Origin of the sequence: Acidiphilium sp. JA12-A1, from assembly GCF_000724705.2 — a bacterium.
In the GTDB taxonomy this organism is placed as follows: domain Bacteria; phylum Pseudomonadota; class Alphaproteobacteria; order Acetobacterales; family Acetobacteraceae; genus Acidiphilium; species Acidiphilium multivorum.
In genome coordinates this window covers 1-50,345 of the sequence record NZ_JFHO01000096.1, presented here as the reverse complement: position 1 = coordinate 50,345, position 50,345 = coordinate 1, and the positions used below count along the sequence as shown (strand labels likewise).

The following is a 50,345-nucleotide window of genomic DNA, read 5'->3' as shown; positions in this document are numbered from 1 at the left end:
TGGACGGCCATCGCCCCGCTATCTGGATCTCCGATCTCTATGGCGCCCAGCGCGGTCATGCCGATGACTGGCAGATTTGCCTCGCCCACCAACTCCGGGACTGCAAATTCGCGATCGAGGCGGGTGATACGATCTTCGCACCCAGAATGAAGGCCCTGCTGCTCCGCGCCGTCGTGCTGGCGCGGCGCCATCGCACGCTCGCGGACGCTACAAGACGCGCCTGGCGGCGGCGCCTCGACCATGATCTCGACGCCGTCATGGCGCTCGCCCCGATCAACCACCACGGCAGACGATTGCGCCGACGATACGGCAAGGTTCGTGATCATCTCTTCACCTTCCTCGACCACCCGGATATCGCCGCGGACAACAACGGCTCCGAGCGCGAACTCCGGCCTACCGCGACATATCGCAAGGTCACCGGAGGGTTCCGATCCAACTGGGGCGCCGATTTCTTCGCCAACGTCCGATCCGTCGTCGGGACCGCCGCGCGGCACGGCCTTGATGCCTACACCGCTATCAAAAACGCCGTCACCGGAGCATCACTGCCCATCGCCCCCCTACCGGGTTGAGCAGATACGCGCTGCGCGAGGCGCTGATCCGCGTCAGTCAGCCCGGCACGGCAGTGCTGGCAATGCGCCGCCTTCGCGATCACCGTCTGATCGGGGTTCTCGGCAAGCAAGCGACCGCCACCCTCACGGCCGAGACTGCCTTTGCGGGGCCCCTTGCGCGGACTTTTCTCGGGCCGGTTTGGCTTCTGCCCGCGCGATGGCGGCAGGCTCGAATTGTCCGGCCGCTTCGGCGGTTCGTTTAGCCGCGCCTCCAACTCCGCAATCCGGCGTTCCGCATCCGAAAGCCGGATTGCCAGTTCCGCGTTCCTGCGCTCGGATGATTGCAACGCGTCCCATAGCGCGCGGATCAGCGCGTCTTTCTCAGCGTGCGATAGGAGAGACAGGTCAGGAAGCTCGTTCACGCCTCCCGTCGAATCGTATCCGCCGTGGTCACGTCAATTCACAATCGATTCAACTTATCGACGGACCAGGATGAGCAGATACGGAGCAGGTAATTCGGGTAACAACTGTTCCATTTTTTGTGCATGATTAGGAAACGGTAATGCAGGACACGAAAATCATGGAACTCCCCGCCCATGACAGGGCAATCGACATTACTGCCGAAACCTGTCCGATGACTTACGTGCGCACGCGACTCGCGCTCGATTCGATGGCGGCGGGCGAGGTTTTGCTGGTCCGGCTGCGCGGCGCGGAGCCGCGGGCGAACGTTCCCCGCGCGGCGTCCGACCAGGGTCATGACCTGCTCGACATGGTCGATCTGCCGGATGGCAGCGCTATTCTGGTGATCCGGAAAGCCGAAGACTGAACAGAAGGGCATCGCGCCCGGCGCCATAGTAATCGCGCCGGCGGCCGGCGGCGATGAAGCCGGCGGCGCGGTAGAGGGCGATGGCCGCGGCGTTATCGGCCTCGACCTCGAGGAACACGGTTTCGGCCCCGCGCGCCCGCGCCGCGGCGAGGGCGGCGGCGAGCAGCGCGCGGGCAAGGCCGCGCCGGCGGGCCGGCGGGGCGACGCCGATGGTGAGGATTTCGGCCTCGCCGGCGACGGCGCGGGCGATGACGAGACCACCGGCGGGGTCGAGAAAGCCGAAGGTCGTCGGATTGTCGAGCAGGGCGGCGAAGGCGGAGCCTGGCCACGGGTCGTCCGGAAAGGCGGCTTCGTGGAGGGCGGCCAGGGCTTCGGCGTGGACCCGGTTGACGGGCGCCGGGCCGGAGCCGTTCACGGGCGCGGGGGCGGACGCAGGCCGCCGGCGGGCAGGCGCGCCTCGGGCGGGTCGACATAGAGCGGCTGGGCCGGACGCGGCGCCAGCCCGGCGGCGAGGCGCCGGCGCAGGGCGGTGGCGATGCCGCCGATGGCGCAGGCGCGCAGGCCGGTCAGCAGGACGTCGTGACCACGCGCGGCGAGACGGGCGGCGGCCTCGGCGGCGCGGTCGCCGGCGAGGGCGACCGGACCGTCCGGCGAGGGCAGATCGGCGTCGTCGAAGGCGGCGGCCACACCGTCGCGTTCCAGGAAGACGCGGCCGCGCCGCGCCGCGGTGACGACCCAGAGCTTTCGGGCAAGATCGGGCAGCATCGCCGCCATCGCCTCGCCCACGGTGACGCCGAGGACCGGAATGCCGGCGGCGAGGCTGATTCCCTGCGCAAGGGCCAGGGAAGCGCGCAGGCCGGTGAAGCTGCCGGGGCCGATGGTGACGGCGACGCCGTCGAGGCCGGCGGCGGGCTGTCCCGCCTCGGCGAGGCAGTCCGCCGCCCAGACCGGCAGCAAATCGGCAAGGCCGGTCTCGGGCGCGCCCTCGCGGGCGGCGAGAACCTGTTCGCCCGCGATCACGCCGACATGGGCGCGCTTCAACGCGGCATCGAGCACCAGCAGGCGCGCGGCGGGCGGCGCCATCTCAGAGCAGGACGCAGGCTTCGTCGAATTCGAGGCGCGGGGCGCGGGGGAACGGGTCGTCTTTCTGGCCGTGGCCGAGATTGACGAGGAAATTCGAACGCCATCCCTGTTCGGAAAGGAAAATCTGGTCGACCTTCGCCTTGTCGAAACCGGACATCGGCCCGCAATCGAGCCCGAGGGCACGTGCGGCCATGATGAGATAGGCACCTTGCAGCGTGCCGTTGCGGAAGGCGGTTTCCTCGGCGAGGTCGGGGTTGCCGGCGAACCAGGCGCGGGCATCGGCGTGCGGGAAAAGCTTCGGCAGGTTCTCGTAGAATTGCGGATCGTGCGCGACGATGACGGTGACCGGCGCGGCCATCGTCTTCTCGATATTGCCGGGGTTGAGGGCGGGTTTCAGCCGCTCGCGCGATTCCGCGCTGCGCAGGAAGAGGAAGCGCGCGGGCGAGCAGTTGGCCGAGGTGGGGCCGTTCTTCAGCAGGTCGTAGAGCTGGTGAAGGGTTTCGTCCGGCACCGGGTCGGCCGTCCAGGCGGATTTGGTGCGGGCGGTGCGGAACAGCGCGTCGAGCGCGCCGTCATCGAGCGTCATGCGGACTCTCCGTTCAGCTGGGGGACGGCGGGGATCGCCGGCTCAGGCCATCACCTGCCGGACCGATTTCACTTCGGGCACGTAATGCTTGAGCAGGTTCTCGATACCCATCTTGAGCGTCGCCGTCGAGGACGGGCAGCCGGAGCAGGCCCCCTGCATGTGCAGCGAGACGATGCCGTCGCGGAAGCCGCGGAAGACGATGTCGCCGCCATCGCCGGCGACCGCCGGGCGGACCCGCATGTCGAGCAGTTCCTTGATCTGGTCGGCAATCTCGCGGTCGGCCGGATCGACGTCCTCGTCCACCTCGGCCTGGGCGCCGGCCATGACCGGGCGGCCGGAGAGATAATGCTCCATGATCGCGCCGAGCACCTGCGGCTTGAGGGAGGTCCATTCGGTGCCGTCATCGCGGGTGACGGAGACGAAATCGGCGCCGAGGAAGACGCGGACGACGCCCGGCAGCGCGAACAGCGCCTCGGCCAGCGGGCTCGCGGCGGCGGCATCGGCGGAGTCGAAATCGGCCGAGCCCTGGCCGAGCACCTCGCGGCCGGGGAGGAATTTCAGCGTGGCCGGATTGGGGGTGACATCGGTTTCGATGAACATGGAAGACACTCCGTATTTCAAACCGGACCTGTGCGGTCCTTTCGGCACAACATCGTCCCGATCGGGGCAAAGGACAAGGGGGGCTGACGCAGGGCAAAACCGCGGATGAATTCGGCGTAGGCCATGATTCCGACACGGCGGCGCCAGCATCGCGTCATGAAACGCAGGCTAAGGCGGAGCGGTTCAACCAACCGGAGTTCCGACATGAAGCCGATCCGCTCCCTCCGCGCCCACGCCCCCGCCGCCTTGCTGGCCGCGACCATGGCCGGCGCCTCGATCGCCGCCCTCGCCCTGCCCCATGCGCGCGCCGCAACCCCCGAGACCAAGACCACGACGGCGGCCGCCCCGCATTCGCCCGTGCTCAAGCATGTCGATCACCGGCTGGCGGCGCTGAAGACGAAACTCGGCATAACCAAGGCCGAGCAGGCGGCCTGGCATGGCTTCGCCCAGGTCTCGCGCGACAACGCGACCTCGATCGCCGCCCTCTACCAGAGCCGGGCCGCGCATCTCGCCACGATGAACGCGGTGCAGAACATGGAGTCCTTCGCCGCGATCCAGGCGAAGCAGGCGGACAACATGAACAAGCTGACCGCCGCGTTCCAGACGCTCTACACGAAGCTGGACGCCACGCAGCAGAAAAAGGTGGACGCGATGTTCCGCGCCTATGCGAAGCGGCACCTCGAACACCGGAAGCTGCACGCGAAGGGGTGAGCTCCCCCGTCAGCGCTCGGCGAGGACGAGGCGGCGCCGGCGGCCCGCGCGCAGCGGGATGACGCCGGCGACGTCCTTCGTCGCCTCGGTGAGGATGATGCCGCCGGCCTGGGCGGCGATGCGCCGGCCGGCGCGCTCGACCAGCGGGGCGGCGCGGAGAATGGCGCGGCCGCCGAGCGGGGGGAGGAACAGGGCGGCGTCGCGCCGCTCGACCCGGAACAGCGAGTCGGCCAGCATGCGGCCGAGCTGGGAGGGCGAATAGGGCTGGCCGTGGCCGAAGGGCGTGCGTTCGAGATAGGCCCAGGGCGAGGCGCGGTTGGGCACGACCACGATCATCCGCCCCTCGGGGCGCAGCACCCGCCAGGCCTCGCGCAGCAGGCGGCGGGCGGTTTCGGCGTGTTCGAGACCGTGGATCAGCAGCAGCCGGTCGACGCTGACATCGGCGAAGGGCAAGGCATCCTCCTCGACCAGCACGCTGAGGCCGGGGCGGGAGACGGGCCAGGGGGCGGCGCCGATCTGCGCCGGCACGGCGGCGATGCAGCGCGCCGCCTGATCCCGCCAGAGCCGCAGATAGGGGCCCGGATAGCCGAGGCCGAGCACCTCGCAGCCGCGCGCCTCGGGCCAGAACTCCCGCAGCCGGGCGCGAATCAGCCGCGCGGTGGCGGCGCCGCGCGGCGTGGCGTAGAAATCGGCGATCGAGGGCGCATCGAGACGCATCCCTCCACCTATAGCATGTGAGAAGGACGGATCATGGCGATTTCCCATCGCGGCTTCACGATCACGCGTGTGCCGATGCTCGCTGACAATTACGCCTGGCTGGTGGCGCATGGCGGGGCGAGCGCCTTCGTCGACCCGGCGGACGCGGCGGCGGCGATCGAGGCCGTCGAGGCGGCGGGCGGGCGGCTGGACTGGGTGCTGCTGACGCATCATCACGACGACCACATCGCCGGGGCGGTGGACCTCGCGGCCCGGTTCGGCGCGCGCATCGCCGGCAATGCGGCGGATGCGGCGCGGCTGCCGAGGCTGGATGCGGCGCTGGCGCCGGGGGAGACGATCGATCTCGGCGGTGCTGCGGTCAGGATGATCGCGACACCGGGGCATACGGTCGGGCATGTCACCTATGTGTTCGGCGATGCGGCGGCGGCCTGCGGCGATACGCTGTTCAGCCTCGGCTGCGGGCGGATGTTCGAGGGCACGCCGGCGCAGTTCCATGCCAGTCTGCAGGCGCTGGCGGCGCTCGACCCCGAGACGCTGATGCTGTGCGGGCATGAATATACGCTGTCGAACGCGCGGTTCGCCCGCCATGTCGACCCGGACAACGCGGCGCTGGCGGCGCGGGCGGCGGAGGTGGAGCGGCTGCGCGCGGCGGGCGCGCCGACGCTGCCGGTGCGGCTCGCCGACGAGCTGGCGGCCAACCCGTTTCTCCGCGCCGCCTCGGCCGAGGAATTCGCCCGGCTGCGCGCCGCCAAGGACAGGTTCTGACCAAGGCGGCGGGCCGGGGCAAAATCAGGGCGAGAGCAGCGGGGCGATCTGGTCGAGCACGGCGGCGTCCTCGATCGTCGGCGGGATGACCGGCTGCGCGCCGTTCGCCATCTGCTTCATCGTGGCGCGGAGGATCTTGCCGGAGCGGGTTTTGGGCAGGCGCTGGACCACCAGCGCGTCCTTGAACGCGGCGACCGGGCCGATGCGCTCGCGCACCAGGGCGACGAGCTCGGCGGCGATTTCGGCATCCGCCCGGGCGACGCCGGATTTCAGCACGACGAGGCCGAGCGGCACCTCGCCCTTCACCGCGTCGTGCCGGCCGATCACGGCGCATTCGGCGACATCGGGGTGGGCGGCGAGAACCTCTTCCATCGCGCCGGTCGAGAGGCGGTGGCCGGCGACGTTGATGATGTCGTCGGTGCGGCCCATCACCCAGATGTCGCCATCCTCATCGACCATGCCGGCATCGCCGGTGCGATACCAGCCGGGGAAGGTTTCGAGATAGGCGCGGCGGTAGCCCTCGTCGTCGTGCCAGAGGGTGGGGGCGCAGCCGGGGGGCAGCGGCAGGCGGATGGCGAGGGCGCCAACCTCGCCGGAGGGCATCAGCCCGCCCTCGGGGTTGAGCGCCCGGACCTCGTAGCCGGGACAGGGGCGGCCGCCGGAGCCGGGCTTGAACGCGGTGAGGCCGAGGCCGCGGAAGCGGGCGGAGATCGGCCAGCCGGTTTCGGTCTGCCACCAGTTGTCGATCACCGGCCTGCCGAGCAGGGCGGCGATCCATTCGGCGGTCGGCGGGTCGCAGCGCTCGCCGGCGAGGAACAGGGCTTCGAGTTTCGAGAGATCGTGCTGGCGGGTGAGCGCGCCCTCGGGGTCCTGCTGCTTGATCGCGCGCAGGGCGGTGGGGGCGGTGAACAGGGTTTTGACCCCGTGCTGGGCGCAGACGCGCCAGAAGGCGCCGGCATCCGGCGTGCCGACGGGCTTGCCCTCGTACATCACGGTGGTGACGCCGGCGAGCAGCGGGGCATAGACGATATAGGTGTGGCCGACGACCCAGCCGACATCGGAGGCGGTCCACATCACCTCGCTCGCGCTGCCGGGACCGGGATGGACGTCGTACATCATCGGGATGGTGGCGGCGAGGGCGACGGCGTGGCCGCCATTGTCGCGGACGATGCCCTTGGGCCGGCCGGTGGTGCCGGAGGTGTACAGCACATAGAGCGGGTCGGTCGCGGCGACGGGGACGGGATCGTGCGGGGCGGCGGCGGCCTCGGCGTCGAGATAATCCTCGTCGCGGCCGGGGACGAGATCGGCGCGCAGGGCCTCGCGCTGGAAGATCAGGCAGGCGCGCGGCTTGTGGGCGGCGCGCTCCAGGGCGGCGTCGAGGATCGGCTTGTAGGGCACGACGCGGCCGGGTTCGAGGCCGCAGGAGGCGGCGATGACGAGTTTCGGCTCGGCGGAATCGATGCGGCTGGCCAGCTCGGGGGCGGCGAACCCGCCGAAGACGACGGAATGAATGGCGCCGAGCCGTGCGCAGGCCAGCATCGCGATCGCCGCTTCGGGGACCATCGGCATGTAGATCACCACGCGGTCGCCCTTCGCGACACCGCGGGCGGCGAGCGCGCCGGCGAGTTTCGCCACCCGGTCGCGCAGGGCGCGGTAGGTGTAGCGGGCGATGCGGCCTTCCATCGCGCTGTCCCAGATCAGGGCGATGCGCTCGCCGGCGCCGGCGGCGATGTGACGGTCGAGGCAGTTGGCGGCGGTGTTCAGCGTGCCGCCCGGAAACCAGCGGCCGAACGGACCCTGGGCGGGATCAAAAACCTTTTCATAGGGGGTGATCCAGTCGATCCGGCGGGCGGCCTCGTCCCAGTAGGCCTCGGGGGCCCGATGCCAAGAATCGTAGCGCGCCTGGTATTCGCTGGACATGTTTTCCGCTCCCTCGCTTCCGTTGGCCGGTCGTTACGGAGAGACTAGGAGCAAGCCGGGCGGCGGGCAATCGGGACGGAGGAGTCGCTTGCGCGAGGCGAGATCCGGCAGCACGAAACCGCGCGTTGGCGCAGTCTGGCAGCGCGGAATAGCGCGCTGCTTGAGCCTGGCAGCGCGGAACCGCGCGCTGCTGGAGGTCCGGGCGGGAATCGAACCCACATCCAAGGATTTGCAGTCCTCTGCATAGCCACTCTGCCACCGGACCGGCGCGCGACTGAGTGCGGCTTATCGGGCCGGGCCGGGTTCCGGTCAAGCCCCGCGGCGGAGGATGGCTTTGCCCGATCGCGCCCCGCGTCCTATAGAGGGGCGGCCCCAGCGTAGAGGATCCCCGATGTCGGACAATGAACGGTATTTCCGCGACGCCCGCACCCTGATGGTGGACGGCCAGATCCGGCCCAACAATATCGCGGATGACCGGGTCATCACCGCGATGCGGACGATCCGGCGCGAGCGGTTCTGCCCGCCGGCGCAGACGGGCCGCGCCTATTCCGATGCCGACCTGCCGCTCGGCCATGGCCGGTTCATGCCGGCGCCGCTGACGATCGCGCGTCTGGCGCAAGCCGCCGCCACGCATCCGGGCACGCGGGTGCTGGTGGTGGGGGCCAACACCGGCTACGGCGCCGCGGTGCTCGCCTCCGGCGGCGCGGCGGTGGTGGCTCTCGAGGAAGACGAGGCGCTGCGCGCCATGGCGGCGGAAGCGCTGGCGGCGGAGGCGGCGGATGTGAGGCTGGTGGCCGGGCCGCTTGCGGCCGGAGCGCCGGCGCAGGCGCCGTTCGACGTCATCGTGATCGAGGGCGCGGTGGACATGCTGCCGGCGGCCTTCGCGGCGCAACTGACGCCGGGGGGCCGGCTCGTCACCATTCTGAACGATGACGGCATCGGCCGGCTGGTGGTTGCCGAGGCGGTGGGCGGCGCCTTCGCGCACCGGACGCTTGCCGACCGGAACGCGCCGTTGTTAGCATCGTTCCAGCGTAAGGCGGCATTCAGTTTTTGATCATAAAGAAATGATAGGTTTCATGTCCTCTTTTCAGGAGACACGGCATTTGCAGGCATTGCGAGCGAAACCGGGATGGCGGCGGCGGGCCGCGCTCTGGGCCGCGCTGCCGATGGCGGCGCTGCTGGCGGCGCCGGCGGCGCGGGCCGGCGACGCAAGGCCCTCGACCCTGACCGCGGCGCTGGCGGAAGCCTATTCGAACAATCCGACCCTGCAGGAACAGCGGGCGACGCTGCGCGCCACCGACGAGAACGTGCCGGCGGCGCTTTCCGGCTGGCGGCCCACCGTCACGATCCAGGGGTCGGCCGGGCGCGTCGACGAGACCACGGAATCCGCGTTCAACACCACCAATCCGTTCACCGGCACGCCAACCCTGACGCGCAACAGCCTGACCGCGGCGCGCAACGACGCGACCGGGCAGATCACCGTCAACCAGTCGATCTTCGATGGCGGGCTGACCGCCGCCAAGCTGCATGAGGCGAAGAACAGCGTCTACGCCGCCAGGGCGCAGCTGCTCGCGACCGAGCAGACCGTCTTCGCCAAGGTGGTCAATGCCTACGTGACCGTCATCACCGACCGTCACCTGCTCGATCTCGACATCAACAACGAGAACGTCCTCGCCCAGCAGCTGCGCGCGGTGAAGGACCAGTTCAATGTCGGCGAGATCACCGAAACCTCGGTGGCGCAGGCCGAGGCCTCGCTCGCCGGGGCGCAGGAACAGGTCGCGGTGGCGAAGGGCAACCTGCATATCGCCGACGAGAGCTTCCGCCAGCTTGTCGGCTCCTATCCGGCGCGGACACTGGTGCCGCCGCAGCCGCTCGAACTGCCGGTGCGGGGCAAGACCCCCCTCGCCCATGCCGCGCTGCGCAACAATCCCGACGTGGTGGCGGCGCTGTTCACCATGGCGTCGAAGAAGGATTCGGTCGATGCCGCGGTGGCCGGGCTCGGGCCGCAGCTCTCCCTCTCGGCCTCGGCCTTCGACGAGTCGAACCCCGGCGGGCCGCATTCGCGCTCCACCGGCGGGCAGATCCTCGCCAACCTGACCATCCCGCTCTACCAGGGCGGCAAGGAATATGCCGCGATCCGGCAGGCGCGGGACAATGTGCAGTATGCCTATTCGGCGGTGATCGACGCCCAGCGGACGGCGGTGCAGCAGGCGACCCAGGCATGGGAGGGGCTGAAGGCCTCGAAGGCGGCGATCGTCAGCACCCGCGCGCAGATCAAGGCCGACGCGATCGCGCTCGACGGCACCGAGCGGCAGGAAATCGTCGGCACGCGCGACACGCTCGACGTGCTGAACGCGCAGCAGCTCCTGTTCAACGCGCAGACCACGCAGATCCAGAACATCGCCAACGAGGTCGAGCAGTCCTATGCGATCGCCGCCGCGATCGGCCGGCTGACGGCGACCGATCTCGCCTTGCCGGTGACGCATTACGACGACCTCAAATACTACGACACCGTGAAGGACGCCCTGTTCGGCAATGGCGACGTCGCGTTCCGCAACGCCGGCATCGCCCCGGACGGCACCCTTCTCGCCCGGCCCAAAATGGCGCCAAGCGGCCCGACCGAACTGCATATCCAGCCCGAGGACACACACCCATGAGCGGAACGCCAACGGACCCCGCGGCCGAACCCTCGATGGACGAAATCCTTTCCTCCATCCGCCGCATCCTGAAAGATGACGATGCCGTCGCCATGCCGGCGCCGGACGTGCCCGAGGAGGCGGGGAAACCCGTGCTCGACCTCGATCCGTCGATGATCGTGGCCGAGGGGCGCGGCCCTGGGAAGGCCGGCGGCGTGGCCGAGTTCGAGCAGCCGGGCGCCGTCGCCTCGGCGCCGGCGCTGTCGCCGGCGACGCCGCCGGGCATGGCCACCGGACAGACGGTCGATGCCGCCGCGATGTCGCTGCAGAATCCGGAACGCCTGGTCAGCGCCGAGGCCGCGGAGCGCGCCGCGAGCCATATCGACTCGCTGCGCCGCACGGTTTCGGCGGATCGGGGACTTTCGCTCGGCCGCGGCGACCTCACGATCGAGGACGTCGTCCGCTCGGAAGTGCGCCCGCTGCTGAAGGCCTGGCTCGACGCCCATCTGCCCAATCTCGTGGAGCGGATCGTCCGCGCCGAGATCGAGCGGCTGATCGGCGAGGAGGGCCGCTAGGCCGCTGCTCCTGAACTTCGCGGGGGAATTTCAGGGGCTGCGCGCTGAAATATTGATTTTTCCAGTGTCCGCCGTGAATCTGAAATCCGACGGATTTCAGATACGGGACATCAGGCCGCGGCCTTCCGTCTCTCCCGGGTTTCGCGCATAGAGGCTCCATGCTGGACAAGAATTTCGATCCGGCCGCGTTCGAGTCGCGGCTCTACGGTCTCTGGGAACAGGCGGGGGCCTTTGCCGCCGACCCGTCGCGCGCGGCGACGCCCTTCACCATCATGATCCCCCCGCCCAACGTGACGGGGAGCCTGCATGTCGGCCATGCGCTGACGATGACGCTGCAGGACGTGCTGATCCGGCATCACCGGATGAACGGGCGGGACGCGCTGTGGCAGCCGGGGACCGACCATGCCGGCATCGCCACCCAGCTGATGGTGGAGCGGGAACTCCAGCGCGAGGGAACGTCGCGCCAGGAGATCGGCCGCGACGCCTTTCTCGACCGGGTGTGGACCTGGAAGGCCGAGCAGGGCGGCAACATCACCCGCCAGTTGCGCCGGCTCGGCGCCTCGCCGGACTGGTCGCGCGAGCGCTTCACCATGGACGAGGGCCTGTCGAAGGCGGTGCGGACCATCTTCGTCCGGCTGTTCAATGACGGGCTGATCTACCGCGCCAAGCGGCTGGTGAACTGGGACCCGGTGTTCCGCTCGGCGATTTCCGACCTCGAGGTCGAGATGCGCGAGGTGAAGGGGAATCTCTGGCACCTGCGCTACCCGGTCGAGGGGACCGGGCAGACCATCACGGTGGCGACGACGCGGCCGGAGACGATGCTCGGCGATACCGCCGTGGCGGTGCACCCGACCGACGGGCGCTATGCCGACCTGGTCGGCCGCACCGTGATCCTGCCGATCACCGGGCGGCGGATTCCGATCGTCGCCGACGAGCATTCCGACCCGGAAAAGGGATCGGGCGCGGTGAAGATCACCCCGGCGCATGATTTCAACGATTTCGGCGTCGGCCAGCGGCATGGGCTGGCGATGCCCTCGGTGCTGGACCGCGAGGCGCGGATCACCCTGGCCGAGATCCGCGCGGAGAGCGCGCCGCCGGATGCGGCATTTCTCGACAGTCTCGACGGGCTCGACCGGTTCGAGGCGCGGCGGCGGATCGTGGCGCATCTGGAAGACATCGGCGCGCTGGAAAAGATCGAGCCGCATGTGCACGCGGTGCCGCATGCCGACCGCTCGAACGCGGTGATCGAACCGCTGCTGACCGAGCAGTGGTTCTGCAACGCCGAAGTGCTGGCGGAGCCGGCGATCGAGGCGGTGGAGGACGGGCGCGTGCAGTTCGTGCCGAAATCGTGGGAAAACACGTATTTCGCCTGGATGCGCAACATCGAGCCCTGGTGCATCTCGCGCCAGCTCTGGTGGGGGCACCGGATTCCCGCCTGGTATGCGCCGGACGGGACCGTGTTCGTCGCCGAGACCGAGGAGGCGGCCCTTGCGGAGGCGGCGGAGCATTTCGGCCATGCCGTCGCGCTGCGGCAGGACGACGACGTGCTCGACACCTGGTTTTCCTCCGCCCTCTGGCCGTTCTCCACCCTCGGCTGGCCGGAGAACACGCCGGAGCTGGACCGCTACTATCCGGGCGACGTGCTGGTGACCGGGTTCGACATCATTTTCTTCTGGGTCGCCCGGATGATCATGATGGGGATGTATGCGATGGGCGACGTGCCGTTCCGCACCGTCATGATCAACGGGCTGGTGCGCGACGAGCGCGGCCAGAAGATGAGCAAGACCAAGGGCAACGTGATCGATCCGCTGGCGCTGATCGACCAGTTCGGGGCGGACGCGCTGCGCTATACGGTGACCGCGCAGAGCGGGGCCGGGCGGAACATCAAGCTCGGGCCGAACATGGTGGAGGCGAACCGCAGCTTCGTGACCAAGCTGTGGAACGCGGCACGGTTCTGCGAGATGAACCAGTGCCGGCCCGACCCGGCGTTCCGGCCGGAGACGGCAGCGCTGCCGCTCTCGCGCTGGATTCTGGATGCGGCGAACCGCGCCGTGCTGGAGGCGACCGAGGCGCTGGAGGGGTTCCGCCTCGCCGATTATGCGCAGGCCTGCTACCGCTTCACCTGGGGCGATTTCTGCGACTGGTTCCTCGAGCTGGCGAAGCCGGGGCTGGCCGGCGAGGACGACGCCGCGCGCGAGCTGCGGGCGGTGGCGGCGCATGTGCTGGGCCTGCTGCTGCGGCTGCTGCATCCGGTGATCCCGTTCGTCACCGAGGCGCTGTGGGACGAGTTCGGCTATGGCGCGCCGGGCTCGCTGATCCGCGCCGCCTGGCCGGTGCCGGAGGCGGTGCGCGAGGCGGTGGCGGCGCGCGACGAGGTGTCGTGGGCGATCCGCGCGATTTCGGAAATCCGCGCCGTGCGCAGCGAGATGAACGTGCCGGCGGCAACGCGGATCGACCTGCTGATCCGCGACGCGGCGCCGGAGACGCTGGCGCGGGCGGCACGCTGGCGCGAGGAGATCGGCCGGCTCGCCCGGGTGGCGACCCTCGCCCCGCTGGAGGGCGAGATGCCGCAGGGCGCGGCGCAGGCGATTCTCGACGAGGCGACGCTGGTGCTGCCGCTCGCCGGCATCATCGACCTCGCCGCCGAGCGCAAGCGGCTGGCGACGACGCGGGCCAAGGCCGAGGCCGAGGCCGGCAAGCTGCGCGGCAAGCTCGGCAACGAGGATTTCGTCCGCCGCGCGCCGGAAGAGGTGATCGCCGAGAACCGCGAGCGGCTGGAAGCGGCCGAGGCGGAGATGGCGAGGCTGGACGCCGCCCTCGCCCGCATCGCATGATCGGCGGAGCAGTTTCGGCCGCGTGACGGCCACCGCGCCGGGCGGTGGCGGGGCGGCGCAGGGAGACGCCGGATGAACCGTTCCGCCGCGACCATCGCCGTGATCCTGATCGTCCTTGGCGTTCTCATCGCCGTGCCGCTGCGCCTCGCCTTTCCCGGCGCCGTGGTGGCGCTGCTCGGCATCGTCTGCGGGCTGACGCTCAGGACGGCGAACGAGTGGGAGCGCGCCGTGGTGCTGCGGCTCGGCCGCTTCGCCGGCATTCGCGGGCCGGGCGTGTTCTTCATCATCCCGGTCATCGAGACGGTCTATGTGCTGGTCGATACCCGCAAGCAGAGCACGATCATCAGCGCGGAGAACACGCTGACGCTGGATGGCGTTTCGGTCGCGGTGGATTCGGTGCTGTTCTGGAAGGTGGAGGATGTGCGGCGGGTGGCAACCGAGCTGACCGATTATCGCGCGATGATCGGCCAGGTGGCGCAGACCTCGCTGCGCGAGATCATCAGCGGGATGGGGTTGGGCGAGATTCTCGGCAATCGCGAGGCGATGGATGCGAAGATCCGCGCCGCGATCGCCGCGAAGTCGCAGGATTGGGGGATCGGCGGGATCGCGGTGGAGATCCGCGACGTGCGGATTCCGGCCGAGCTGAACGACGCGATGAGCCGCAACGCGCAGGCGGAGAAGGAGAAGCAGGCGCGGGTGACGCTGGCGAGTTCGGAAGTGGCGATCGCCGAGCAGATCGTCCATGCCGGGGAGGTGTATGAAGCCAACCCGATGGCGCTGAAGATCCGGCAGATGAACCTGGTTTACGAGATGAACAAGGACCGGGGGGCGACGATCCTGCTGCCGACGGAGCTGGCCGGGGCGATGACGGCGGTGCTGAAGGGGCTGACGCCGGAGGGCTGAGCCTCAGGCTCCGGCCGTCCTGAGCCCTCGGCTCAGGCTCCGGCCATCGTCATGCCCTCGATCCGCAGCGTCGGCGCGTCGGTGCCGCGGCGGAATTCGAGGTCGTTCGCCGGGGTGAGGTGGAGGAACATCTCGCGCAGATTGCCGGCGACGGTGACCTCGGCGACCGGCTCGGCGAGCTGGCCGTCGCGGATCATGAAGCCGGCGGCGCCGCGCGAATAATCGCCGGTGATGCCGTTCACGCCCATGCCGATCAGCTCGATGACGTAGAGGCCGAGGCTGATATCGGCGATCAGCGCCTCGGGCGAGAGCGCGCCGGGCTGCATGTAGAGATTGCTCGGCGCCGGGGATGGCGGGCCGGAGGTGCCGCGGGCGGCGTGGCCGGTGGTGGCGAGGCCGAGCTGGGCGGCGCTGCGGGAGTCGAGCAGCCAGGTGGTCAGCCGGCCATCCTCGATCAGGGCGCGGCGGGAGACGGTCTGGCCCTCGCCGTCGAAGCTGCGCGAGCGCAGGCCGCGGCGGCGGAGCGGATCGTCGATGATGGCGATGCCGGGCGCGAAGATCGCCTGACCCATCGCATCCTTGAGGAAGCTGGTGCCGCGGGCGATGGCGGCGCCGTTGATGGCGCCGGCGAAATGGCCGAGCAGCGAGCCGGCGACGCGGGGGTGGTAGACCACCGGCAGTTTCGCGGTGGCCGGGCGGCGCGGGTCGAGCCGGCTGACCGCGCGCTCGGCGGCGGCGCGGCCGAGGCCGGCGGGGTCGGCGAGGTCGGCGCCGTGGACGGCGGCGGAATATTCATAGTCGCGCTGCATCCCCACCCCTTCGCCGGCGATGGGCGAGACGGAGACGCCGTGGTTGGAGCGGGCATAGGCGCCGGCGAAGCCGCGCGAGGTGGCCAGCGCGATGTGGCTGCGCGACCAGGAGGCGCCCGCACCCTCGGAATTGGTGATGCCCTTGACCGCGAGGGCCGCCTCTTCCGCGGCGGCAGCGCGGGCGAGCAGCGCCTCGACGCCGGGCTCGGCCGGATCGTCCATGTCGAGCGGGGCGGAATCGGGCGGCGGCGGCGCGTCGGGGATGGTGGAGAAGCGATCCTCGGGGACGACGCGGGCCATCGCCACCGCCTGTTCGGCGAGGCGGGAGAAGCCTGCGGGGTCGATCGCGCCGGAGGAGACGATGGCGCTGCGGCTTCCCACGAAGACGCGCAGGCCGACCGTGTCGCTTTCGGCGCGCTCGATCTCCTCGACCTTGCCGAGGCGGCGGCCGACGGAGAGCGAGGTGCCGGAGCCCATCAGCGCATCGGCGGAATCCGCGCCGGCGCGCTTCGCGGCGTCGAGCAGGGCGTCGAGCAGGTCGAGCCGGTTCACGCCGCCAGCCTCTCGATGATTTTCGGCATCTGCGGCACGCGGCCGACCGGGCCGATCGCGGCAAGGGTGGGCTTGGCGCGGAAGATGCGGGTGGCGACGTTGGTGATGTCGTCCACCGTCACGGCGTCGATCTTCGCGACGGTTTCGGCGGTCGGCACGATGCGGCCGAAGATCTGCCACTGGCGGGCGATCTGCTCGCAGCGGCTGCCGGTGCTTTCCAGCGACATCAGCAGCCCGGCCTTGACCTGGGCGCGGGCGCGGCGGAGTTCGGCCTCGGAGACGCTCTGGCGAACCTTGGCCAGCTCGCCGAGGGTGACGGGGACGAGTTCGGCCGCCTCGGCCTCGCCGGTGCCGGCATAGATGCCGAACAGCCCGGCATCGCGCGCCGGCAGGGCGAAGCTGTAGATCGAGTAGACGAGGCCGCGCTTCTCGCGGATTTCCTGGAACAGGCGCGAGGACATGCCGCCGCCGAGCAAAGTGGAGAGCAGCATCGCGGCGTGGAAATCGGGATCGGCGTAGCCGACGGCGGGGAAGCCGAGGACGAGATGCGCCTGGTCGAGATCGCGCAGCTCGCGGTATTCGCCGCCGGCATAATCGGCCGGCAGCGGCTCGGCGCGCGTCGCGGCCGGCAGGTCGGCGAAGTGCTTCGCCACGAGATCGACCACGCGGACGTGTTCGAGATTGCCGGAAGCGGCGATGACGAGGTTCTCCGGCGTGTAGTGCGCCTTCATGTAGCGGCGCAGCGCGTCCGGCCCGATGGCGCGGATGATCTCCTCGGTGCCGAGGGTGGGCCAGCCCATCGGCTGGTCGGGATAGGCGGCGAGCTGGAAATGGTCGAACACGATATCGTCCGGCGTGTCGTTCGCCTGGCCGATCTCTTGCAGGATGACGCCGCGCTCGCGCTCGAATTCCGCCGGATCGAAGGTGGAATGGCAGAGGATGTCGCCGATGATGTCGATACCGAGGGAGAGATCCTCCTTCAGCAGCTTGACGTAATAGGCGGTCTGCTCGCGCGAGGTGTAGGCGTTGATGTGGCCGCCGACATCCTCGATCGCCTCGGCGATGGCGGCGGCACTCCGGCGCTCGGTGCCCTTGAAGGCCATGTGTTCGAGGAAATGCGAGACGCCGTTTTCCGCCGCCGTCTCGTGGCGGGTGCCGACGCCGGCATAGGCGCCGAAGGAGACGGTCTCCACCCGGTCCATCCGTTCGGTCAGGATGGTCAGGCCGGAGTCGAGTTTCGTCACCTGCACTGTGTCACTCATGCATCGTTCCTGTGCGCGAAATGGCGGACCAGGGTCTCGACCTCGCCGAGGCTGTTGCCCGCGCGTACGAAATGTTCCTGACGGTCATATAGGTCGTCGAGCCGCGGCGGCAGCCCCGGGCGAATGCCGATCGCGCGATGCATCGCCGCCGGGAACTTGGCGGGATGCGCGGTCGCCGCGGCGATGACCGGCACGCCGACCGGGGCGGCGGCGCGGGCGGCGGCGATGCCGATCGCGGTATGCGGGTCGGCGATGTAGCCTGACTCGGCGCGGATGCGGGCGATTTCGGCAAGGGTCGCCGCATCGTCGAGGGCGAGGCCGGCGAAGTCGCGCCGGACCGACTGCCAGACCTCGCGGGAGACCTTCATCGTGCCGCTGGCGCGGAAATCGACCATGGTGCGGGCGGTCTCCGGCGCATCCCTGCCCAGCGCCTCGAACAGGAGGCGCTCGAAATTCGAGCTGACCTGGATGTCCATCGAGGGGGAGACGGTTTCGACCACGCCGGCGGTGCGCATGTCGTTGGCGGCGAGGAAGCGGGCGAGGATGTCGTTCGCGTTGCTGCCGACGATGAAGCGATCGATCGGCAGGCCCATCTGCCGCGCCGCCCAGGCGGCGAGGATATTGCCGAAATTGCCGGTCGGCACCGCGACGGCGACCGGGCGGTCCGGCGCGCCGAGGGCGAGGGCGGCGGCGGCGAAATAGGGGATCTGGCCGGCGATGCGCGCCCAGTTGATCGAGTTGACCGCCGACAGGCGCAGCTCGGTGCGGAAGGGCGCATCGGCGAACATCGCCTTGACCAGGTCCTGGCAGTCGTCGAACGTGCCGGAGAGGGCGATGTTGAGGACGTTGCGGGCCTTGACCGTGGTCATCTGCCGGCGCTGGACCTCGGAGGTGCGGCCTTCGGGGTGGAGGATGGCGATGTCGACCCGCAGGCGGTCGCGGCAGGCCTCGATCGCGGCGGAGCCGGTATCGCCCGAGGTGGCGCCCACGATCGTCACCCGCTCGTCGCGGGCGGACAGGACATGGTCGAACAGGCGGCCGGCGACCTGGAGGGCGAGATCCTTGAAGGCGAGGGTCGGGCCGTGGAACAGTTCCAGCACGAAGAGCGAGGGTTCGAGCTGGACCAGCGGGACGACCGCCGCATGGTCGAACCCGCGATAGGACGCGCGGGTGATGGCTTGCAGATCGTCGAAGCCGATGGCGCCGCCGGTCATGAACGGGGCCATGACGCGGGCGGCGAGCTCGGCATAGGGCAGGCCGCGCAGCGCGCGCCATTCCGCCGGCGAGAAGACCGGCCAGGTCTCGGGCACGAACAGCCCGCCATCCTCGGCCAGCCCGGCCAGCAGGACATCGTCGAATTCACGGGACGGGGCCGCACCGCGGGTGGAGACGTAGCGCATCGGCAGGTCGTTCCTGGAAAGGCGTCAGCGTGCGGCGCCGCGCGCGGCGGCGCCGCTGCGGATCAGGCGTTGGCGATCGTCTCGCCGTCGTCCTGGGCGCGGCGGGCCTGCCAGAGGCCGACGAAATCCACCGGGCCGAGCATCACCGGCGGGAAGCCGCCATCGCGGGTGACATCGGCGAGGATGTTGCGGGCGAAGGGGAACAGCAGGCGCGGGCATTCGACGAGCAGCACGGGCTCGATCTGGTTGTCCGGAATGCCGGTCAGGGTGAACACGCCGGCATAGGACAGGTCGGCGATGAACACGGTGAGGTCCTTGCCGCCCTCGGCGCCGTTGCCGCTTTCGGCCGGGGCCGGATGGGTCGCTTCCGCGCGGGTGGTCAGCGTCACCTCGTAGACATGGGCGTCGTCCTGCAGGCGCTGGACCTGAACGTCGAGGTTGATGTTCACGGTCGGAGCCTGGCGGAGGAGCGTATAGATCGCCGGCGCACCGGGAACCTCGAAGGACAGGTCCTTCGTGTACTGGATGTTGAGCGTGAGCGGCGCGATCTGCGTTTCGGACATTGGTGGTGGCTCCATTTGACTGATGGCCCGCCTAGCACAGGGGCGCGTTTGGTGCCAGCATGACGCGACAAGGAGCTTGCGCCATGACCAGGAGCGTGTTCATCGACGGCGAGGCCGGAACGACCGGCCTGCAGATAGTGGAGCGGCTGCGGCGGATGCCCGGCGTGGCGTTGCGCAGCCTCGACCCGGCGATGCGCAAGGACCCTTCCGCGCGCCGCGCGATGATGGAATCCGTGGACCTCGTGGTGCTCTGCCTGCCGGATGCGGCCGCGCGCGAGGCCGCCGCCATGGTGGAGGGAATGGGCAGCGCCGCCCCGCGCCTGCTGGACGCCAGCACGGCGCACCGGACCGCGCCCGGCTGGACCTACGGGTTCGCCGAACTGGCGCCGGGACAGGCGGCCGCCATCGCCGCGGCGCCGCGCGTCGCCAATCCGGGCTGCTACGCCACCGGCGCCATCGCCCTGCTGCGGCCGCTGGTCGATGCCGGATTGCTGCCGGAGGATCATCCGGTCGCGATCAACGCGGTGTCGGGATATTCGGGGGGCGGCAAGGCGATGATCGCCGATCACGAGAGCGCCGGCGGACCGCCCTTCGAGCTCTACGCGCTGTCGCTCAACCACAAGCACCTGCCGGAGATCGTCGCCCATGCCGGGCTGGCGCGGCGGCCGATCTTCGTCCCGTCGGTCGGGCATTTCCGCCAGGGCATGCTGGTCTCGATTCCGCTGCATCTCGACACCCTGCCCGGCCGGCCGACCGCGCGCGAGATCGGCTCGGCGCTGATGGACCGGTATGACGGCGGCGGGCAGGTGGTGGTCCGCAAGACGCCCTGCGAGCAGCGGCTGGAGGCGGCGGCGGCCGAAGGTTCGGACCTGATGGAGCTGTTCGTGTTCGAAAACGAGGCCGAAAGCCAGGCGGTGCTGGTGGCAAGGCTCGACAACCTGGGCAAGGGCGCCTCGGGCGCGGCGGTGCAGAATATCGGACTGATGCTCGGGCTGAACGCGAACCGGGAGGTCCGCGCCGCGGCGCACGCCTGATCTTGACCCGCCGCACGGCGCCGCCCACGATGGGCGTCGAGAGGAGGGCAAACCGATGCGCCTTTTCATCGCCCTCGATCTGCCTTGGGAGATCCGGCAGACCCTGGCGGGCTTCGCCTTCAACCTGCAAGGCGCGCGCTGGGTGCCGGCGCAGAACATGCACGTGACGCTGCGCTTCATCGGCGAGGCCAGCCGGCTGCAGGCCGAGGAGATCGATCACGCGCTCGCCGCGATCCGCGCGCCGGGGTTTCCGCTTACCCTGGCCGGGGCGGGCTGGTTCGAGAAGGGCGGCCGGGTGACCTCGCTGTGGATCGGGGTGGACCGCAATCCGGCGCTGCTGCACCTGCAATCGAAGATCGAGACCGCGCTGCGGCGGATCGGCCTGCCGCCGGAACGCCGCCGCTACGCGCCGCACGTGACGCTGGCACGGATGGATCTGCCGGTGGGACCGCGCTTCGCCGAATTCGTGCAGAGCCACAATCTCTACCGCTCGCCGCCGATCGAGGTGGGTCACATGACGCTGTTCAGCTCGCACCTGAGCGACGACCATCCGGCCTATACGGCGGAGGTCGAATACGAACTCGGCGCGGCCCCCGCGCCCTGAGCGGGGGCTGACGAGGATCGGGATGGCCGCAATGAAAACGGCCCGGATCGGTGATCCGGGCCGTTCTGCGTCACGCCGGGAGCGGCGCCACTTCGTCAGGCGGGAGCCTGCATTACTTCATCGTCGGCATCACGAATTCGGCGCCGGCGCGGATGCCGGTGGGCCAGCGGGTCGTGATCGTCTTGAGTTTGGTGTAGAAGCGCACGCCTTCCGGCCCGTGCATGTGGTGGTCGCCGAACAGCGAGGCCTTCCAGCCGCCGAAGGAGTGGAACGCCATCGGCACCGGAATGGGCACGTTGATGCCGACCATGCCGACCTGGATGCGATGGGCGAATTCGCGGGCCGAATCGCCGTCGCGGGTGAAGATCGAGGTGCCGTTGCCGAATTCATGGGCGTTGATCATCCCCGCCGCCTCGTCGAAGCTGCCGGCGCGGACCACCGAGAGCACCGGGCCGAAGATTTCCTCGCGGTAGATCTTCATCTCCGGGGTGACGCGGTCGAACAGCGTGCCGCCGATGAAGAAGCCGTTCTCGTAGCCCTGGCGGCGGAAATCGCGGCCATCGACGACCAGTTCGGCGCCGGCGGCGATGCCCTCGTCGATATAACCCCGCACCTTGTCGAGATGCTGGCGGGTGACGAGCGGGCCCATCTCGGCCTCGGGGTCGGTGCCCGGGCCGATGCGCAGGTCGCGCACGCGGGGGGCGAGGCGCTCGACCAGCGCGTTGGCGGTTGCCTCACCGACCGGGACGGCGACCGAGATCGCCATGCAGCGCTCGCCGGCGGAGCCATAGGCGGCACCCATCAGCGCATCGACCGCCTGGTCCATGTCGGCGTCGGGCATGATGATCATGTGGTTTTTCGCGCCGCCCAGCGCCTGGGCGCGCTTGCCGTGGCGGGCGGCGGTTTCATAGATGTAGCGGGCGATCGGCGTCGAGCCGACGAAGCTGACGGCGGAAATGTCGGGATGGGCGAGCAGCGCGTCCACCGCGGTCTTGTCGCCATGGACGACGTTGAACACGCCATCCGGCAGGCCGGCGTCCTTCAGCCATTGCGCGAGCAGCAGGGCGGCCGAGGGGTCGCGCTCGGAGGGCTTGAGGATGAAGCAGTTGCCGCAGGCGAGGGCGACGGGGAACATCCACATCGGCACCATCGCCGGGAAGTTGAACGGGGTGATGCCGGCGACGACGCCGAGCGGCTGGCGGACGGAGTGGCTGTCGATCCTGGTGCCGACATTCTCGGTGACCTCGCCCTTGAGCAGCAGCGGGGCGGCGGTGGCGAACTCGACCACCTCGATGCCGCGCTGCACCTCGCCCTTCGCATCCGAGATCACCTTGCCGTGCTCGGCGGAGATCACCGCGGCGAGATCGTCGATCCGCTCCTCGAGGATGTGCAGGAAGCGGTTGAGGATGCGCGCGCGGCGCAGCGGCGTGGTTTCGGACCAGGCGGGGAAGGCGCGGCGCGCGACCTCGACCGCGGCGGCCACTTCGCTGTCCGCGGCGAGCGGCACCTGGCCGGAGACCTCGCCGGTCGCGGGATTGAAGACCGGCGCCGTGCGGCCGCTGCCGCCGGGGACGAGACGACCGTCGATGAAATGCTGGATCTCGGTGGACATGGAAAAACTTCCTCCGCCTGGTTGCATGGCAGACCCGGCTTTGGCACTTCGAATTCCGCGTATCAACGCGCAGGATTGCGGCATCGATGTGCGTGAAATAACGTCTGACCCGATGAACTGGGACCGGATCCGGATTTTTCTCGCCGTGGCGCGGCACGGCCAGATTCTCGGCGCGGCGCGGCAGCTCCGGCTCAACCACGCGACGGTGGGGCGGCAGCTTTCGGCGCTGGAAGAGGAACTGGGCGCGAAGCTGTTCGAGCGGCATACCGGCGGCTGCACGCTGACCGGGGCGGGCGAGGCGCTGCTGCTCGCCGCCGAGCGGGCGGAATCGGATTTCCTGCGCGTCGGCACGGCACTGGCCGGCACGGCGGAAGCGGTGGCCGGGGTGGTGCGCGTCGGCGCGCCGGATGGGCTCGGGAACTATTTCCTTGCCCGCGAACTCGGCGCGCTGGCGGCGCGGCACCCAGAACTGACCATCCAGCTCGTGCCGCTGCCGCGCACCTTCTCGCTGTCACGGCGGGAGGCCGATCTCGTCATCACGCTGGAGCGGCCGAAACAGGGGCGGCTCGTGGTGCGCAAGCTCACCGACTATACGTTGAGCGTCTATGCCGCCGCGTCCTATCTCGACCGGCACGGGCCGATCCGGCGGCAGGAGGATCTCGCCGGGCATCTGTTCGTCACCCATGTCGAGGAGCTCGCCTATAGCCGCGCGCTCGACTACGCGGCGACGCTGGGGCGGATCATGCGGCGGCATTTCGAATGCGGCAGCGTGGTCGGCCAGATGGAGGCGGTGCGGGCGGGGCATGGAATCGGCATCCTGCACGATTACGCGGCCATCGGGTTTCCCGAGCTGCGCCGCCTCGTGCCTGACCTGCGCTTTACCAGGAGCTACTGGCTGATCGCCCACCCCGACACGCACAAGACAAGGCGGGTGAGCGAGGTGGCCCGGCATATCGGCGAGCGGCTGGGCGCGGCGCGCGGACGGTTCATCGCCCCCTGAGCGGCCGCAAGCCCCGCATCGATACATTCTGCACATGAATGATATTGAGACAGGGCATGTTCATCGAACCGCCACAAGGACCCATCTGCATCTCCGTAAGCCGGCTGCTCCCTGCCGGCGGAAACCGACGGAACGGCCGAAGAGCCTTCCGCGACATGGAGAAGTGCAATGACGAAGACGATCAAGATCATGGCGGCGCTTGCGGGTTTCACGGTGATGACGGCGGGCACGGCGATGGCCGGGCAGATTCCGCTGCAGAGCCAGCCGATCGCCACGGAAGCGGCGCACAGCAACAGCGCCGTGACGTTCGGCAACAGCGCGACCGTGGGCTCGCCGGCCGGCACGCAGACGCCGGTGACGACCTCCCCCGGCTTCACCCCGTTCCTGGGCAACTGATGCCCTGACCCTTCGCACCGGCTTCGGCCGGGCAGGGTAACGGAAGGCGGATGCGGCGATGTCGCATCCGCCTTCGCCGTTCGTGGGGCCGGCGGCGTTGATCCCGATCAATGCGGCGGGGCGGGGCGGCGTCCAGTATCGCGGCGTTACAAGCATCGCACATCGCGAGGAGCCGCGACTTGCCGAAATTGCCGTCCCGACCGGTCCGCCTCGTTCTCGTGGCGGTGATGCTGCTTGCCGCCGCGGGCAGTGGCGCGCTCCTCCGCCTCGGCGACGGGCGGAAGAGCGACGCGATGACATTCTACGGCAATGTCGATATCCGCGAGACGATGCCCGCCTTCGAGGTGAGCGGGCGGATCACGCGGATCGCGGTCCAGGAAGGCGCGCGGGTGCGGCGGGGCGAACTGCTCGCCACGCTGGACGACACCAGCTATGCGGCGGCGCTCGCGCAGGCCGAGGCCGCCATGGCGAACCGGAAGGCGACGCTCGCGCGGATGCTGGCCGGCTCCCGCCCCGAGGAGATCGCCCAGGCGAAGGCCACGATGGACGCCCTGAAGGCGCAGGCCGACAACGATGGCAGGGTGTATCGCCGCCTTGAATCGCTGAGCCGGAAGAGCGCCGCGAGCCTTCAGGACCGGGACAACGCGCGGGCCGCCTTCCGCGCGGCTCGGGACCAGTATCAGGCCGCGCGGCAGGCCTATCTTCTCGCGGTGAAGGGGCCGCGCGCCGAGGACATCGCCGCCGCGCGCGCGGCATGGCGGGAAGCCGCCGCAGCCGTCGCCCTCGCCCGGCGCAACCTTGACGAGACGAAGCTGCATGCCCCGGCGGACGGCGTGATCGAGGACCGGATCCTGGAGCCGGGCGACATGGCTTCGCCGGCCACACCGGTGTTCACCATCGCCCTCCCCTCCCCGCTCTGGGTGCGCGCCTATGTGCCGGAGGCGGAACTCGGCCGGCTGCGGCCCGGCATGACGGCCTCGGTGAGTACCGACAGTTTTCCCGGCACGCAGTATCGCGGCTGGATCGGGTACATTTCGCCCACCGCCGAATTCACCCCGCGAACCATCGAAAGCCCGGAACTGCGCACCGCGCTGGTCTACCGGATACGGGTCTATGTCTGCGATCCGCGCGGGCAGTTGCGGCTCGGCATGCCGGCGACGGTGCGGATCGACAAGGCTGCGCCGGCAACCGGGGCGACCGGCTGCTTGCCGGACCATGATGGCGGACGGTGACACGCCGGCCTTGCGCCTCGACCGGGTCTGCCGGCGGTTCAGCGGCCGCGGGCGGGAGATTGCGGCGGTGGACGCGGTCAGCGCCGTGGTGCCGCATGGCGGGGTGACCGGCCTGATCGGCGCCGACGGCGCGGGCAAGACCACGCTGATGCGGCTGATCGCCGGGCTGTTGCGCCCGGATCGCGGCGCGATCGAGGTGCTCGGCATCGATGTGCGGCGCGATCCGCTCGCGGTGCAGGGGCGGATCGGCTACATGCCGCAGCGCTTCGGGCTCTACGAGGATCTGACGGTCCGCGAAAATCTCGACCTCTACGCCGATTTGCAGGGCGTTGCCGTGGCGGAACGGCCCGCACGCTATGCCGAGCTGATGACGATGACCGGCCTCGCCCCCTTCACCGCGCGGCGGGCCGGGCGGCTTTCGGGCGGGATGAAGCAGAAGCTCGGCCTGGCCTGCACGCTCGTGCATCCGCCACGGCTGCTGCTGCTCGACGAGCCGACCGTCGGCGTCGATCCGGTGTCGCGCCGGGAATTGTGGGAGATCATCGACCGGCTGACCACGCATGAGGGGGTGACGGTGCTGTTCAGCACCGCCTATCTCGACGAGGCGGCGCGCTGCCGCGCTGTGTTGCTCCTGCACGAGGGTCGGCTGCTGGCGCACGGCCCGCCGGCGCAGTTCACCGCGCCGATGGCGGGACGGACCTTTCGCGTCGCCGCACCCGAGGGCGAACGACGGCGGCTGCAGGCGACCCTCGCCACAGCACCGGGGGTGATCGACACCGTCATCGAGGGACGTTTCGTGCGGGTGGTGAGCGATGCGGCGCCCTGGCGCGGACCGCCGGGGATCGAGGCGCTGCCGGCGGCGCCGCGCTTCGAGGACGGGTTCGTCGACGAACTGCTCCGCCTGCGCGGCGGGGCGGCAACGCCTGCGGCTCCCTCCCCTGCCCCGCCGATGCCGGCGGCCGAGGCGGCGAAGACCGTCATCGCGGTGGAGCGGCTGACGCGGCGGTTCGGCGATTTCACCGCCGTCGATGCCGTGAGTTTCGAGGTGCGCCGCGGCGAGATCTTTGGCCTGCTCGGCGCGAACGGGGCGGGAAAATCGACCACGTTCCGCATGTTGTGCGGCCTGCTGCCGCCGAGCGAGGGGCGGCTCGACGTCGCCGGCTACGATCTGCGGCGCGCGGCGGCGGCGGCGCGCGGGCGGATCGGCTACATGGCGCAGAAATTCTCGCTCTATGGCGACCTTACCGTCGCGCAGAACCTGACCTTCTTCGCCAGCGCCTATGGGCTGCGCGGCGGGCGGCGGGCGGCGCGGATCGGCTGGGCGCTGGCGGAATTCGGGCTGGAGGCGATGCGCGGGGCGGCCGCGCGCGACCTGCCGCTCGGCTACAAGCAGCGCCTCGCCCTCGCCGCGTCACTGATGCACGAGCCGGACATCCTGTTTCTCGACGAGCCGACCTCGGGTGTGGACCCGCTGGCGCGGCGGGATTTCTGGCGGCGGATCAGCGCGCTGGCGGAGGCCGGGGTGACGGTGCTGGTCACGACCCATTTCATGGAAGAGGCCGAGTATTGCGACCGGCTGGTGATCATGGCGCAGGGGCGCATTCTCGCCGAGGGCACGCCGGCCTCGATCCGCGCCGCGGCGGCGGACGCGGCCCGGCCCGACCCGACGATGGAGGACGCGTTCATCGCCGTGATCGGCGCGGCCGAGGGGAAGGCGGCATGAACGGCGCGGCGCTGCGGCGGGTGCGGGGGCTGATGCGCAAGGAGGCGCTGCAGATCCTGCGCGACCCGTCCGCGCTCGCCATCGCCTTCCTGCTGCCGGCGATCCTGCTCTGGCTGTTCGGCTACGGCGTGACGCTCGATGCGCGGCGGGTGCCGCTCGGCATCGTGGTGGAGCAGCCGGGGGCGCTTGCCGCGAGCTTCGCCGCCGGGTTCGACCGCTCGCGCTATTTCGAACCGCACCGCTACCTGACCGGCCAGGCGGCCGAACGGGCGATGGCGGCGCGGAAGGTAGACGGGATCGTCTGGCTGCGGGCCGATTTCGGCCGGCAGGCGCGCGGGTCGGCCGGCGCGCCGATCGGCGTCATCATCGATGGCGTCGATGCCAATACCGCGCGGCTGGTCGAGGGCTATGTCCAGCAGGTGTGGGCCGGATGGGTCGCGGCGGAGGCGGCGCGGCAGGGGGTGCGCGATCCGCTGCCGCTCGATGTCCGCCCGCGCGTGCGGTTCAACCCCTCGGTCAACAGCCGGCATTATCTGATCCCCGGCCTGATCGCGCTGATCATGACGCTGACCGGCGCGCTGCTGACGGCCCTCGTCATCGCCCGCGAATGGGAACGCGGGACGATGGAGGCGCTGATGGTGACGCCGGTGGCGTTGCGCGAAATCCTGATCGCGAAGCTCGTGCCCTATTTCGTGCTCGGAATGGGCGGGATGCTCGGCTCGGTCGCGATCGCGGTGTTTCTCTTCGGCGTGCCCCTGCACGGCTCGATCGTGGTGCTCAGCGCCTGCGCCGCGCTGTTCATGCTGGCCACGCTCGGCATGGGGCTGGTGATCTCGACGGTGGCGCGCAACCAGTTCGTCGCCGGGCAGATCGCGCTGATCACCACCTTCCTGCCGGCCTTCATCCTCTCGGGCTTCGTGTTCGACCTGCACAGCACGCCCGGCTTCGTCCAGGCGATCTCGCATGTGGTGGCGGCGCGATATTTCGTTGCGATTTTGCAATCCGTATTCCTGGCGGGCGATGTCTGGGCCGTCATCCTGCCGAACGCGGCGGCGCTCGTCGTGCTCGCGGCGATCTTTCTCGGGCTGGCGCGGGCGCTGGCGCGCAAGCGGCTGGACTAGGCGGGATGGCGCGCATCATCGCCCTCATCATCAAGGAGCTGCAGGCGATCCTGCGCGACCGCAGGGGCCGCGTGGTGCTGTTCGCCGCGCCGCTGATCCAGCTGATGGTGTTCGGCTATGCCGCGACCTTCGACCTCAACCGCGTGCCGGTCGCGATCTACAACCAGGATGGCAGCCAGGCCTCGCGGGAACTGGTCGCGCGGTTTCTCGGCGCGCCCACCTTCGAACTGGCGGACACGCTGCACAGCGACCACCGGATCGACGCGCTGATCGATTCCCGCGCGGTGCAGATGGTGCTGGTGATCGGCCGGCACTTCACGCGCGACCTGCTGAGCGGGCGGGCGGCGCCCGTGCAGGTGATCGTGGACGGGCGGAATTCCAACACCGCGCTGATCATCGTGGGATATGCGAACACGATCCTCACCCGCTTCGGCGATGACTGGCGGGCGGCGCGGGGCGGGCGCGGGCCGCCGGCGCATCTCGTGATGCGGGCGCGCTACAATCCGGCGCTGCGCTCGCAATGGTTCGTGGTGCCGGGCATCGTCGCACTGCTCACCCAGGTGGTGACCCTCGTGGTGATCGGGCTTTCGGTGGCGCGCGAGCGCGAGGCGGGAACCTTCGACCAGCTGCTGGTGACGCCGCTGACACAGCTCGACATCCTGATCGGCAAGAGCGTGCCGGGGCTGCTGATCGGCATGGTCGAGGCCACGGTGATCATTCTCGCGGCGGTGTTCTGGTTCCACGTGCCGCTGCGCGGGAACATCGTGGCTCTCTATGTCGGGCTGCTGCTGTTCGTCACCGCCGTGACCGGGGTGGGGCTCGCGATTTCGGCGGTGTCGGCCACACAGCAGCAGGCGCTGCTCGGCGCGTTCCTGTTCATGGTGCCCTCGGTGATCCTATCGGGCTTCGCGACACCGATCGCCAACATGCCGCTCTGGGTGGAGCGGATCACGCTGGTCAACCCGCTGCGCTACATGCTGGTGATCGTGCGCGGCGCGTTTCTCCAAGGGGCGGGGTTCGGCACGCTCGCCGGCCAGTTCTGGCCGATGGCGGCGATCGGCGCGGTCAATCTCGGCCTCGCGGCCTGGCTGTTCCGCAAGCGCACGACATGATTTTGCGCCCGCGTGATGCGGGCGACATGATTTTCCGGCCGCATGATCCAGATCAAGGCGGATACGTTTTTTAACAGGCATTTCGGATACGCCTTTTGACGCCGGCCCGACGGCCCCGCGCGGGAGGATCACCAGCGAAGGGATTTCAGATTCATGTTTTGCTTTCAGTGTGAACAGACGATGCGCTCCGAGACGGGAGCAGCGGGTTGCGGCGGGCCGAAAGGCGTGTGCGGCAAGGACGAGGCGACCGCGGACCTGCAGGACGTGCTGATCCATCAGCTCAAGGGCATCGGCCAGTATGTGACGCGGCTGCAGGCACTCGGCCGCCGGGACGCCGAGGCGGACAGCTTCATTCTCTATGCGCTGTTCACCACGCTCACCAATGTGAATTTCAACCGGGCCCGCTTCGTTGAAATGATTGCCACGGCGGCGCGGCTGCGCGACCGGCTCCGCGACGCCTATGCGGAGGCGGCGAGCGGGGCGGAGCAGACCCCGGAGGCGCTGGGTGGCGCCGCCGCGTTCATTCCCGCGGATTCGCTGGTGGGCCTGCTGGCGCAGGCGAATGTCGCCAGCGTGCGCGCCGGCGCCGAGGCGGTCGGCGAGGACGTGATCGGCATGCGCGCCCTGCTGCTCTATGGCCTCAAGGGCGTTGCCGCCTACGCGCACCATGCCGAGGTGCTGGGCGAGACCCGCGAGGCGATCGCCGACGGGGTGGCGCGGGTGCTCGACCTGCTGGCCGGCGATCCGGTCGATCTCGAACTGATGCTGGAAGAGGCGCTGGCGCTGGGCCGCGTCAATTTCACCGTGATGGAAGCGCTCGACGCCGCGAATACCGGCACCTATGGCGCGCCGACGCCGACGCCGGTGCGGATCACGCCGGTCGAGGGCAAGGCGATCCTGGTCTCCGGCCATGACCTGCGCGACCTGCACGCGATCCTGGAGGCGACGAAGGATACCGGCATCAACGTCTATACCCATGGCGAGATGCTGCCGGCGCACGGCTATCCGAAGCTGCACGCCTATTCGCATCTCGCCGGCAATTACGGCACCGCCTGGCAGAACCAGCAGACCGAGTTCGCCGCCTTCCCCGGCCCGATCGTGATGACCTCGAACTGCCTGATCGAGCCGCAGCCGCTTTACCGCAACCGCATCTTCACCGCCGGGCCGGTGGGCTGGCCGGGGCTGCGGCATATCGCCGATGGCGATTTCTCGCCGGTGGTGCAGGCGGCGAAGGCGCTGCCGGGCTTTACCCGCACCGAGCCGGAAAGGACGGTCACCACCGGGTTCGGGCGCGAGGCCGTGCTGGGGGCGGCGGAGCAGGTGATCGGCGCGGTGAAGGCTGGCGCGATCCGCCATTTCTTCCTGATCGGCGGCTGCGACGGTGCCGCGCCCGGGCGCAACTACTACACCGAGTTCGCCGAACAGGCGCCGGACGACACGGTGGTGCTGACGCTCGGCTGCGGCAAGTACCGCTTCAACACGCATGAGTTCGGCACGATCGGCGGGTTGCCGCGGATGCTCGATATCGGCCAGTGCAACGACGCCTATTCCGCGCTGGTGATCGCCCAGGCGCTGGCCGGCGCCTTCGAATGCGGGGTGAACGACCTGCCGCTGTCGCTCGTGGTCTCGTGGTTCGAGCAGAAGGCGGCGGCGGTGTTCCTCACGCTGCTCGCCCTCGGGGTGCGCAATGTCCGCCTCGGGCCGACGCTGCCGGGCTTCCTGACGCCGGCGCTGCTCGACATTCTGGTGAACCGCTTCGGGGTGCGGCCGATCACCTCGGCCGAGGCCGACATTGCCGACGCACTCGCGCCGAAGGCGGCGGCCTGACGACCACAAGCCGGGACGGCCACGCGCCGCCCCGGCCCCCGCATCCGAACCAGGGATCGACCCCAGGAACCGAACGATGAACGACATCACCCTTCTCACGCGCGACGGCGCGAGTCTCGACGTCGCCTGCCCGCCGGGCGAAACCGTGCTCGCCGCCGCCGAGGCCGCCGGGCTGTTCCTGCCCTCGATGTGCCATGAAGGCAGCTGCGGCCTGTGCCGCGCCGAAATCGCCAGCGGCGACCACGATGCCGGCGGGCAGCCTGGCGAGACGATCACCCGCGACGTGCTGCTCTGCCAGTGCCGCCCGACCTCCGACATGACGGTGGCCTTGCCTTATGCCGAGTCGGCGATCCTGCGGCACCGCGCGCCGACCCGCGAGGCGGTGATCGAGCGGATCGCGCCGGCGGGCGCGAGCGCCGTTTCGCTCGCCCTGCGCCTGCGCCCCGATGCCGAACTCGGGCAGGCCGCGGATTTCGTGCCCGGCCAGTACATGGAAGTGGCGATCCCCGGCACCGATATCCGCCGGGCCTATTCGCTGGCCAACCTGCCGAACTGGGACGGGCGGGTGGAATTCCTGATCCGGCTGGTACCGGGTGGCGCCTTTTCGACCTGGCTCGGAACCGAGGCGAAGCCGGGCGATGCGCTCTCGCTGCGCGGCCCGCTCGGCCGTTTCGTGCTGGACGACACCAGCCCCCGACCGCGCTGCCTGGTGGGCGGCGGCTGCGGCCTTGCACCACTGCTCTCGATGCTGCGGCACCTCGCCGAATTCCAGGACATGCAGGAAACCCACCTGATCTTCGGCGCCAACCGCGAGGCCGAACTGTTCGCGACCGACGAGATTGCGGCATTGGCCGCGCAACTGCCCTGCCTCACCATCACCACCGCGATCTGGCATCCCGAGGGAGACTGGAGCGGATTTACGGGCACATCGGCCGAAGCGCTCGATTCATGGCTCTCCAACGCCGCCACGCCGCCGGACATCTATGTCTGCGGCCCGCCGAAGCTGGTCGAGGCGGTGGTGACGACGGCACGGTGGCATGGCGTGCCGGAGGCGCAGATACTCGCCGAGCAGGTCCAGCTGCGTTGATCCGGACCGGCCGTGGCGATAGTGAGGACAGATGCATCTCACGATGTTCACCGATTACGGTCTGCGCACGCTGATCTTCCTCGCCCTGCGGCCGGAACGCCAGGCGTCGATCGCCGAAATCGCCGCTTCGTACGACATTTCGGATCATCACCTGACCAAGGTCGTGCATGCCCTTGGCCAGGCCGGCCTGGTCGAGACGATCCGCGGCCGGCATGGCGGGATGCGCCTTGCCCGGCCGGCTGCGAATATCGGGCTTGGCGAGGTCATCCGGGCGATGGAACCGGGCCTGGCGCTGGTCCCCTGCCAGGAGGGCGGGCGCTGCGCGATCGGCGGGTGCTGCGATCTTCAGGCCGTGATGAATGAGGCGCGGGACGCGCTTCTGGGCGTGTTCGACCGCTATACGCTCGCCGACGTCGTCTCGCCCGGAAACCCCAGGCTGATGCGGCGGCTGGGCCTCGCGATGTCGAGCGAAGCCGGGACATAGAGCGGGCCAGGCCACCGGACTGCCGAAGGCATCGCCGCGGTCGTTCATGCCGCGCGCGCGCGACGACAACGACGCACTCAATGATTCCAATGGATTATTGGCTTTCCAGGGAATCAGAATGCGTGACGTGGAAATTCTCCGGACAGGATCTTCTTTCAAATATCCCGGCGATCCCGATACGCCGCCACCCTCGCCCGCGCCCGGATCATCAATGCCAGCGGCGCATGGCCCATCGCGAGCCGAAGCCAGACCAGATCCCGCGCATGGTCGGCGAAGCTGGTCTTGTAGCGTGCCGCCCCGGCGAGGAAATCGTAAATCTCCAGGCCTTGTTCGGCATAATGCCGGATTGCCAGCGCATGGCAGACCAGTCCCGGCTTTTCGTGCGGCAAAGCCGTGTCGTAGGCGAAGCCGCTCTGATAGGCCGACACCGTCCGGCCGTAGCGGAAATTGTACAGATGGCCGATCAGCCGGTCGCCTGCCCTGACGGTCAGCAGATCGGCCGTACCGGCCGCGACACCCCGGGCCAGAACATCAAGATGAAACCGGCAGAACAATGGTGACATCGCCCCCGCTTGGCCGCGCCTCCGCCAGCCCGCGCGGTGCAGATCCGCCATCCGGGCGAAGGCGAGGCGGGCGTCGTCCGGCGTCGTCGCCCGATCGAGCGTCAGGGGACCGCTCTGCTCGCAGGCGCGGATCGCGCGGCGGATCTGCCTTCGGCTGTTGGGCGACATCAGCGCCGTGACGTCGCCACCGCAGGCGCGCACCGGCGCCAGGCTGCGGCGCGGAGCCGGTTGCTGCCGCTCGACCAGCACCGTGCCGAGCCGGCGCAGGCCGGGCAGCGCCTCCGGCGCGATCCCCGGCAGGTAGACGACGCTGGCGCCGAGCCGGCCGATCGCCTGCCACCAGATCCCTGACGCCTCCGGATAGTCGCGATCGACCAGCGGTCCGTTATGCTCGACATAGGGGGCGTCGTATTCCGGGTCGTCCACCGAGGTCAGGCTCAGCGAGCGCGAGAACCCTCTCGCCCGCCGGTGGAAAATCCCGATCGCCACCAGCCGCCCGGCCGCCTCGACGCGCACCACCAGCGGATGGACGAGACCATTGGCCAGCAGGGCGGCGATCCAGGTCCATGAGGTGAAGAAGGAGCCGTCGGCCCGCGCCTCCAGCGCCTGCCATTCCTCGCCAAGGGCGGCGATGTCCGGATCGTCCTCAACCACCACCGTCAGGGCCGGATCGTGATCGGAGCCCGACGGGCTGCGCTTGAAATCGAAGGTTCCACGTGTCATTAAAAAAAAGATAATTCCATAAGAAGATTAAATTGTCATGCCTGAATTGATTTCAGATCTATTTATTGCTCCGGTTCCGGCGCGGCTGCGCGAGCCTACGCCGGTTGCCACCGTCATCATCGACACGGAAGAGGATTTCGACTGGCTGACGCCGGTCGAGGGTACGCCGTTTGACACGGCCTATCTGCATCACCTCGATCAACTGAGCCCCATCCTGCGCGCCTATGGCGCCGTTCCCACGCTGCTGCTGACCTACCCCGTTCTCGAGAATCCGAAAATCGTGACCCAGTTGCGGCGGATGGCGGAGCGTGGCGATTGCGCCCTCGGCCTGCAGCTTCACGCCTGGATCACGCCCCCTTTCGCCGGGCAGCCGCGCTCGGACCTGTCGTTCGCGAGCAATCTCGATTCTGAAATCGAGGCGCAGAAGCTGGAGAATCTCCACGAGAAGTTCGTGGACTGTTTCGCGATGCCGCCAACCGTGTTCCGCTCCGGCCGCTATGGCCTCGGCCCCCATACCGCGCGGCTGATCAGCAAACTCGGCGTCTCGATCGATACCAGCCTTGCGCCGAGAACCTCGATGGCCGGCGAGGGCGGGCTCGATTACAGCGCGATCGATTTCGAGCCGTTCTGGTTTGGCGATGACCGGAAGCTCCTGGAATTGCCGCTCTGCCGGTCGGTCATCGGCTGGGGCCGGGCGTTCGGCCGCGCGGCTTACAGGTGGATCAACCAGCCGGGCCGCCGGCGGCAGATCCTTGGCGCGGCGCTGGCCCGCCTCGGCTGCGCCGAACGCGTGACGCTCTCGCCCGAGGGCAATGGCGCGGGGGCGGCGCGGCGTCTGACCGACGCCCTGCTCGCGCGGGAGCAGCGCATTTTCCCGCTCAGCTTCCATAGCTCCTCGATCTGGCCGGGCCGGAACCCCTATGTGCGGAGCCGGCGCGACCTGCATCATTTCTACGACGACCTGTCGGCCATGCTGACCGATCTCGCGGACCGGACGGGTTGCCGGTTCGTCCGGACCGATGCCATTCCCGGCCTGCTCGCCCCCGCCGGGCCGCAGCCGATGACCGCGGCGCGGTGATGGCCGGTGGCCGCGTCCTGCTGATCGCCAACAATTTCCCGCCGGTGCGCGGCGGCTCGGCGCTCGTCTACAGCGAACTCGCCCGCCATGCGAACGGCATGGTCGAGGTTCTCGCCCCCCGCACCCATTACGCCGACGATCTGCCGCTGATCGGCTGGCGCGAGCATGACCGGCAGGCCCCGTTCCGCGTGACGCGGCTGATGCTGCTGCGCACGCCTTTGCGCCAGTCGGGCGATGAACCCCCGATCGCCCGGCTGCGCTTCATCGCCTATGACCTCGCCCTGCGGCTGGCGGTGCTCGGCCGCCTCGTCGCGATTCTGGCGACGCGGCCGATCAGTGCGGTCTGCGTCGGCGAATTGATGTCCGGCGCCTGGATCCTGCGGGTGCTGCGGTTCTGGCCGGGACTGCGCCGCGTGGCCTATGTGCATGGCGAGGAAATCACCACCGACGACAATTACGACCCGAGCGGACGCCGCCGCCGCGCCGCGCTCGCCGCCGCCGATGTCATCATCGTGGTCAGCCGCTTCACCTTTGATACCGTGGCATCGATGCTGCCGGGCGCGCGGGACCGGATCCGGCTCATCGAGAATGGCGTCGATTTCGATCGATTCGCTCCCGCGCCGGGCGGCCCGCGCGGCGACCTGATCGAACGCCATGGCCTGCGGGGGCATTTCGTGTTCGTCTCCGTCTGCCGGCTGCTGGAAAAGAAGGGCATCGACAACGCGATCCGCGCCTTCGCGACGCTGCATCGCGCAGATCCGGCGCTGCGGTTCCTGGTGGTGGGCGACGGGCCCTATGCCGGAACGCTGGCGCAGATCGCCGTGGGTGAGGGCGTGGGCGAGGCGGTGGTGTTCGCGGGGGACGTGCCGGATGCCGACCTCGCCGATCATTACCGTCTCGGCGACGTGTTCGTGATGCCCAACCGGGCGCTCGCCTCCGGCGATACGGAGGGGTTCGGCCTCGTGTTCCTGGAAGCCAATGCCGCCGGCCTGCCGGTGATCGCCGGCCGCGACGGCGGCAGCCCCGCCGCCGTGCGCGACGGCGAGAACGGGCTGCTGGTCGACGGTCATTCGGTTCCGGCGATCGCCGCGGCGATGCGCCGCCTGCGCGAGGACGCGGCGCTGCGCGCGCGGCTGGCCGAAGGCGGGCGCGCCCGCGCGAGCCGATCCGACTGGCGGCTGAAGGCGGCCGAATTCATCGCCGCGTGTCATGACGGCGCACGGCCATGAGCGGGGCGGCGGGCATCATGCCCTGGCCCGGCGCCGGAGCGATGGGCTTTGCCGATCCGGCGCGGAACCTGTTCGGCAGTTTTCTGTGGTTCGACATGATCGCCGGGGCGGCGCGGCCGCGTGATCTGGTGCCCGCCATGCTGACACAAGATGGGGCGAGCCTGCCGCTATGGTGCCGCTCACGGGCCGGCGCGCTGGTGCCGGTGGCCGGGCTGAACAGCCCCTATACGCTCGTGTTCCGGCCGGGCGGTCACGATCCATCCGCTGTCGCCCGCAATCTCATGGGCCAGGTGCGCGGCATCGTCCGGCTCGACGCGCTCGACCCGGACGATCCGGCCATCGCCGCGCTGGAACGGGCCGCCGCGGCGCATGGCCTCGCGGTCAGCCGGTTCGATCATTTCAGCAACTGGTTCATGCCGGTGGATGGCGATTTCGAGCGTTGGCTCTCCGGGCGGCCGGGGGCGCTGCGCAATACCATCCGCCGGCGGATGCGGGCCGCCGGCGCGTTGCGGTTCCGCTGCTTCGGCTTCGGCGCGGCGTCGCCGGGCGACGGCCCGGAGCCGGAGCCGGTCGATCTCGATCAGGCCGTCGCGCAGTTCGACGGGGTTTATGACCGATCATGGAAGCCCGCCGAGCCCTTCGCCGGGATCAACGCGCGGATCATGCGCGGGCTGGCGGGCGCGGGGCTGCTGCGCGCCGGCATTCTCGCCGATGACGACGGGCCGATCGCCGCGCAATACTGGGCGATCAGCGGCGGCCGCGCCTATCTGCTCAAGCTGGCGCATGTCGAGGGCGCTGTGGCGCGCTCGCCCGGAACGGTTCTGACGGCGCTGATGATCAGGTCGATCCTCGCCGCCGACACCGTGGATCACCTCGATTTCGGGCGCGGCGACGATCGCTACAAGCGCGACTGGGTTTCCCGGCACCGGACCATGGCCGGGCTGCTGCTGATCAATCCGCGCAGCGCCGCCGGCCTTGCCATGCTCGCCCGCGAGCGGCTCGGCGCCCTGCGCCGCGCCCGCCGGCGGCGCGGCCAGACAACCGGCGTTCCCTCATGAAAATTCTCTACAGCCACCGGATCCAGTCGCGCGACGGCCAGTCCGTGCATCTCGAGGACCTGATCGCCGCGTTCCGGCGGGCCGGGCACGAGGTCCTGGTGGTCGGCCCCGGCGCCTATGCCGCGTCGCGCTTCGGCGATTCGGGTGGCGCGGCCGGCGCGCTGCGCCGGCTGCTGCCCGCCGCCATCGGCGAACTCGCCGAGCTGGCCTATAATCTTCCCGCCTTCTGGCGCCTGTGGCGCGCGGTGCGGACATTCCGCCCCGACCTGATCTACGAACGCTACAACCTGTTTTTCCTCGCCGGCGCCTGGGCCGCGCGGCTGTGCCGTTGCCGCTATTTCGTCGAGGTCAATTCCCCGCTGGCCGACGAGCGCGCGCAGCATGGCGGCCTGCGCCTGCAGGCGGTGGCGCGCGCCGGGGAACGTGCCGTCTGGCGCGCCGCGGACCGGGTTTTCGCCGTCACCCGGGTGCTGGGCGACATACTCGTGGCCGAGGGCGCGCCGGCCGACCGCATCACGATCACGCCGAACGGCGTCGATATCGGCCGGTTTCCCGAACCGGACCGCGCCGCCGCGCATACGCCGGTGCTCGGGTTCATCGGCTTCGTCCGCCCCTGGCACGGGCTCGACCTGATCATCGACGACATGGCTCGCGACAGCGCCCTGCCGCTCGACCTCGTGATCGCCGGCACCGGGCCCGCGCTGCCCGACCTGCGGGCCCGCGCCGCCGCCCTCGGAATCGAGAACCGGGTGCGCTTCGCCGGGCTGGTCGACCGCGAGGCGGTTCCGGCCCTTCTCGCCGGCATCGATATCGCGCTGCAGCCCGCCTCCGTCGCCTATGCCTCGCCGCTGAAGCTGTTCGAATACATGGCCGCGGGCTGCGCCATCGTCGCCCCCGACCAGCCCAATATCCGCGAGGTGCTGACCCACGAGCGCAACGCGCTGCTGGTCGATCCGGGGGATCGGGCGGCGCTGTGGCGCGCGGTGCGCCGGCTTGCCGCCGACCCGGCGCTGCGCGGCCGCCTCAGCCGCGCCGCGCGCGCGGAGGTGCTGTCGCACCCCTATCTCTGGGACGAGAATGCGGCGCGCATCATCGCCCTCGCCACGCGCTCATGACGCCGCCCGCCGCGATGCTGATCCTGCATGTCTTCCCGAGTTTCGCCGTCGGCGGCGCGCAGATGCGCATGGCGACGCTGGCCAACCGCTTCGGCGCGCGGTTCCGCCACGCGATCGTAGCACTCGACCGGCAGACCGTCTGCCGCGGCCATCTCGACCCCGGCCTCGACGTCACCTTCATCGATCCGCCGGCGTCGGCCCCCTCGCTGCCCGGGCGGCTGCGCCGCATCCGCGCGATGCTGCGGGAGATCGGCCCGGACCTGTTGATCACGAGCAACTGGGGATCGATCGAATGGGCGATGGCCCGATCGCTCGCCGGGATTCGCCGGCATATCCATACCGAGGACGGTTTCGGGCCGGAGGAGCGCCAGAGCCAGTTGCGCCGCCGCGTCCTCACGCGGCGGATCGCGCTGCGGCGCAGCGAGGTGGTCGTGCCCTCGTCGACGCTGAACGACATCGCCCGGCAGGTCTGGCGCCTGCCGCCGCGGCGCCTCCACTACATCGCCAACGGCATCGACCTCGAGCGCTTTCATCCCGCCGCGCCGGCCCGGACCGAGGGGAGCGGGCTGACGGTGCTCTGCGTCGCCGGATTGCGGGCGGAGAAAAATCTCGGCCGGTTGCTGCGCGCGCTCGCTCTGGCCGACCTGACGCCGCGGCCGCGCCTGCTCATCGCCGGTGACGGCCCCGAGGGTGCCGCGCTGCGGGATCTCGCCGCCCGCCTGTCGCTGGATGTCGAATTTCTCGGCGACATCGCCGATCCGGCGCCGCTCTATCGCGCGGCGGATCTGTTCGCGCTGTCCTCGGACACCGAGCAGATGCCGCTCTCCGTGATCGAGGCGATGGCGAGCGGGCTGCCCGTGATCGCGACGGCGGTGGGCGATATTCGCGCCATGGTTTCCGAACAAAACCGGCCTCTGCTCGCCCATTGCAGCGACGAGGCGCTGGCCGGCGCCTTCAGGGCGGCCGGGACGATGGATTTGACCGTGATCGGCGCGGCCAATCGCCGCCGGGCCGAGACGCTGTTCGATGTGGCGCGGATGACGGCGGACTGGCTCGGCCTCCTCGCGCCCTGCGCGCCTAATGGAGACCTCAGACCCAGATGATCAATCCGAGAATGACGGCCCAGGCCGCGACCGAGACGAGAAAAATCAGCAGCGCCGCCTTCGGCCAGGCGAGCCGTTCAGCATCCTCGCGGCGCATGTGTCTTGCCGCGGCACTCAGACGCGACAGCATTCCGATCTCAATTCACCCGCGATGCTTGTTGAAACGACGTCTTACATTCGCCTCACAAGACGCATTGTCAATGTGAAATTATGATATAATTATAGCGAAATTCAACTATGACCTATTATTGTTTTGTATCGTAAAAAAACCGTGAAAGCTTCCATTTTTGACAATGACGATATGACCGGTCTCGGACATTTGGCCCCATGTGCGGCCTGACCGGATTATTTCGGAGCGACGCTGTTTTTGCCCGGTCCGGTCCGGTCGATGGCGCCCTTCTCCAGCGCATGACCGATGCGATCGCGCATCGCGGCCCCGACTCCGAAGGGCTCGCGCTCGACGGGCAGATCGGGCTCGGCTTCCGCCGGCTTGCGGTGATCGACCTGGCCGGCAGCCCGCAGCCGATGCACAGCGCCGACGGGGCGCAGACCATCGTGTTCAACGGGGAAATCTACAATTTCCGGCAGCTTGCCGCCGAACTGGCGGTATTGGGCCAGAGCTTCCGCACGCGGGGGGACACCGAAACCATCCTCAATGGCTGGCGCCAATGGGGTGCGGGGGTGCTCGACCGGCTCGATGGCATGTTCGCCTTCGCGCTGTGGGACCGGCGGACGCGCCAGCTTCTGCTCGCCCGCGACCGGATCGGCAAGAAGCCCCTCTATTACGGCACGGCGCCGGACGGCACGCTGGCTTTCGGCTCGGAACTCGCCGCGCTCAGGCCGGTGCCGGGCCTGACCGACCGGCTCGACCCGACGGCGATCGAGGATTTTCTTGCCCTCGGCTATATTCCCGACCCGGCCTCCGCATTCCGCGACATCCGCAAGTTGCCGCCCGCCCATGCGATGCTGATCGAGGCCGACCGGCCGCTGCCGGCCCCGTTCCGCTACTGGAGCCTGCCGCGCGCCCATCCGCCGGCCGACGCGCGCGAGGCCGCCGACGTCATGGGCGGATTGTTCGAGGATGCCGTGGCGCGGCGAATGATCGCCGATGTGCCGCTCGGCGCGTTCCTGTCGGGTGGCATCGATTCGGGCTGCGTCGTCGCGCTCGCGGCGCGCCGGACCGACCGGCCGCTCCGCTGCTTCACGATCGGCTTCCCCGAGGCCGACGAACGGGAGGCCGCCAGCGAGATCGCCCGCCACTGCGGGGCCGAGCACGAAACCGCGGAGATGTCGGCTCACACCATCCTCGGCGATGCCGCGGCCCAGGCCGCGATGTTCGGCGAACCGTTCGGCGATCATTCCTCGGTGCCGAGCCGCGCCGTCGCGGCCCTGGCGCGGCGTCACGTCACCGTCGCCCTGTCCGGCGACGGTGGCGATGAGGCGTTCGGCGGGTATCGGCGATACCGGTTCCATCATCTTACCGACGCGGCGCGGCGCATGCTGCCCGGGCCGGTGCGACGCCACGTGATCGGCACGATCGCCCGCGCCTATCCGAAGCTCGACGCCGCGCCGCGCTGGCTGCGGGCGAAATCGACGCTTACCGAACTCAGCCTCGACTCCGCCGAGGCGTATTATCGCAGCGTCGGCCGCAGCGAGGCCGCGACGCGCCACGGTTTGTTCAGCGCCGGCTTCCGCCGCGATATCGAGGGTCACGACCCCGCCACGCGCTTTCATGCCGTCGCCGCCGACCATGAGGACGACGATGCGCTGCGCGTGGCCCAGCGGATCGACCTCGAAACCTGGCTGCCCGGGGACATCCTGGTCAAGACCGACCGCACGAGCATGGCGGTCGGTCTCGAGGTGCGATGCCCGCTGCTCGACCCGACGCTGCTGGCTTTCGGCTTGGCGCTGCCGGCGGATCTGAAGCTGCGCGGCGGCCGCGGCAAGGCGATCCTGCGCGATGTGGCGGCGTCGCTGCTGCCCGCCTCGGTCATGAATCGCCCGAAACAGGGGTTCGCCGCCACGCTCGGCCCGGACATGCGCAAGGCGGCGCCGCAGTTGCGGAAGATGCTCTGCGGCCCGCAGTCCGCCCTCCTGGCCAGCACCTGGTTCGATGGCCCCGCCGTGGCCCGCCTGCTCGATGCCCATGCGAGCGGCCGGCGCGACCATACCGCGCTGCTCTGGCACCTTCTGGTGCTCGACAGCTTCCTGGCCGACTGGCAGCACCAGCGCCGGGTGCCCCATGACAGCTGACCCTGGATCCGCCGGCCCGCGGGACGGCACGGCCTCGCAGGACGCCGGCCTCGCCAGCCTGGCCGGCGAAGGCTCGATCCTCAGCCGCACGGCGCGCGGCGCCGGATGGGTGATCGGCTGGCGGTTCTGCACCCGGTTCATCGGCCTGTTCAGCACGCTGATCCTGGTGCGTCTGCTCACGCCGGCCGATTTCGGCATTGTCGCGCTCGCCACCAGTTTCGTTCAGGGCTTTGGCCAGCTGTGCGACGTCGGTGTTGAAGATGCGATCATTCGCGATCCTCACCCCGACCGCGCCCTTTATGATACGGGCTTTACCATCAACCTGATTCGCGGCCTCGCAGTGGCGCTGGTGCTGCTGATCGGCGCCTTCCCGATCGCCACCCTGTTCCACAATCCAAATCTGGCGCCGGTGCTGCTGGCCGTGGCAGGAATCAGCGCGCTGGGCGCGATGGAGAATATCGGCGTCGTCGATTTCCGCCGGTTCATCGCCTTCGACCGCGAATTCGTCCTGAAGATCATCCCACGCGTCGTCCAGACGGCCATTGGCATCACGCTCAGCTTCATCCTGCGTTCCTACTGGGCGCTGATCATCGCGCTGCTGACCAACCAGGCGATCACCACCATCATGACCTATCGGTTGCACCCCTACCGCCCGCGGCTCAGCCTGACCGCCTGGCGCCGCATGGCCAACTATTCCGCATGGATCTGGATGAATAGCCTGATTTCGCAGCTCAATTCGAACGGCACCAATTTCATCATCGGTAAAATGCTCGGCGTCGGAGCCGTCGGCATTTTCGGCCTCGGCAACGAAATTGCCGGTCTGCCCAATACTGAATTGGTCGCCCCACTCTGCCGTTCGGCCTTCTCCGGCTTCGCCCATGCGCAGGCCGATGACGACAATGGAGCCAGCCTGCTGCTGCGCCTGCTCGCGTTGATGACCATCATCGCCCTGCCCGCCGGGCTCGGCCTGTCGCTGACCGCCTATCCCATCGTGCAACTCGGGTTCGGCAAGAACTGGATCGGCGCCGTGCCGCTGCTTCAGATCATCGGCATCGCAAATGCATTCAGCATCTTCGGCATGATCAGCGGAGTGGTGTTCAGCGTGAGGGCCTGGATGAAAGCCCTATTCAAACTTGGAGCGGCCGTCACCCTCACGCGCCTCGGCCTGATCATCGTGCTGTTGCCCGTTTATGGCCTCCCCGGCGCAGCCATTGCCATTGCACTGACCGACATCGTCAACCAGTTGGTCCTTATCGTCGTGACCGTTCATCGGCTGGACCTGTCGCTGGGTACCGTGCTTGGCCGGATCTGGCGCAGCATCGCCGCCGCCGCATTGATGACCGCGCTGCTGGTAACACTGCATCTCGGTTGGAGCGATGAACCGGGCACCGACCGCTGGCAGGCGATCCATCTCGGTGCGGCCGTCATGATCGGTGCGATCAGCTATACCGCATCGCTGATCGGCCTATGGCTTCTGGCCGGCCGGCCAGAGGGTGCCGAACGCGACCTGCTCGATTTTCTTCGTGCGATGCTCCGGCGCATCGAGACAAGGCGGCTTCCGGCATGAAACGTCTTTACCTCGTTTTCGCTCTCGCCGCCGTCGTCCTCCCGCGCGGAGCTCGTGCGCAGAGCTTTGTGATGGCGCCGCCCGTGCCTCGCGCTCCGGGTGCGCTGACAGGCGTCGTGCTTGAAAACACGACGCACCACGCCCTGCCGCCGCGCCTGATCACTTTTGCCGCCATGTTCGCTGACGGCGCCCTGCCCCGCGGCACCGGCATCAGTGCGGGCGCGCTGCCGGCACAGGCCGATGTGAAGCTGCGCTATCCGGACGGCTCGGCCAAATTCGCGGTCATCACCCTGCAAACACCGCCTATCGCCGCCGCCGCCAATGCCAGCCTGCTCCTGCGCGCAAACGGCCGCGCCGCCCGCGGTACAGTGGCGATCGCACCGGCGCTGGCCGCCCATCCGATCACCATCAAGGCCGTGATCACGCCCAAAGGCGGAACACCCCAAACCTTCACGATCGACCTCAGCCGCTGGTATCGACGCGCCCAGGCAGCAGATCGTTTGTCAACCTGGTTGCAAGGCCCGCTGGCCCACCAGGTCCGGCTCAGCCGCACGCTGGCCAGTTCGCTCCGCCTCGTGGTCGATCTGACGGCCTATCGCAGCGGCGCGATCGGCGCGGACATCCAGTTCGACAATGACCGCGCCATGACATCGTCGGGCGGTGCCATGCGCGAAACCGTCAGCATCAGCCTCGGCGGAAAGACGATCTATCGCGTCGGCCCGCTGGCGGAGCACCAATATCAGGACTGGCACGTCGTCCTGCGTACCGATGGCCGCGTGCCGATCAACGTGGTGCATGACATCGCAGCGCTGGAGCGTCTGGGCGCGATTCCCCATTATGCGTTGCACCCAGGGGCGGCACCCAGCCTGCTGGTGGGATATCGGCGCGCAATCATGCAACCGGGTTGGGACGCTCCGCTCGCCGCCGATGGCGTGACCAAATATATGCCGACCACGGGCGGACGCGGCAGCATTGGCCCCACCACCCGCGCCAACGCGGTCTGGCTGATCAGCCAGAACCCGATTGCCGCGGAGTATGCGATCGGGCAGGCCGATGCCGCCGGCGCCGTTCCCTGGCACATGTGGTATCCGAAAGCCGGCAATTTCCTGACCACAGCCGATTTTCCGAATATCTGGACCGATCCGCGCGGCGGCCCGCATTCCTACACGACTGGCCTCACGCAGCAGGTGGGAAATACCGGCTGGACCCCAGACGCCTCCCATCAGCCAGACCTTGCCTACATTCCCTACCTGCTGACCGGGCGCCGCTACTATCTCGACCAGCTGAACGCCCAGGCCAGCTTCGCCGAGACCGACTTCTGGCCCGCGGCGCAGGCTCGCAACGGCGGCGAAGGGATTGTCGTCGGGTCGGGCAATCAGGTGCGGGGGGCGGCGTGGGACCTCCGTGAAATCGCCGAGGCCGCCTACATCAACCCCGACCACAGCACCATGCGCCGCTACTTTGCCCGCATGGTCGCCAACAACTTGGATTTTCTCCGCCGCAAAATCCCCATCTGGCAGGCCCGCGAAGGCGAGGCTTATGGATATGTACCCGGCGCCTATGGCAATGGCGCATCAATGGCCCCGTGGCAGCAGGATTTCTTCGCCACCACGATGAGCCGCCTCGCCCGGTTTGGGGAGCAAGGCGCGCGCGTCGTGGTGCGCTGGCAGACCCATTTCCTCGCAAATTCACTGCTCCCGCTCGCCCGCGGCTTCAACCCGCATGACGGCATTGCCTATAACCTGGCGACCTACGACCCCTCGACCCACCAATATTTCACCAGCTGGGCTGCGATCCGTCGCGCGACCGAGCGAGGCGGCCAAGCCAACGGCACGGGCTGGTCGCACAGCCAGGGCTATTACGCCCAGACCCGCCTTGCCGCGCTCGCCGGGATCATCAACACGACCCACTCCGCCCGGGCACGCGCGGCCTATCACTGGCTCGATCACGCCAACGCCCCGGAAACCAGCCCGGAGGCGCACGCCGAGCAGCCGCAATACTGGATCGTCCCCGATCAGCACTCATAATTCATCAGCAATATCGACGAGGGCGTTCTCATGTTTCACCGCATCCGCGACATCTCCAACCGCGCAGGCCTCAACCGCGTACTCCGACGCATTCTCGACACAAGGCCGATTGCGGCGAGCGGCAAGGAACTGCTGATTTTCAGTGCCGTGTCCCATCACGACCTGCTGATGTATCTTGCGGCGGTGAAATCGCTCGCGCGCTTCCTGCCGGCGCCTGGCGTCGTCGCGTTGAATGACGGTTCGCTTACCGCCGCCGATATCGCGGTGCTGCAACATCACCTCCCCGGCATCCGCATCGTGCTGGGGCCGGACGTCAACACCGGTCGCGTGCCCGCTGACCTGATGTGGCAGCGCCTGTTCTGGTCGGTCAGGTTGGCCGAGGACGCCTACGTGATCCAGCTTGATGCCGACACGCTCGCTCTCGCGCGCCCCAGCGCCCTGCTCGATGCGATCGCCGGGGGCAAGAGCTTCATTCTCGGCACGTCCGAGTGCCGATCGATCGAACCCATCCCCACCCGGACGGCGGCGGTCCTCGATAACCCATCAAGACATATTCAGGTCACCGCCGAGCGGGCGATGATCAACCTGCCCGACGCTCAAGCGAAGCGCTATATCCGCGGGTCTGCCGGGCTGTATGGCCTGGCACCCGATCATGTCCATCACGCTGATCCGGAAAACCTGTTCGTTGCGATGAACAAGCTGACTAACGGCCGGTTCATCGAATATGGCTCAGAACAATTTGCGGCCAACTACCTCGTGGCGAATGCGCCCCGTTCCGTCGCCCTGCCATTCCCGACCTATGCCGTCCATGACATCCGTGATGATCTGACCGGTGCGATCTTCCTGCATTTCATCGGATCATACCGATTTCACAATGGCGCCTATGCCCGCGCGGCGCGTGCCGTCATCGCCGATCTCGCATGACGGTTGCGCAACCCGCTCTCGTCATCATCATCCTGCATTATGGTAGCATCACCGATACCCGCGACTGCCTCGCCGCGTTGACGCCCGGCCTGCCGGCCGACTGGCGGGTTCTGGTCATCGATAATGGCACCGGGACGGGGGCGGCCGACACGCTGGGCCGCGAGTTTCCGAGTATCGACACTGTCACCCTGCCGGCCAATCAAGGTTGGGCCGGCGGCAATAATGTCGGGATCGCGTGGGCACGATCGCGCGGCGCAAGGGCCGTCTGCCTGCTGAACAACGACACGCTGGCCGCCGTCGGCGCGTTCGCGCCCCTGCTCGGCGCGCTCGATCAGGTTGGAGACTGCCTGTTGCACCCCGCCATCGATTACGGCGATCCTGGGGATGGTATCCAGCTTGACCCCGCCCAGAATCCCTCCAGCGCGGCACTTCAAGGCCAGCCGCACCTTTACCCGCTTGATTTCGCCTACGGTGCCTGCCTGATGATCCCGTGTTCCGTGTTCGACCGGGTCGGGATGTTTGACGAACGGTTTTTTCTTCAGCTCGAGGAGACCGATTTCTTTCTCCGTGCGAAGGCGCTCGGCATACCGAGCCTGTGCCTCAATTCCGCGCGGATCATCCATTTCGAGTCGCGCAGCTTCGGCGCCCGCATGACGCCCCGCAAACTGTATTATATCGCGCGCAATAAGTTCCTGTTGTGGGAAAAGCATGATCGCTCCCCGATCGGCCTGTTCCGCGTCATTCGCGACCTATACTGGCAAGCCGCCAAGGAATCCGCAGCCCCGCTGCTCTGGCTCGTCTCCGGTCAGCAGGGCGCCAAATCGATACGTGCCGGCGTTTTTGACTATTTTCGCCGACGCTTCGGCGCCGCATCCAACCGCTAATCGACTGCTTGAATTGGTGGATAATACCACTGCCCCTATCGTCACCGCACTGACTTGGCCTATCGATGAACGCCCCGGGCTATGATCATAAGTACGGATACCCTGGCGTAACTGCGCCTGGCAGTGAATTTTATCGCCTCTACTCTTTCACAACCGAGCATCGGTAAATCACATGAATAAACGTGGCTATACTGTCATGAATAAATCGACATCGACCTATCTGGATCTGATCCGCTTTGTCGCGGCTTTCATCGTCTTCGCAAGCCATGCCGCTGGCGCTCGGCTGACAGGCCACTGGAAGGCGACGACCTTCACCGGCGCGCTACGCCTTTCCGGCATGACCGCGCCCTTCGTCTACGACGGCCCCATGAACGGCGCCGTGTTCCGCGCCTATGTCGAGCAGGTTCTGGTCCCAACCCTGACGCCGGGCCATGTCACAATCATGGACAATTTGCCGGCGCACAAGGCCGCCGGCGTGCGCGACGCAATCGAACAGGCCGGCGCGAAGCTCTTGTTCCTCCCGCCATATTTGCCGGATTTCAACCCGATTGAAAACGCCTTCTCAAAGCTTAAGGCCATGCTGCGAGCCAAGGCGGAAAGAACGATCAACGCACTCTGGGACACGGTCGGAAAACTCGTCGACCAATTCTCACCACGCGAGTGCGCCAACTATTTTAGCGCCGCAGAATATGAATCAGATTAAAACGGACGTGCTCTAAATTCAATGATATGCTTTTCTGCCGATGATGCGGCGGATGAACAGGTCGCTCTTTCGTCAAAATAACCAATCAAAATAGCCAATCGCTCTTGTCCTGGCGATAGTTTCGGGGAAGATACAGTAACCGCTCGCACGTGATCCCGCTCATTTCCGCGGCGATTATTGAAATCCTGTCTTTCAAAGGTAGTCATATGATTTCTAGCACACATACGCCGAACGTCCGCTGGCTGCCAAACTACATCAAGGCCTTTGGCCCCCTCGCGGGGTTATCAATGATGTGGCGGGTGGCCAGCCTTGACCGCGCAGGTAGGGATACGCCCGCGCCGATCATCGTCCCGGAACTCGGGGAAATCTGGCTGCGCGCCGCATTGCATGATCATTCGATCTTCCAGCAAGTCTGGGTCAAGCGCGAATACGATCTCGCCCTGGCGGCACCCGGTCATTTCCCTGCGCTGAGACAACGCTACCAGGCAACGCTTGAACGCGGAGGCAAGCCACTGATCCTCGATGCGGGTGCCCATATCGGGGTGAGCGTCCTGTGGTGGCGCCATCTGTTCCCCGAGGCCTGGATCGTCGCGATCGAACCGTCTTTAGCCAATCTGGCCGTGCTCAAACGTAACGTGGCACAGCTGAAAGACGTGATCGTCCTGCATGCGGCGTTGTCCGCCGAGGCCGGGTCGCTGAAGATCGCCAACAAGGTGGCCGGCGGCTCGGCCGTCAGGGTTAAGGCCGAAGGAACGGGCGAAGACGTTCCCGCCATCACGGTGGCACAGGTGCTCGAGCAAGCCGAGGCCGAGGAAATACTGCTTGCGAAAATCGACATCGAAGGCGGTGAAGCTGCGTTGTTTGCCGCTAATCTCGCCTGGCTGGACCAGACTCATGCGCTGGTCGTCGAAACCCATGACTGGCTTTACCCGGGCGAGGGCACCAGCCGCTCGCTCTTCGCGGCGATCGCGGCAAGACATTTCGACTTCCTAACCCATGGCGAGAACATCCTGCTATTCAGGTGCTGAAGCCGGCACAGCGTGCGGGCTGCGCACCGCTGACCGGCAAGTCTACGCTGAACCGGCTGGACCTGAGCCGTATTGTCCATGATCATGACATCGCCCGGCGTCAGGGTTGGGACCCGCACCTGCTCGACATGGGCGCGGAACACGGCACCGTTCATGGGGCCGTCATAGACGAAGGGCGCGGTCATGCCGGAAAGGCGTGGCGCGCCGGTGAAGGTCGTTGTCTTCCAGTGGCCATGCGGCACGCCGGCCCGGCAGCGCTCGCAGCGTGGCGCTCGGCCTCGCAAACGGGCCATCTTCGTCGATAGTCCGGTCTCGTCGATGAAGATCAGCTTCGCCGGATCGAGATCGATCTTGCCGTCGAACCAGGCACGGCGACGCTTCAGGAGATCCGGCCGGCCTTGCTCCGGTACGTGTGCGGACTTTTTTTAAACGTCCAGCCGCGCCTACGCAGCTAGATGCTGAGCGCGCTACGGCCAATCGACACCGCCCGATCAGCCGCAAGCCGTTCGACCATCTCGTTCAGCGTGATGTCCTTGCGGTCCTCAATCAGCCCGACAAGAAACGCTGCGTGCCCATCCAGGCTCGAACCCCGCCGCCGCCCCTGCAGCCGCGGCGTTCCTTCGCCAACCTTCGTCCGCGCGATCCACCGGATCGCACTTGATATCCCAACCCCAAACCGCGCCGCCGCTTGCCGCGCCGACATCCCTTCCGCCGAAGCCCTTAGCTTAGGGCCCAGGACCGCAGATCGTCACTCAGTGCTCTCGCCATCATCCACCTCAATCAAAGTGAATGTTGAATCAGCCAAACCCTCCGGTGTCACTTCACATTCGACTCATCGATCAATGGACGTGCCCTAGATTTGAAGCCTGGCCCAATTTGAAATCCTTCTGGAGACAAAAAGACCCGAATAAAACAAAAAATGTATCTGCTCATCCTGGTCCGTCGATAAGTTGAATCGATTGTGAATTGACGTGACCACGGCGGATACGATTCGACGGGAGGCGTGAACGAGCTTCCTGACCTGTCTCTCCTATCGCACGCTGAGAAAGACGCGCTGATCCGCGCGCTATGGGACGCGTTGCAATCATCCGAGCGCAGGAACGCGGAACTGGCAATCCGGCTTTCGGATGCGGAACGCCGGATTGCGGAGTTGGAGGCGCGGCTAAACGAACCGCCGAAGCGGCCGGACAATTCGAGCCTGCCGCCATCGCGCGGGCAGAAGCCAAACCGGCCCGAGAAAAGTCCGCGCAAGGGGCCCCGCAAAGGCAGTCTCGGCCGTGAGGGTGGCGGTCGCTTGCTTGCCGAGAACCCCGATCAGACGGTGATCGCGAAGGCGGCGCATTGCCAGCACTGCCGTGCCGGGCTGACTGACGCGGATCAGCGCCTCGCGCAGCGCTACGACAAGATCGATCTGCCGCCGATCAAGCCGGTCGTCACCCGCGTCGAACGCTATGCCGGCCATTGTCCGTGCTGTGGGGCGACCACGCTGGCAGCCGTCCCGGAAGGCATGGAGACCGGCACACCATTCAGCCTCAACCTCGTGGCTCTCGCGATCTACTTGCGCGTCA

47 protein-coding genes, 1 tRNA gene and 2 pseudogenes are annotated in these 50,345 nt (G+C 68.4%); 33 read left to right on the top strand and 17 right to left on the bottom strand.

What is annotated here, in order from left to right:
* Positions 1–569: transposase (locus RT91_RS16410; protein ID WP_035188510.1), on the top strand; the 569-nt coding region annotated here is incomplete at its 5' end.
* On the opposite strand, the gene RT91_RS21620 is transcribed toward RT91_RS16410, so the two are convergent.
* The gene (locus tag RT91_RS21620; protein ID WP_152982857.1) at positions 506–970 is read right to left on the bottom strand and encodes a DUF6444 domain-containing protein; all 465 of its coding nucleotides are present in this window, start codon (positions 968–970) and stop codon (positions 506–508) included. The two genes, RT91_RS16410 and RT91_RS21620, sit on opposite strands and share 64 nt — an antisense overlap.
* A 140-nt stretch (positions 971–1,110) precedes the next feature.
* Here RT91_RS21620 and RT91_RS16400 point away from each other — a divergent pair, with 140 nt between their 5' ends.
* Positions 1,111–1,374: a sulfurtransferase TusA family protein gene (locus RT91_RS16400; protein WP_007422902.1), complete on the top strand. Its 264-nt coding sequence runs from the start codon at positions 1,111–1,113 to the stop codon at positions 1,372–1,374.
* Here the strand turns inward: RT91_RS16400 and RT91_RS16395 are convergent.
* From RT91_RS16395 to RT91_RS16380, 4 genes are read right to left on the bottom strand one after another with little or no spacing between them, the layout of a single operon-like run.
* A complete protein-coding gene (locus tag RT91_RS16395) occupies positions 1,343–1,789 on the bottom strand; it encodes a GNAT family N-acetyltransferase (RefSeq protein ID WP_035188504.1) in 447 nt (148 codons plus the stop codon). The genes RT91_RS16400 and RT91_RS16395 overlap by 32 nt on opposite strands.
* On the bottom strand, positions 1,786–2,457 hold the full coding sequence (gene tsaB / locus RT91_RS16390) for a tRNA (adenosine(37)-N6)-threonylcarbamoyltransferase complex dimerization subunit type 1 TsaB (RefSeq protein ID WP_035188502.1): 672 nt from the start codon (positions 2,455–2,457) through the stop codon (positions 1,786–1,788). The genes RT91_RS16395 and tsaB overlap by 4 nt, the downstream gene beginning before the upstream one ends.
* A 1-nt stretch (position 2,458) precedes the next feature.
* A complete protein-coding gene (locus tag RT91_RS16385; protein ID WP_007423328.1) occupies positions 2,459–3,043 on the bottom strand; it encodes a malonic semialdehyde reductase in 585 nt (194 codons plus the stop codon).
* 42 nt (positions 3,044–3,085) lie between these two features.
* A complete protein-coding gene (locus RT91_RS16380) occupies positions 3,086–3,643 on the bottom strand; it encodes a NifU family protein (protein WP_007423329.1) in 558 nt (185 codons plus the stop codon).
* Between the two features lie 204 nt (positions 3,644–3,847).
* On the opposite strand from RT91_RS16380, the gene RT91_RS16370 reads away from it, so the two are divergent.
* Positions 3,848–4,354, top strand: coding sequence for a Spy/CpxP family protein refolding chaperone (locus tag RT91_RS16370; RefSeq protein WP_007423330.1), 507 nt, complete (start codon positions 3,848–3,850; stop codon positions 4,352–4,354).
* A 9-nt stretch (positions 4,355–4,363) separates the two neighbouring features.
* Here the strand turns inward: RT91_RS16370 and RT91_RS16365 are convergent, their stop codons facing one another.
* On the bottom strand, positions 4,364–5,071 hold the full coding sequence (locus RT91_RS16365) for a class I SAM-dependent methyltransferase (RefSeq protein ID WP_007423331.1): 708 nt from the start codon (positions 5,069–5,071) through the stop codon (positions 4,364–4,366).
* A 33-nt stretch (positions 5,072–5,104) separates the two neighbouring features.
* Between RT91_RS16365 and gloB the strand changes: the two genes are divergently transcribed.
* Complete coding sequence (gene gloB / locus RT91_RS16360; RefSeq protein WP_035188498.1) at positions 5,105–5,836, top strand: hydroxyacylglutathione hydrolase; 732 nt, start codon at positions 5,105–5,107, stop codon at positions 5,834–5,836.
* A gap of 24 nt (positions 5,837–5,860) precedes the next feature.
* On the opposite strand, the gene RT91_RS16355 is transcribed toward gloB, so the two are convergent.
* Both RT91_RS16355 and RT91_RS16350 read right to left on the bottom strand, forming a co-directional pair.
* Positions 5,861–7,756: an AMP-binding protein gene (locus RT91_RS16355; RefSeq protein WP_007423063.1), complete on the bottom strand. Its 1,896-nt coding sequence runs from the start codon at positions 7,754–7,756 to the stop codon at positions 5,861–5,863.
* A gap of 191 nt (positions 7,757–7,947) precedes the next feature.
* Positions 7,948–8,021, bottom strand: a tRNA-Cys gene (locus RT91_RS16350).
* A gap of 126 nt (positions 8,022–8,147) precedes the next feature.
* Between RT91_RS16350 and RT91_RS16345 the strand changes: the two genes are divergently transcribed.
* From RT91_RS16345 to RT91_RS16325, 5 genes are all read left to right on the top strand, one after another.
* Entirely contained in the window at positions 8,148–8,810 is a 663-nt protein-coding gene (locus RT91_RS16345) for a protein-L-isoaspartate O-methyltransferase (RefSeq protein WP_035188496.1), read from the top strand.
* Positions 8,811–8,832: 22 nt separating this feature from the next.
* Positions 8,833–10,413 (top strand): TolC family outer membrane protein, encoded by a 1,581-nt coding sequence (locus RT91_RS16340; RefSeq protein ID WP_050751115.1) that lies wholly within the window; start codon positions 8,833–8,835, stop codon positions 10,411–10,413.
* Complete coding sequence (locus RT91_RS16335; protein WP_035188494.1) at positions 10,410–10,967, top strand: DUF2497 domain-containing protein; 558 nt, start codon at positions 10,410–10,412, stop codon at positions 10,965–10,967. The genes RT91_RS16340 and RT91_RS16335 overlap by 4 nt, the downstream gene beginning before the upstream one ends.
* Positions 10,968–11,125: 158 nt before the next feature.
* A complete protein-coding gene (locus tag RT91_RS16330; protein WP_035188491.1) occupies positions 11,126–13,801 on the top strand; it encodes a valine--tRNA ligase in 2,676 nt (891 codons plus the stop codon).
* A gap of 72 nt (positions 13,802–13,873) precedes the next feature.
* Positions 13,874–14,704, top strand: a complete 831-nt coding sequence (locus tag RT91_RS16325) for a slipin family protein (protein ID WP_035188488.1) — start codon at positions 13,874–13,876, stop codon at positions 14,702–14,704.
* A 32-nt stretch (positions 14,705–14,736) separates the two neighbouring features.
* Here RT91_RS16325 and RT91_RS16320 read toward each other — a convergent pair whose 3' ends face one another.
* From RT91_RS16320 to secB, 4 genes are all read right to left on the bottom strand, one after another.
* Positions 14,737–16,065, bottom strand: a complete 1,329-nt coding sequence (locus tag RT91_RS16320) for a TldD/PmbA family protein (RefSeq protein ID WP_035188485.1) — start codon at positions 16,063–16,065, stop codon at positions 14,737–14,739.
* On the bottom strand, positions 16,062–17,327 hold the full coding sequence (locus RT91_RS16315) for a pitrilysin family protein (protein ID WP_035188484.1): 1,266 nt from the start codon (positions 17,325–17,327) through the stop codon (positions 16,062–16,064). The genes RT91_RS16320 and RT91_RS16315 overlap by 4 nt, the downstream gene beginning before the upstream one ends.
* Positions 17,324–18,727: a threonine synthase gene (gene thrC / locus RT91_RS16310; RefSeq protein WP_035188482.1), complete on the bottom strand. Its 1,404-nt coding sequence runs from the start codon at positions 18,725–18,727 to the stop codon at positions 17,324–17,326. Before thrC ends, RT91_RS16315 begins: the two co-directional genes overlap by 4 nt.
* Positions 18,728–18,789: 62 nt before the next feature.
* A complete protein-coding gene (secB, locus tag RT91_RS16305) occupies positions 18,790–19,290 on the bottom strand; it encodes a protein-export chaperone SecB (RefSeq protein ID WP_007422190.1) in 501 nt (166 codons plus the stop codon).
* An 83-nt stretch (positions 19,291–19,373) separates the two neighbouring features.
* On the opposite strand from secB, the gene argC reads away from it, so the two are divergent.
* Together argC and thpR are read left to right on the top strand one after the other, a co-directional pair.
* The gene (gene argC / locus RT91_RS16300) at positions 19,374–20,324 is read left to right on the top strand and encodes an N-acetyl-gamma-glutamyl-phosphate reductase (RefSeq protein WP_011942490.1); all 951 of its coding nucleotides are present in this window, start codon (positions 19,374–19,376) and stop codon (positions 20,322–20,324) included.
* A gap of 55 nt (positions 20,325–20,379) precedes the next feature.
* Positions 20,380–20,928, top strand: coding sequence for an RNA 2',3'-cyclic phosphodiesterase (thpR, locus tag RT91_RS16295; protein ID WP_011942491.1), 549 nt, complete (start codon positions 20,380–20,382; stop codon positions 20,926–20,928).
* A gap of 112 nt (positions 20,929–21,040) precedes the next feature.
* Here the strand turns inward: thpR and RT91_RS16290 are convergent, their stop codons facing one another.
* Positions 21,041–22,540, bottom strand: coding sequence for a CoA-acylating methylmalonate-semialdehyde dehydrogenase (locus RT91_RS16290; RefSeq protein WP_007422187.1), 1,500 nt, complete (start codon positions 22,538–22,540; stop codon positions 21,041–21,043).
* Between the two features lie 112 nt (positions 22,541–22,652).
* Between RT91_RS16290 and RT91_RS16285 the strand changes: the two genes are divergently transcribed.
* The 9 genes from RT91_RS16285 (at position 22,653) to RT91_RS16245 (ending at position 32,522) form a co-directional block, all read left to right on the top strand.
* The gene (locus RT91_RS16285; RefSeq protein WP_011942493.1) at positions 22,653–23,540 is read left to right on the top strand and encodes a LysR family transcriptional regulator; all 888 of its coding nucleotides are present in this window, start codon (positions 22,653–22,655) and stop codon (positions 23,538–23,540) included.
* Between the two features lie 168 nt (positions 23,541–23,708).
* Entirely contained in the window at positions 23,709–23,936 is a 228-nt protein-coding gene (locus RT91_RS16280) for a hypothetical protein (RefSeq protein WP_035188480.1), read from the top strand.
* 179 nt (positions 23,937–24,115) lie between these two features.
* Positions 24,116–25,168, top strand: a complete 1,053-nt coding sequence (locus RT91_RS16275) for an efflux RND transporter periplasmic adaptor subunit (protein WP_082468637.1) — start codon at positions 24,116–24,118, stop codon at positions 25,166–25,168.
* Positions 25,152–26,891 carry an ATP-binding cassette domain-containing protein gene (locus RT91_RS16270; protein WP_152982856.1) on the top strand — a complete coding sequence of 580 codons (1,740 nt, stop codon included), beginning with the start codon at positions 25,152–25,154 and terminating at the stop codon, positions 26,889–26,891. The genes RT91_RS16275 and RT91_RS16270 overlap by 17 nt, the downstream gene beginning before the upstream one ends.
* Positions 26,888–28,012 carry an ABC transporter permease gene (locus RT91_RS16265; RefSeq protein WP_007423919.1) on the top strand — a complete coding sequence of 375 codons (1,125 nt, stop codon included), beginning with the start codon at positions 26,888–26,890 and terminating at the stop codon, positions 28,010–28,012. Before RT91_RS16270 ends, RT91_RS16265 begins: the two co-directional genes overlap by 4 nt.
* A gap of 5 nt (positions 28,013–28,017) precedes the next feature.
* Positions 28,018–29,124, top strand: coding sequence for an ABC transporter permease (locus tag RT91_RS16260; RefSeq protein ID WP_007423920.1), 1,107 nt, complete (start codon positions 28,018–28,020; stop codon positions 29,122–29,124).
* 153 nt (positions 29,125–29,277) lie between these two features.
* Positions 29,278–30,951: a hydroxylamine reductase gene (hcp, locus tag RT91_RS16255; protein ID WP_035188475.1), complete on the top strand. Its 1,674-nt coding sequence runs from the start codon at positions 29,278–29,280 to the stop codon at positions 30,949–30,951.
* Positions 30,952–31,027: 76 nt separating this feature from the next.
* Positions 31,028–32,038: an FAD-binding oxidoreductase gene (locus RT91_RS16250; RefSeq protein WP_035188474.1), complete on the top strand. Its 1,011-nt coding sequence runs from the start codon at positions 31,028–31,030 to the stop codon at positions 32,036–32,038.
* A gap of 31 nt (positions 32,039–32,069) precedes the next feature.
* Positions 32,070–32,522, top strand: a complete 453-nt coding sequence (locus RT91_RS16245; protein WP_007423923.1) for an Rrf2 family transcriptional regulator — start codon at positions 32,070–32,072, stop codon at positions 32,520–32,522.
* Positions 32,523–32,677: 155 nt separating this feature from the next.
* On the opposite strand, the gene RT91_RS16240 is transcribed toward RT91_RS16245, so the two are convergent.
* Entirely contained in the window at positions 32,678–33,808 is a 1,131-nt protein-coding gene (locus RT91_RS16240) for a GNAT family N-acetyltransferase (protein WP_035188472.1), read from the bottom strand.
* A gap of 37 nt (positions 33,809–33,845) precedes the next feature.
* Here RT91_RS16240 and RT91_RS16235 point away from each other — a divergent pair, with 37 nt between their 5' ends.
* Genes RT91_RS16235 through RT91_RS16215 form a run of 5 tightly spaced genes read left to right on the top strand, consistent with a single transcriptional unit; the run spans position 33,846 to position 39,391 of the window.
* The gene (locus tag RT91_RS16235; RefSeq protein ID WP_011942501.1) at positions 33,846–34,886 is read left to right on the top strand and encodes a polysaccharide deacetylase family protein; all 1,041 of its coding nucleotides are present in this window, start codon (positions 33,846–33,848) and stop codon (positions 34,884–34,886) included.
* Positions 34,886–36,115 (top strand): glycosyltransferase family 4 protein, encoded by a 1,230-nt coding sequence (locus tag RT91_RS16230; RefSeq protein ID WP_035188470.1) that lies wholly within the window; start codon positions 34,886–34,888, stop codon positions 36,113–36,115. Before RT91_RS16235 ends, RT91_RS16230 begins: the two co-directional genes overlap by 1 nt.
* A complete protein-coding gene (locus RT91_RS16225; RefSeq protein ID WP_035188466.1) occupies positions 36,112–37,173 on the top strand; it encodes a GNAT family N-acetyltransferase in 1,062 nt (353 codons plus the stop codon). Before RT91_RS16230 ends, RT91_RS16225 begins: the two co-directional genes overlap by 4 nt.
* Positions 37,170–38,288, top strand: coding sequence for a glycosyltransferase family 4 protein (locus tag RT91_RS16220; protein ID WP_035188463.1), 1,119 nt, complete (start codon positions 37,170–37,172; stop codon positions 38,286–38,288). Before RT91_RS16225 ends, RT91_RS16220 begins: the two co-directional genes overlap by 4 nt.
* Positions 38,285–39,391 (top strand): glycosyltransferase, encoded by a 1,107-nt coding sequence (locus tag RT91_RS16215; RefSeq protein WP_035188462.1) that lies wholly within the window; start codon positions 38,285–38,287, stop codon positions 39,389–39,391. The genes RT91_RS16220 and RT91_RS16215 overlap by 4 nt, the downstream gene beginning before the upstream one ends.
* Here RT91_RS16215 and RT91_RS22200 read toward each other — a convergent pair.
* Positions 39,378–39,521 carry a hypothetical protein gene (locus RT91_RS22200; RefSeq protein ID WP_007421449.1) on the bottom strand — a complete coding sequence of 48 codons (144 nt, stop codon included), beginning with the start codon at positions 39,519–39,521 and terminating at the stop codon, positions 39,378–39,380. The two genes, RT91_RS16215 and RT91_RS22200, sit on opposite strands and share 14 nt — an antisense overlap.
* Before the next feature lie 197 nt (positions 39,522–39,718).
* On the opposite strand from RT91_RS22200, the gene asnB reads away from it, so the two are divergent.
* Genes asnB through RT91_RS16200 form a run of 3 tightly spaced genes read left to right on the top strand, consistent with a single transcriptional unit; the run spans position 39,719 to position 45,238 of the window.
* Positions 39,719–41,644: an asparagine synthase (glutamine-hydrolyzing) gene (gene asnB, locus RT91_RS16210; RefSeq protein ID WP_035188459.1), complete on the top strand. Its 1,926-nt coding sequence runs from the start codon at positions 39,719–39,721 to the stop codon at positions 41,642–41,644.
* Positions 41,634–43,211, top strand: a complete 1,578-nt coding sequence (locus tag RT91_RS16205; RefSeq protein WP_035188457.1) for a lipopolysaccharide biosynthesis protein — start codon at positions 41,634–41,636, stop codon at positions 43,209–43,211. Before asnB ends, RT91_RS16205 begins: the two co-directional genes overlap by 11 nt.
* The gene (locus RT91_RS16200) at positions 43,208–45,238 is read left to right on the top strand and encodes a hypothetical protein (RefSeq protein ID WP_035188455.1); all 2,031 of its coding nucleotides are present in this window, start codon (positions 43,208–43,210) and stop codon (positions 45,236–45,238) included. Before RT91_RS16205 ends, RT91_RS16200 begins: the two co-directional genes overlap by 4 nt.
* Here RT91_RS16200 and RT91_RS21615 read toward each other — a convergent pair.
* Positions 45,233–45,514: a hypothetical protein gene (locus tag RT91_RS21615; RefSeq protein ID WP_152982855.1), complete on the bottom strand. Its 282-nt coding sequence runs from the start codon at positions 45,512–45,514 to the stop codon at positions 45,233–45,235. The two genes, RT91_RS16200 and RT91_RS21615, sit on opposite strands and share 6 nt — an antisense overlap.
* A gap of 21 nt (positions 45,515–45,535) precedes the next feature.
* Here RT91_RS21615 and RT91_RS16195 point away from each other — a divergent pair, with 21 nt between their 5' ends.
* From RT91_RS16195 to RT91_RS16180, 4 genes and pseudogenes are all read left to right on the top strand, one after another.
* The gene (locus RT91_RS16195) at positions 45,536–46,162 is read left to right on the top strand and encodes a hypothetical protein (RefSeq protein WP_152982854.1); all 627 of its coding nucleotides are present in this window, start codon (positions 45,536–45,538) and stop codon (positions 46,160–46,162) included.
* Positions 46,159–47,046, top strand: coding sequence for a glycosyltransferase family 2 protein (locus tag RT91_RS16190; protein ID WP_035188451.1), 888 nt, complete (start codon positions 46,159–46,161; stop codon positions 47,044–47,046). The genes RT91_RS16195 and RT91_RS16190 overlap by 4 nt, the downstream gene beginning before the upstream one ends.
* 289 nt (positions 47,047–47,335) lie before the next feature.
* Positions 47,336–47,749 (top strand): annotated as a pseudogene (locus RT91_RS16185) (transposase); the annotation flags it as partial.
* Between the two features lie 149 nt (positions 47,750–47,898).
* Complete coding sequence (locus RT91_RS16180) at positions 47,899–48,777, top strand: FkbM family methyltransferase (protein WP_152982853.1); 879 nt, start codon at positions 47,899–47,901, stop codon at positions 48,775–48,777.
* Positions 48,778–48,785: 8 nt separating this feature from the next.
* Here RT91_RS16180 and RT91_RS21610 read toward each other — a convergent pair.
* A pseudogene (locus RT91_RS21610) lies at positions 48,786–49,545 on the bottom strand (IS630 family transposase); the annotation flags it as partial.
* Positions 49,546–49,780: 235 nt separating this feature from the next.
* Between RT91_RS21610 and RT91_RS16170 the strand changes: the two are divergent.
* On the top strand, positions 49,781–50,345 hold a 565-nt coding region (locus tag RT91_RS16170; RefSeq protein ID WP_240314128.1), incomplete at its 3' end, for a DUF6444 domain-containing protein.

Coding starts and splice junctions, on each gene's coding strand:
- RT91_RS16400 (WP_007422902.1), top strand. CDS start 1,111: ATGCAGGACACGAAAATCATGGAACTCCCCGCCCATGACAGGGCAATC.
- tsaB (WP_035188502.1), bottom strand. CDS start 2,457: ATGGCGCCGCCCGCCGCGCGCCTGCTGGTGCTCGATGCCGCGTTGAAG.
- RT91_RS16385 (WP_007423328.1), bottom strand. CDS start 3,043: ATGACGCTCGATGACGGCGCGCTCGACGCGCTGTTCCGCACCGCCCGC.
- RT91_RS16380 (WP_007423329.1), bottom strand. CDS start 3,643: ATGTTCATCGAAACCGATGTCACCCCCAATCCGGCCACGCTGAAATTC.
- RT91_RS16370 (WP_007423330.1), top strand. CDS start 3,848: ATGAAGCCGATCCGCTCCCTCCGCGCCCACGCCCCCGCCGCCTTGCTG.
- RT91_RS16365 (WP_007423331.1), bottom strand. CDS start 5,071: ATGCGTCTCGATGCGCCCTCGATCGCCGATTTCTACGCCACGCCGCGC.
- gloB (WP_035188498.1), top strand. CDS start 5,105: ATGGCGATTTCCCATCGCGGCTTCACGATCACGCGTGTGCCGATGCTC.
- RT91_RS16355 (WP_007423063.1), bottom strand. CDS start 7,756: ATGTCCAGCGAATACCAGGCGCGCTACGATTCTTGGCATCGGGCCCCC.
- RT91_RS16345 (WP_035188496.1), top strand. CDS start 8,148: ATGTCGGACAATGAACGGTATTTCCGCGACGCCCGCACCCTGATGGTG.
- RT91_RS16340 (WP_050751115.1), top strand. CDS start 8,833: ATGTCCTCTTTTCAGGAGACACGGCATTTGCAGGCATTGCGAGCGAAA.
- RT91_RS16335 (WP_035188494.1), top strand. CDS start 10,410: ATGAGCGGAACGCCAACGGACCCCGCGGCCGAACCCTCGATGGACGAA.
- RT91_RS16330 (WP_035188491.1), top strand. CDS start 11,126: ATGCTGGACAAGAATTTCGATCCGGCCGCGTTCGAGTCGCGGCTCTAC.
- RT91_RS16325 (WP_035188488.1), top strand. CDS start 13,874: ATGAACCGTTCCGCCGCGACCATCGCCGTGATCCTGATCGTCCTTGGC.
- RT91_RS16315 (WP_035188484.1), bottom strand. CDS start 17,327: ATGAGTGACACAGTGCAGGTGACGAAACTCGACTCCGGCCTGACCATC.
- thrC (WP_035188482.1), bottom strand. CDS start 18,727: ATGCGCTACGTCTCCACCCGCGGTGCGGCCCCGTCCCGTGAATTCGAC.
- secB (WP_007422190.1), bottom strand. CDS start 19,290: ATGTCCGAAACGCAGATCGCGCCGCTCACGCTCAACATCCAGTACACG.
- argC (WP_011942490.1), top strand. CDS start 19,374: ATGACCAGGAGCGTGTTCATCGACGGCGAGGCCGGAACGACCGGCCTG.
- thpR (WP_011942491.1), top strand. CDS start 20,380: ATGCGCCTTTTCATCGCCCTCGATCTGCCTTGGGAGATCCGGCAGACC.
- RT91_RS16290 (WP_007422187.1), bottom strand. CDS start 22,540: ATGTCCACCGAGATCCAGCATTTCATCGACGGTCGTCTCGTCCCCGGC.
- RT91_RS16285 (WP_011942493.1), top strand. CDS start 22,653: ATGAACTGGGACCGGATCCGGATTTTTCTCGCCGTGGCGCGGCACGGC.
- RT91_RS16280 (WP_035188480.1), top strand. CDS start 23,709: ATGACGAAGACGATCAAGATCATGGCGGCGCTTGCGGGTTTCACGGTG.
- RT91_RS16270 (WP_152982856.1), top strand. CDS start 25,152: ATGATGGCGGACGGTGACACGCCGGCCTTGCGCCTCGACCGGGTCTGC.
- RT91_RS16265 (WP_007423919.1), top strand. CDS start 26,888: ATGAACGGCGCGGCGCTGCGGCGGGTGCGGGGGCTGATGCGCAAGGAG.
- RT91_RS16260 (WP_007423920.1), top strand. CDS start 28,018: ATGGCGCGCATCATCGCCCTCATCATCAAGGAGCTGCAGGCGATCCTG.
- hcp (WP_035188475.1), top strand. CDS start 29,278: ATGTTTTGCTTTCAGTGTGAACAGACGATGCGCTCCGAGACGGGAGCA.
- RT91_RS16250 (WP_035188474.1), top strand. CDS start 31,028: ATGAACGACATCACCCTTCTCACGCGCGACGGCGCGAGTCTCGACGTC.
- RT91_RS16245 (WP_007423923.1), top strand. CDS start 32,070: ATGCATCTCACGATGTTCACCGATTACGGTCTGCGCACGCTGATCTTC.
- RT91_RS16240 (WP_035188472.1), bottom strand. CDS start 33,808: ATGACACGTGGAACCTTCGATTTCAAGCGCAGCCCGTCGGGCTCCGAT.
- RT91_RS16235 (WP_011942501.1), top strand. CDS start 33,846: ATGCCTGAATTGATTTCAGATCTATTTATTGCTCCGGTTCCGGCGCGG.
- RT91_RS16230 (WP_035188470.1), top strand. CDS start 34,886: ATGGCCGGTGGCCGCGTCCTGCTGATCGCCAACAATTTCCCGCCGGTG.
- RT91_RS16225 (WP_035188466.1), top strand. CDS start 36,112: ATGAGCGGGGCGGCGGGCATCATGCCCTGGCCCGGCGCCGGAGCGATG.
- RT91_RS16220 (WP_035188463.1), top strand. CDS start 37,170: ATGAAAATTCTCTACAGCCACCGGATCCAGTCGCGCGACGGCCAGTCC.
- RT91_RS16215 (WP_035188462.1), top strand. CDS start 38,285: ATGACGCCGCCCGCCGCGATGCTGATCCTGCATGTCTTCCCGAGTTTC.
- RT91_RS22200 (WP_007421449.1), bottom strand. CDS start 39,521: ATGCTGTCGCGTCTGAGTGCCGCGGCAAGACACATGCGCCGCGAGGAT.
- asnB (WP_035188459.1), top strand. CDS start 39,719: ATGTGCGGCCTGACCGGATTATTTCGGAGCGACGCTGTTTTTGCCCGG.
- RT91_RS16205 (WP_035188457.1), top strand. CDS start 41,634: ATGACAGCTGACCCTGGATCCGCCGGCCCGCGGGACGGCACGGCCTCG.
- RT91_RS16200 (WP_035188455.1), top strand. CDS start 43,208: ATGAAACGTCTTTACCTCGTTTTCGCTCTCGCCGCCGTCGTCCTCCCG.
- RT91_RS21615 (WP_152982855.1), bottom strand. CDS start 45,514: ATGTTGCAGCACCGCGATATCGGCGGCGGTAAGCGAACCGTCATTCAA.
- RT91_RS16190 (WP_035188451.1), top strand. CDS start 46,159: ATGACGGTTGCGCAACCCGCTCTCGTCATCATCATCCTGCATTATGGT.